We start from the raw sequence: 56642 nt of genomic DNA, 5'->3' as shown, positions 1-56642 counted from the left end.
CGTCAGCACCCTCCGTCGAAAGGCTTGGCCATGAGCTTCCAGCGCAGCTTGCTGGTGTGTTGTGACCTGAAGAGCTACGGGTCGGCCGACGACCTGCTGCAACGCGAGCTCCAGGAGCTGCTGGTGCGCAGCCTGGACCGGGCGGGCGAGGCGGCCGGCCTGGACCGGGCGTCGTGGCGGCGGCAGGCCAAGGGCGACGAGGAGTGGGCCGTGCTGCCCGCCGCGACGCCGGAGGGCGACGTCGTGGACCGGTACGTGCGCGCGCTGGACGCCGAGCTGGCCAAGACCAACCGCTACCGGGTGCCGGAGGCCAAGCTGCGGATGCGGATGGCGATCCACTTCGGCACCACGGTCGAGGGCGCCAACGGCTACCCCGGCCAGGACGCCGTGCTGGTCAGCAGGTTGCTCAACAGCGAGCCGCCGCACGCGGCGCTGGAGCAGTCGCCCGGCTCGGACCTCGTCGTGGTGCTGTCCGACACGCTGTTCACGTCGCTGGTCGCGGCCCGGTACACGACGCTGCGGCCGGAGGACTTCCGCCGCGTGGACGTGCGGGTGAAGAACTTCCGCGGCCACGGGTGGATGTGGCTGCCCAGCGGTGACGTGCACTCGCTGGTCCTGGACGCCGCCGAGCCGGACCCCGCGACCGAACCGGGCGCGACCGCCGCCGAGCCGGTGTCGCCCGTCGTCACGGCCGCCCCGGTCACCCAGCACGCGGTCGCCACCGGTGGGTCGACCGTGGTCCAGGCCGGCCGCGACGCGCGCGTGTCCACCCAGAACGCCGACGTGATCCAGCACTTCGACCGCAACGACCAGCGGGGCTCGCACTTCGGCCCGGTCTACCGCAGGGACAGCGACGAGAGGGCGTGAGGTGCGCGAGGAACCGCTGAGACTCCTCGCCGGCGCGGCCGCGGGCGCGCTGGCGACCGTCGCGGACACCGAGCAGTGGCCCGAGCTGCGCGCGCGGGTGGCCGCGGTCCTCGCGCCCGACCAGGTCGACCTGGTCAGCGCCCGGCTGGACGAGGCCCGCCGCAGGCTGGTCGCCGTGCCGCGGGTGCGGCTGGAGCTGGCGCGGGCCGAGTTCACCACGGAGTGGCGCGGCTCCATCCACACCATGCTGTGGGAACGCCCCGAAGCCGCCGCCCCGCTGCGCGCCGTCCTGCACGACGTGAGCCCCGCCCTGCCGCGCGTGGTCGGCGACTTCGCGGCCGGTGCCACCGCACGGCGGTGAACGACGACGCGGCCGGGCCGTCGGCCGCCGTGGGCAACCACGTCAGCGGCGCCGTGACCGGGCCCGTGGTGCAGGCCGGGCACATCGAGCACCTCCACGTGCGGCCGGACGCCCCCGTCGCGCTGGCCGGGCTGCCACCGTCGGACCCCGCGTTCACCGGGCGCGCCCCGGACCTGGCGCGGCTGGCACGGGCGTTGACCTCGCCGCGCCCGGTGCTGGTCACGGCTGTGGCCGGGCTCGCGGGCGTCGGCAAGACGACCCTGGCGGTGCGGGCGGCGAGCCGGTTCGCGGGCGGCGTGCTGTTCATCGACCTGCGGGGCTACTCGGCCAACCCGGTCCAGCCCGCCGAGGCGCTGTCGGTGTTCCTGCACGCGTTGGGCGTGCCGGGCGAGCACGTGCCCGCCGACCCGGCGGCCCGCGCCAACCTCTACCGGTCAGTCCTGGCCGGGCGCGCCGAGCCGGTGCTGGTGCTCGCGGACAACGCGTCCTCCGCCGACCAGGTCCGCCCGCTGCTGCCCGGCGGCGGCGCGCACCGGGTGCTGATCACCAGCCGTGAGGTGCTGGGCGAGCTGAGCGCGCACCAAATCCGGGTGGACGTGCTGCCGCCCGCCGAGGCGGAGGAGCTGATCCGCGCCGCCGTCCGCACCCGCAACCCCGACCGCGTCCTGGACGGCCCGGTCGCCGAGCTGGCCGACCTGTGCGGGCACCTGCCGCTGGCGCTGGGCATCGTGGCGGCGCTGCTCGCCGAGGACGCCGACCTGTCCGTGCGCGACCTGGTCGGCCTGGTGGCCACCGCGACGAACCGCCTGGACGAGCTGGAGTACGCCGGGAACTACGCCGTGCGCGCCGCGTTCGAGCTGTCCTACCAGCGGTTGGGCGCGGCGGAGCGGCGGATGTTCCGGCTGCTGTCGATCGACCCGGGGCCGGGGACGAGCGCCGAGGCGGCGGCGGCGCTGGTCGGCGAGCCGGTCGGCCGGGCGAAGCGCCTGCTGGCGGGTCTCAAGCGCGCGCACGTGCTGGAACCGGCCGGTCCGGGCCGCGTCCGGTTCCACGACCTGCTGCGGATCTTCGCCGAGGAGTGCCGCGCACGCGACGAACCCGACTCCGGGCAGGCGTTCGAACGCCTGCTGGACCACTACGTCCGCTCCGCTCGGCAGGCGCCGCCGTCGTGGTTCGAGGTGGAGCGCGCGAACCTGGTGGCCGTGGTCGAGCTGGCCGACGACGACCGCGCCGTCGACCTCGCGGTGGCGATCGGCGACTCGCCCGTGCCGAGGACCCGGTGGGACGACTGGGAGTCCACCTACCGGCACGCCCTGGCCGCCGCCGGTCGCCTCGGCCGGGTGCGCGACGAGGGCCGGCTGCTCAACGGGCTGGCGATGCTCGTGCTGGAGCAGCGCCGGTTCGAGGAGGCGCGTGACCTGTGCGACCGCGCGCTGACCGCGCACCGCTCGACCGGGGACCGGCACGGCGAGGCGGTCGCCCTGAACACCCTGGCGGACCACGCCCTCGACCGGCAGGACTTCGCGCAGGCCGGTCGGCTGTACCTGCGGGCGTTGCGGATGTTCGAGGAACTCGGCGACCGGCGCCGGCAGGGCGTGGTGCTCAACCACCTGGGCGCGCTCAACTGCTGGGAGCACGCGTATCGCGCCGCGGGGATCGCGTTGCGCGCGGCGCTCACCACCTACCGCGAGGTCGATGACGCCCACGGCGAGGCCAGGGTGCTCACCAACCTGGGCGTCCTGGCGCTGCGGACCGGTGACCTCGCCGAGGCGCGTCGGGTGTCGGTCGACGCGCTGGCCGTCGTCCGCCGCGTCGGCGACCGGCTCGGCACGGCGAAGGTGCTGGTGAACCTCGGGATCGTGCACGAGCGCGTGCGGATGGTGGAGCAGGCGCGCGAGTGCTGGACCGAGGCGCGGGACGTGTTCCGCGGGTTCGGGGACCTGGAGTCCGCGAGCCACGTCGAGCGGTGGCTCGCGGAACTCGACCGTCAGAGGTAGCGAATTTGTTTCGCTTTTCCGGCGGCCACTTCGTCGTGGGCGGCGGTGATTTCCGGGCGGTGCGCGACTTCCGGCACGCCGACTTCCCACCACGCGCCCGCTTCGGTCCACGCGGACGGGTGAGTGCGAATCACGACCACGGCCGGGCGGTGTTCGGTCTTCGCGACTTCCCGCGCGCGCCGATAAGCGTCACGCAGGCCGTCGAGGTCGTCCACCGGGAACGTCGCGCACCCCATCGCGGCGGCGTGCGCGGCGAAATCGGTGCGCGGCGGCCGGGCGTGCGCCGAGCGGACGTCGTCGTAGAGGTTGTTGAACCCCGCGCCGCCGTTGCCGGTCTGGAGGCGGTGGATCACCGCGTAACCGTCGTTGTCGCACACGACCGCCACGAAACCGTGCCCGGCGAACGCCGCCGAGAACAGCTCCGAGTTCAACATCAGGTACGAGCCGTCACCCAGCAGCGCGGTGACCACGCCGTCCGGGCGGGCGATCGCCGCGCCCCACGCGCCCGCCAGCTCGTAGCCCATGCAGGAGAAGCCGTACTCGACGTCCATGGTCGCCTCGCCGAGCGCGCGCCAACCGCCGATCAGCTCGCCGGGCAGGCCGCCGGACGCCGTCAGCACGTAGTCCTCCGGCATCGACTCCTCGTTCACCACGCCCACGACCTGCGCGTACGTCGGCGTGCCGCCGGGGGTGCGCAGGCCGTCGACGTGCGCGTCCCACTTGCCGCGCTCCTCGGCCGCCCCGGCCGCCCAGTCCGGGTCGGCCCGCCAGTCGCCGAGCACGTCGGTCAGCTCGCGCAGCCCTTCGTCGGCGTCCGCGACCAGCGCCAGCGCGCCGTGCTTCACCGCGTCGAACCGGGCGGTGTTGAGGGAGACGATCCGGACGTCCGGCGCGAAGACCGTCCACGACGCGGTGGTGAAGTCCTGGAGGCGGGTGCCGACGGCGAGGACCACGTCGGCCCGCGCGGCCAGGGCGTTGGCCGAGGCGGAGCCGGTGATGCCGAGCGGCCCGGCGTGCAGCGGGTGGTCGTGCGGCACCTCGGTGCGACCGGCCGTCGTCTCGGTGACGGGGACGGCGTGCTGCTCGGCGAAGCGGATCGCGCGGCCGGCGGCGCGGGAGTAGCGGACGCCGCCGCCCAGGACGAGCAGCGGCCTGCGCGCACCGCGCAGCGCGGCGGCGGCTTCGGCGAGGGCGCGGGTGTCCGGGCGGGGGCGTTGCGGGCGGTGGGCGACCGGCGTGAACAGGGCGTCGGGGAAGTCGAACGACTCGGCCTGCACGTCCTGCGGCAGGGCCAGCACGACCGGGCCGCAGTCGGCCGGGTCGGTGAGCACGCGGGCCGCCTGCGGGAGGGTGTTGAGCAGCTGCTCGGGACGCGTGACCCGGTCGAAGTAGCGGCTGACCGCGCGGAACGCGTCGTTGACCGTGGTCGTCGGGTCGCCGAAGTGCTCGACCTGCTGCAACACCGGGTCGGGCGCGCGGCTGGTGAACGTGTCGCCGGGGAGCAGCAGGAGGGGCAGGCGGTTGGCGTGGGCGACGCCGGCGGCCGTGACCATGTTCAGCGCGCCCGGTCCGATGGACGAGGTGGCGACGCCGACCTGGCGGCGGTGGGTGGCCTTCGCGATGCCGACCGCGGCCAGCGCCATGCCCTGCTCGGTGTGGCCGCGCCAGACGGGGAGCTCGTGCCGGGACTCCTCCAGGGCGTTGCCGAGGGCGAGGACGTTGCCGTGGCCGAAGATCGCGAAGACGCCGGGGAACAGCGGGGCCTCGCGGCCGTCGGACAGCTCGGTGCGTTGCGCGGTGAGCCAGCGGACCAGTGCTTGCGCGGTGGTGAGCCTCATTCCACCCGTCCTTCCGCGGTCGTGACGGGGCAGCGCGGGTCGAGGTCCTGGCCCGCCCAGGTGTCCCGGATCCAGGTGTGCGCGGGGTCGTCGCAGAACGCCATGGAGCGCTCGGGGTTCGGGCCGGCGAGGACGTTGAGGTAGTACATCGGGTAGCCGGGGGCCGCGACGCACGGGCCGTGGTAGCCGCGGGGGATGAGGAAGACGTCGCCGTCGCGGACGAGCACGTCCTCGTCCACGTCGCCGTCGTCGGTGTAGGTGCGGTGGAAGCCGAACCCCTCACGCGACGGGGTGGTCTTGTCGCGGCCGGCGATGCGGAAGTAGTAGATCTCCTCGTTGACGACGTCGCAGGTGTGGTCGTGCTTGTGCGGCGGGTAGGACGACCAGTTGCCGTCCGGGGTGATCAGTTCGCAGGCGATCAGCTTGTCGGCGTGGTCCCAGACGCCCGGCACGCCGAAGTTGGTGACCTGGCGGGTGGCGTTGCCCGCGCCCCTGACCTCGACCGGGACGTCCTCGGCCGGGCCGTACCTCGGGGCGAGCCTGCGGTCGCACCGGGCCATCGGCAGCGCCACCTCCACACCGTCTCTCGTGGACAGCCGGACGTGCGCGTCGCGGGGCAGGTAGGCGAAGTCCGTGACGCGGGTGAAGACCGAGTCCCGCCCCCGCACCTCGAACCGCTCGCCGTCGACCTCCACCACGCAGCCGCCGGACAGGGGAAGCACGAACGCCTCGTAGTCGCCGGTCTCGAACGTGGCCACTCCACCGGGGTGCAGCAGGAGGACGCGCAACCCGGCGTGATCCCACCCGGCAATGTCAGGGGTGAGTTCGACGGCGTTCTCACCCCGCGCCAACGTGCCCAGCGGCCGATGCCAACTCATCCCGCCACACCACCCTCTCCGGCTCCCGCCTGCCCCTTCACGGCCTCTCGCGCCGTCCGCAACACCATCGCCGCCGCCTCGACCGCCGCCGCCACGTCCCCGTCCGGCGGGTAGAGCAGCGCCCGTCCGATCACCAGCCCTCGCACGGTCGGGTGACGCAACGACCGCCCCCACGACTCCAGGTCGTCGCTCAACCGGGCGGACGGCACACCACCGAGCACGAGCGCGGGCAACGTCGTCGCATCGAGCACCTCATCGGGTGACGGCGGCAGCTTCAACCAGGTGAACGCGGACGTCACCCCCAACCCGGCCGCCACGCTCCCGGCCCGCGCCAACGCCAAGGCGTCCTTCTGCAACACCAGTTCCCCGGCCGCGTCACGCGCGTAGGGCAGCGGCTCGACCATCGCCATCAGGCCGCGCTCGGCCAACGCCGACACCGCCGCGGCGCAGCTCTCCAGCGTGGGCACGGTGCCGGGGTCGGAGTCGACCAGCCGCAGCAACATCTTCCCGCCGTCCAACCCGTTGCCCGCGATCGACGTGGGGTCGTACGCGGTGAACCGGTCGTCGATCTCCCACTCCGCCCCGGCCAGCCCGCCGCGGTTCATCGAGCCGATGACGACCTTGTCGTGCAGGCCGTCCAGCAGCAGCAGTTCCTCGATCACGTCCGGCGTGCCCAGCACCCCGTCCACGGCCGGGTTCGCCAGCGCGGTCAGCAGCCGGTCCAGCAGGGAGCGGCGGTCGGCCATGGCCAGCGGGTCGCCGCCGACGCCCAGCGCGCCGCGGGCCGGGTGGTCGGCCGCGACCAGGAACAGGGTGCCCTGGTCGCACAGCACCTGCGCCCGCCGTCGTCGTGCCTGGTAGGCGCGGCGGATGGCGGCCGGGTCGGTCGCCCTGGTGTCCAGCAACGCGGTCCACTGCGCGTCGCTGATCACCGCGCACCTCCGGCCACGGGCGTCGCCGGGGCCAGGGCCGGCGTCGGGGGCGGCAGCGTCGGGGGCAGCGGGGTCGTCGGGGTGGGTGGTGGGTACGGGGGGTGGTTGTCGGGCGCTCGGTCCTCGTTTAACCGAGGAGTGGTAACAGTGTTTCCGTACATTGTCGGGTCATGTTCACCCGATTGTGTTGCTGGGTGGGGCGTGGTCGGTTGATCTTGGCACGGGTTGCCGGGACGCGCTCGGCGAAGTGCTTTCACAGGTGGGCCTCGATCTCCGCACTCGTCGGCATGGCGTCGGCGCAGGCCAGGCGGCCGGCGACCAGGGCGCCGGCGACGTTGGCGTAACGGGCGATCCGGTCCGGTGGCCAGCCCGACAGCAGGCCGTGGGCCAGGGCGCCGCCGAACGCGTCGCCCGCGCCCAGCCCGCAGACGACGTCCACCGGGTGCGGAGGGACGGTCCAGGACTCGGTCGCCGTGGCGAACAGGACGCCCTCGCCGCCCTTCTTCACCACGGCCAGCTCGACGCCGCGGGACAGCAGGCGGGCGGCGGCTTCGTCGGGGTCCGAGGTGCCCACCGCCACCTCCACCTCGGCCCGGTTGCCCACGGCCACCGTCACGTGGTCCAGCATCCAGCCGATCTCGCGCCGCGCGGTGGCCACGTCCGGCCAGAACATCGGCCGGTGGTCGAGGTCCAGCACCGTCCAGCGGCGGCGGGCCCGGTGCTCCAGGATCCGGCGCTGGGTCTCGCGGGCGGGTGAGGCCGAGACACCGGTTCCGGTCACCCACAGCAGGGGCACCTCGGCCACCAGGTCCCACGGCACGTCCTCCGGCGTGAGCGACAGGTCGGGGGCGAGCGGCGCGCGGTAGAAGAGCAGCGGTGGGTCCTCGGGTGGGTCCAAGGCGCAGAACACGACGGGTGTCTGCAGGTCGGGTGCGGTGCCCACGTAGGACGACGACACGCCGAACGACTCCAGCGCCGAGCGCACGTACGGGCCGAAGCCGTCCGGCCCGACCTTCGTCAGCACCGCGGCGGAACGGCCCAGCCGCGCCGCCGCCACGGCCACGTTCGTCGCCGTCCCGCCGAGCGACTTGGCGAACGTCCGCACCTGCGCCAGCGGCACGCCGCTCTGCTCCGGGTACAGGTCGACCCCGACCCGGCCGACGGTCAGCACGTCGACCGTCATTCGGCCACACCGCGCAGCTCGTGCGCCAACGCCTCCAGCTCCGCCCCGCCGGCCATCTGCCTGGTCAGCTCCTCCAGGCCGATGTCCGCCTTCTCGTGCACCCCCAGCGCGCGGCCCCGCTTGAGCAGCAGGAACCGGTCTCCGACGGGGTAGGCGTGGTGCGGGTTGTGGGTGATCAGCACGACTCCGAGCCCCCGGTCGCGCGCCCGGGCGACGTACTTGAGCACCACCCCGGCCTGCTTCACGCCGAGCGCGGCGGTCGGCTCGTCCAGGATCAGCACCTTCGCCCCGAAGTGCACGGCCCGCGCGATGGCGACGCACTGCCGCTCGCCGCCGGACAGCGTGCCGACCGGCTGTTCGACGTCACGCAGGTCGATGCCCATCTCGGCCAACGCCGTCCGCGTCACGTCCCGCGCCCGCCGCCGGTCGAGGAAGCCGAACCGGGTGGTCGGCTCGGACCCGAGGAAGAAGTTGCGCCACACGCTCATCAGCGGCACCACGGCGAGGTCCTGGTAGACGGTGGCGATGCCCCGGTCGAGCGCGTCGCGCGGCGACGTGAAGCGGACCGGTGTGCCGTCGACCAGGAACTCGCCGGAGTCGTGCTGGTGCACGCCCGCCAGCACCTTGATCAGGGTGGACTTGCCCGCGCCGTTGTCGCCGAGCACGCACGTGACCTCGCCGGCGTGGACGACGGTCGAGACGTCCCGCAGCGCGATCACGCTGCCGTAGGTCTTGCCGATGTCCCGCGCCTCCAGCAGTGGGGTCGTCATCGCCGCACCCTCTCCGCCCGCCGCCGCAGGGCGTTGTTGACGAGCACGGCGGCCAGCAGCATCACGCCGAGGAACAGCTGGAACCAGTCGGAGTTCCAGTTGGCGTAGACGATGCCCTGCCGGGCCATGCCGAAGATCAGCGCGCCGATCGCCGCGCCGACGGCCGAGCCGAACCCGCCGGTCAGCAGGCAGCCGCCGATCACCGCGGCGATGATGAACTGGAACTCCAGCCCGATGCCCTGGTTGGCCTGCACGCTGGTGAACCGCAGGATGTTGATCGAGCCGACGAGCCACGCCGCGCCGGCCGTGGTCATGAAGAGCAGCACCTTCGTGCGCACCACGGGCACGCCGACCGCCCGCGACGACAGCGGCGACCCGCCGACGGCGAAGATCCAGTTGCCGAACCGGGTGCGCAGCAGGACGATCGCCGCGACGATCGTGCACAGCATCCACCACACAATGGACACGTAGAACCCCGTGCCGCCCACCGTGAACGTCGAGGCGAACAGGAACCCGGCCGACGAGTAGCCGTCCGCGGATCGCATGCCGGAGACCTGCACGGTCCCGGTCACCAACCGCGTGACGCCGAGGTTCAAGCCCTGCAACGCCAGGAACGTCCCCAGCGTCACGATGAAGCTGGGCAACCCGGTGCGCATCACCAGCCAGCCGTTCAGCGCGCCGACGGCCAGCGCGAACGCCAGCGACGCGAGCAGCGCGAGCCACACGTTCCAGCCGAGCCGGGTCGCCAGGATCGCCGTGACCAGGGCGGTGGACGCGGTCATCACGCCGGCCGACAGGTCGAACTCGCCGCCGATCATGAGCAGCGCCACCGCGACCGCCATGATGCCGAGCGTGGACGCGTCGTCCAGCCACGTCGCCACCCCGCCGGCGCTGAGGAACCGCTCGGTCGCGACCGAGAAGAACGCGAAGACCAGCACCGCGCCGAGCAGCGCGCCGATCTCGGGTCGCAGCACCAGCCGGTCGAGCAGCCGGGCCGAGCCGACCCGCTCGTCCGCGGGTGCGGCCACAGGCGCTGAAGTCACCGGCGTCCTCCTCAGCGGGTGCCGCGTCGGGCGTACTCGGCGACCTTGTCCACATTGGACTTGTCGACGAAGCCGGGTCCGGTGAGGACCGGCTTGCCGCCGCCGACGGTGTTGGCGTTGTCGCGGTAGAGCTTGAGCATCACGACCGGCAGGTAGCCCTGCTCGTACTGCTGCTGGTCGACGGCGAAGAGCACGTCACCGGCCTTGATCGCGGCGGTGACGTCGGCGTTGAGGTCGAACGTGGCCACGGCCGCCTTCGACGACGCGCCCTTGGCCGCGCTCACCGACGACACGGCGACCTGCGGGTTCAGCGCGAGCACCGCGTCCACGGACGGGTCGGTCTGCAACGCGCCCTTGATGCGGGACTCGACGTCGGTCGGGCTGTTGATGTCGACCTGGAGGTTCGTGACCGTGCCGCCGAACCCGGCGCGCACGCCGTCGCAGCGCTGGTTCAGGCCGACGTTGCCGGCTTCGTGGATGACGCACAGCACGTTGGTCTTGCCGGCGTCCCGGAGCTTTCGCCCGGCCTGCTCGCCGGCGACGCTCTCCTCCTGGCCGACGTGCGCCAGTGCGCCGAACGACGCGCTCTTGTCCGAGCCGGAGTTGATGGTGATGACCGGGATGCCCGCCTTGACCGCGTTCTCGATCGAGGTCTTCAGCGCGTCCGGGTTGGCCATGGAGACGACGATGCCGCCGACCTTCTGCGACACCGCGTTGTCGATCAGCGTGGACTGCCGGCCCGGGTCGCCGTCGGAGTTGTAGTCGACCGTGACGCCGAGCTGCTTGCCCGCGTCGGTGGCCCCGTTCTTCACCACGTTCCAGAACGCGTCACCGGCCGTGCCGTGGGTGACGACGGCGACGCGCAGGTCATCGGTGGGCGCCGGCGCGGCGCCGGTGTTCCCGGTGGTGCTGCCGGTGTCGGCGACCGGTCCGCTGCACGCGGCCAGCAGCGCGAGCCCGGTCAGGGCCAGACCTGCTCGCAGGGCCGTTCGAGTGGACGTCATTGTCTCTCCTCGCTGGTGTTCAGGCGGTGATCCGGGTGAGGTGCGCGAGGCTGCGCGCGGTGTCCCGCACCGGTGTGTCGAGCGGGCTGCCGGCGCCGAGCGCGGTGTCCTGCTCCAGGACGTACCAGCCGGTGTAGCCGGCGTCCCGGAGGAACGCCACCAGCGCCGCCACGTCCACGTCGCCGTCGCCCAGCGGCACGTACATGCGCTGCTGCACGGCGGCCATGTAGCCGATGTCCCCCTCGCGGACGGTGGCCGCGATGTCGGCGCGCACGTCCTTCAGGTGGACGTGCCCGATGCGCGAGGGGTGGCGGCGGGCCAGGTCGACCGGGTCCGTGCCGCCGATGAGCAGGTGGCCGGTGTCCAGGCACAGGTCGAGGTCGGAGTCGGCGAGGAACCGCTCGACCTCGGCGGCGCGCTCGACGTGCGTGCCGACGTGCGGGTGCAGCGCGGTGCGCAGTCCGTGGTCGGCGGCCCGGTCGCGGATCAGCGAGGCCGTGCCGATCAGGGTGCGCCACTCGTCGTCGGTGAGCGCGGGGCGCTCGTCGTAGCCGTCCAGGCCGGTGGCGGCGGCCAGCACGAGGACCTCCGCGCCCGCGGCGGCGAGCAGCGCGGCCACCCGGCCCGCCTCGTCCACCGCGGACTGCGCGCCGGTGTGCAGCGGAACGGCCAGGAAACCGCCGACGAGCGCGAGCCCGTGCTCGTCCAGCAAGGACTTCAACGCCGACGGTTCGGCGGGCAGGTAGTCGGGCGGACCGAGTTCGGTGGCCCGCAACCCGAGGGACGCCATCTCCGCCAGCACCGACGCCGGTTCGAGGACCTCGCCCCAGCCGGGAACCTCGCAGACACCCCACGAGATGGGCGCTCCGGCGACCTTCACGCGGCGACCTCCGTCCCGATCCGGACCGGCGCGCCCGACCGCCGCGACCGCTCGCACGCCTCGGCCAACCGGAGGCTGACCAGACTCTCCCGCGCGGGCGACGGGTTCGCCACCGTGCCCGCCACGACCTGCGTGAACACCGCCACCTCGGCCAGGTAGGCGCGGTGGAAGCGCTCGGGGAAGCCGGGGTAGGCGTCGGCCGCGACCTTCGGGCCGTCGGGTTCCAGCGACGTCAGCGGCGTGCGCGGGTCCAGGCCGGCCGCCAGGGAGTCGCGGCTGCCCAGCACCTCGATGCGGTGGTCGTAGCCGAGCGGGTCGTGCCGGCCGCCCGCCAGCACGGCGTGCGCGCCGCCCGCGAACGTGAGCATCACCACGGCGTTGTCCACGTCGTCGGCGTCCGCGAACGCGCGGTCCACCAGCACGGACCCCGACGCGTACACCTCCACCACCGGCTCGCCGACCAGCCACGGCACCGCGTCCAGGTCGTGGATCAGCAGGTCGCGGAACAGGCCGCCGGACTGGGGCAGGTAGGAGAAGTCGGGCGGTCGGGCGTCGTTGCCGAGCGCGCGGACGAGGTAGACGTCACCGACCTCGCCCGCGCGGACGCGCCGGTGCAGTTCGGACACCGCCGGGTCGAAGCGGCGCTGGAAGCCGACCAGGACGTCCACCCCGGACGCCTCCACGTCGTCGACCAGCGCGCGCATCTCGTCCAGGTGGCTCGCGATCGGCTTCTCGCACAGCGTGGGCACGCCCGCCGCGATGGCCGCGCGCAGCAGCGCCGGGTGCGTGGTGGTGGGCGTGGCGAGCAGGACGCCGTCACTGGCGGTGAGCAGCGCGTCGAGGTCGGCCACGCTCCGGGTGCCGGGCAGCAGGGCCGAGGCTTGCGCCGCGCGGCCGGGCACGGGGTCGAACAGGAGGACTTCGTCGACCTCGTCGAGGGTGGCCAGGTTCGTGGCGTGCATGGTGCCGATCCGACCCACTCCGGCTACTCCGATGCGCATGCCGCAGGTCTCCGTCCTGGTAGAGGCGCTCCGGCGTTAGAGCGCTCTATTTGTTGGAGCGCTCTAAGGCTGTAGCGTCCGTCACACGGGTGTCAAGGGCGCGTTGCCCGCCCGTGACGTCCGCCGACGCGCCGGAGGAGGGGGACAACGGTGGCCAGACCCACGATGGACGACGTCGCGGCACGCGCCGGGGTGTCCCGCGCGCTGGTGTCGTTGGTCATGCGGGGGTCACCCAAGGTGAGCGACCAGCGGCGGGCGGCCGTGCTCAAGGCGGCGGCGGAGTTGGGGTACTCGCCGCACGCGATGGCCCGCTCGTTGGCCAGCCGCACGTCCCACGTGCTCGGCGTGATGGTGTCCGACCTGCACAACGCGTTCTTCGCGGAGGTGGTGGACGGGCTGGACGCGGTGGCGGCCGAGCACGGCTTCGACCTGATCCTCAACACCGGCGGGCGCAGCCCGGCGCGGGAACGGCGGGCGTTGCGCAGCCTGCTGTCGTTCCGGCCGGCGGGTCTCGCGCTGCTCTCGCCCGTGGTGCCGTCGGCGGACATCGGCCGCGCGGCGGAGCAGACACCCGTGGTGCTGGTGGCGCGGTCGTCCCGACTGGCCACTGTGGACACCGTGAACGACGACGGCGAGCGGGGCATCGCGCTCGCCGTCGACCACCTGGTGTCGTTGGGGCACCGGCGGATCGCGCACCTCGACGGTGGCGGGGGCTCGCAGGCCGCGCCACGCCGACGCGGGTACCTGGCCGCGATGGCGGCGCACGGCCTCCCGCCCCGGGTGGTGGCCAGCGAGTACACCGACGCGGCCGGCGCGCGGGCCGTGCGCGGCTTGGCGGCCGACATGCCGACCGCGATCGTCTCGTGCAACGACTTCAACGCGGTCGGCGCGATCTCGGCGTTGGAGGAAGCCGGGTTCCGCGTGCCGCGGGACGTGTCCGTGGTCGGCTACGACAACACGTCCCTCGCGGCCCTGCGGCACGTCTCGCTGACCACGATCGACCAGCCGCGCAACGAGTTCGGCCGGCTGGCCGCCGAGGCCCTGCTGCAACGGGTGCGCGGCGAGCGGGACGATCCCGTGCGCCACCTGCTGCACCCGTCGCTGGTCGTCCGCTCGACCACGGCCCCGCCGGTCAGGTGAGCTTGAGGCCCACCACGCCGAGCACGATCAACGCCAGGCACGCCAGCCGCAGCGGTGACGCGCTCTCACCCGCGGCGATGCCCACCAGGACCACGCCCACCGCGCCGAGCCCGACCCACACCGCGTAGGCCGTGCCGACGGGCAGGTCGCGCATGGCGATCGTGAGCAGCACGAAGCTCACCACCGCCGCGGCGATGCCGATCACCGACGGCCACGGGCGGGTGAACCCGTCCGACCGCCCCAGCGCGGTGGCCCACACGGCCTCCAGCAACGCCGCGCCGAGCAGCAGCACCCAGGCCACGGCTACGCCACCGCGCCCGCGTCGACCACGAACGCCGCACCGGTGACGTTGCGCCCGCCGTCGCCGACGAGGTGCGCGACCGTCGCGGCCACGTCCTCCGGGTCGCAGTACCGGCCGAGCGCGGTGAGGCGGCGCTCCTCGTCGGCGCCCGGGCCGTCGGCCGGGTTCATCCCGGTGTCGGTCGAGCCGGGGTGGACGAGGTTGACCGTGATGCCGCGCGGGCCGAGGTCGCGGGCCAGGCCCTTGGTGAGCCCGATCAACGCCGACTTGCTCATCGCGTAGAGCGCCCAGCCCGGGTGCGGCACCCGCTCGGCCAGGCTGCTGCCGATGGTGACGATCCGGCCGCCCGCCGCCATGTGCGGGACGACGGCCTGGGCCAGCACGAACGCCGCCCGCGCGTGGATCGCCAGGACCCGGTCGACCTCGTCGGCGGTGACGTCCTCGAACGGGCCGTGCGGGGCGACGCCCGCGTTGTTCACCAGGACGTCCAGGCCGCCGAACGCGGTCGCGGCGCGGGCGGTGGCCTCACGCAGGGCGTGGACGTCGGTCGCCTCGGCTCGCACCGCGAGTGCGCGCACGCCCATCGCGGTCATCTCCTCGACCACCGCTCTCGCGCGGTCGGCCGAGCGCGCGTAGGTGATCGCGACGTTCGCGCCGTCGCGGGCCAGCCGCTTGGCGATCGCCGCCCCGATCCCGCGACTGCCGCCGGTGACGAGCGCGGACCTGCCGTCGAGCTGTTCCATCGGTGCCCCCAATAACCGGAACTGGTTCCGCTTCAGCTTAAGCGGAACCAGTTCCGGTTGTCGAGGGTCGGGCTAAGCTGCCGCGGTGACGCGGGAACGGGCCGACGCCGCCAAGAACCGGGCGAAGATCCTGGCCGCCGCCGCCGACATCGTCGCCGAGCGCGGCATCGAGGGCCTCGCCATGGCCGAGGTCGCCGCCGCGTCCGGCGTCGGCGTCGGCACCCTCTACCGCCGCTTCGGCGACCGCTCCGGCCTGGCCCACGCGTTGATCGACGCCTCGGAACGCGAGTTCCAGGCCGCCTTCCTCACCGGCCCGCCCCCGGTCGGCCCCGGCGCGCCACCCGCCGACCGCGTCCGCGCGTTCCTGCACGCCCTGGTCGACCGCACGCTCGCCCAGCTCGACCTGCTGCTGATGGCCGAGACCACCGGCCCGTTCGCCCGCTTCGGCGGCGCCTACGACGCCCACCACCGCCACCTGACCGTGCTGATCGGCCAGGCCCGACCGGACCTCGACGCCGCGTTCACCGCCGACGCCCTGCTCGCCCCCCTGGCCGCGAATTTGATCGCCCACCGGGGTGTCGAGGCCGCCCGGGTCAAGCGCGGCCTCGACACCCTGCTGGACGCCCTGCTGCCGGGCTAGGCGTCCACCTTCGGCCGTTCCGGCTCCGGTGCGGACCCGGTCGGCGGAGCGGGCTTGCGGAGCAGGCGGCGCAGCAGGGGCCAGGCCAGCAGGACGGCCACGATGCCGTAGACGACCAGGGCGAACGGGGTGTTCACCAGGCCCGTCAGCGACCCGTCCGACAGTTGCAGGGCGCGGCGCATCTGCTGCTCGGCGGCCGGGCCGAGGATCACGCCGATGATCGCCGGCAGCACGGGCAGGCCGTAACGCCGCATCACGAACCCCAGCACGCCGATCACGAACATCACCAGCAGGTCGAACACGTCCGCGTTCACCGCGTACGCGCCCACGCTCGCGAAGAACAGGATGCCCGCGTACAGGTACGGCCGGGGGATGCGCAGCAGCTTCGCCCACACCGGCGCCAGCGGCAGGTTCAGCACCAGCAGCAGGCACAGTCCGATGAACAGCGACGCGATCAGGCCCCACACCAGCGCCGACTCCCGCTCGAACAGCAGCGGTCCCGGTTGGATGCCGTACTGCTGGAACGCCGCCAGCATCACCGCGGCCACCGCCGTGGTCGGCAGGCCCAGCGTCAGCATCGACACCAGCGTGCCCGCGGCCGACGCGCTGGCCGTCGCCTCCGGACCGGCCACGCCCTCGATCGCGCCCTTGCCGAACTCGTCGCGGTGCTTGGACAGCCGCTTCTCGGTCACGTACGACAGGAACGTCGGGATCTCCGCGCCGCCCGCCGGGATCGCGCCGAACGGGAACCCGATCACCGGGCCGCGCAGCCACGGCTTCCACGACCGCCGGAAGTCCTCCCGGCCCAGGAACGCGCGGCCGACCGGGATGGCCGCGGCGGGCTTGCGCCGCAGGTGGGCGGCCACCCACAACGACTCGCCGACCGCGAACAGGGCCACCGCGACCACGACCACGTCGATGCCGTCGGCCAGGTGCAGCGAGCCGAACGTGAGCCGCTGCTGCCCGGTCATCTCGTCCAACCCCACCAGACCGATGGTCAGGCCGATGAGCAGGGACGCGAAGCCGCGCACGCGGGACGCGCCGAGCACGGACGTCACCGCGATGAACGCCAGCACCATGATCGCGAAGAAGTCCGGCGCGCCGATGTCCACGGCGAACCGCGCCACCGTCGGCGCGAGCAGGACCAGCAGGGTCGTGCCGATGACGCCGCCGACGAAGTGCCCGATGGCCGCCGCCGCCAGCGCTTGCGAACCGCGGCCCTTGCGGGCCATCGGGTTGCCGTCGATCGCCGCCACCACCGCCGCGCTCTCCCCCGGCGTGTTGAGCAGGATGGACGTGGTCGAGCCGCCGAACATGCCGCCGTAGTAGATGCCGGCGAACATGATGAACGCCCCGGTCGGCTCCAGGCCGTAGGTGACGGGCAGCAGCAGGGCCACCGCCATCGCCGGGCCGATGCCCGGCAGCACGCCGATCGCCGTGCCCAGCAGCACGCCCAGCGCCGCCAGCGCCAGGTGCGTCGGCGTCAGCGCGGTCGCGAATCCCTCGAGGAGGTTGGTGAACGAGTCCACGTCAGAACATCCCCACCAGCGGGCCGCCGGGCAGCGGAACGCCCAGCAGGTTGTTGAACAGCACGAACGTCACCACCGACAGGCCGGCGGCGAGCAGCGGGTCGCGGACGGGGTTCCGGCTGCCCAGCGCGTAGGCCGCACCCCAGAACAGCACCGCCCCGGAGATCGGGAAGCCGACCACCCCGATCAACGCCGCGTTGGCCAGGAACGCGCCGCACAGCAGCAGCACGGTCCGCCAGTCGGCCGGCGCGGACAGGTCGACGTCCTCGCCGCCCTCCGCTTCGCCGCGCCCACCGCGCAGCACGTCGCGCGCCAGCAGTGCCGCGACCACGATCAGCCCGACGCCGACGACCACCGGCACCGCCTTCGGCCCCACCGGACCGCGCTGCGCGAAGTCGGTGTGGATCCGGATCGCGTCGACCAGGACCAGCACGCCCAACCCGACCAGCACCGCGGACACGCCCAGCTCCGAGCGCTCCCGCAGCCACGCCCGGCTCAGGGGCTTGTTCACCGCCTTGTGCACGCCCAACCCTCCACTCATGCCAACCCCAGGTCCTTGAGCACGGCCGCCACCCGGTCGTTCTCCTCGCGCAGGAACGCGCCGAACTCCTCGCCCGGCGCGAACGCGTCCGTCCAGCCGTTGCGCGCCAACGCCTCGCGCCACTGCGGGGTGCCGTGCAGGTCGGTGAACAGGTCCACCAGCCGGGCCCGGTCGGTGTCGGAGATCCCCGGCGGCGCGACCACGCCCCGCCAGTTGTTGAACTCGACGTCCACACCGGACTCGCGCAGCGTCGGCGCGTCCACACCGGACAGCCGCGACCCGCTGGTCACCGCCAGCACGCGGATCTGCCCGGCCTCGATCTGGTCGCGGTACTCGCCCACGCCGGACACGCCGAACGCGACCTTGCCGCCCAGCACCGACGCCAGCAGCTCCCCGCCGCCGTCGAACGGGATGTAGTTGACCCGCCGCGGGTCGAGGCCGACCGCCTTGGCGATCAGCATCGGCGCCAGGTGGTCCGGCCCGCCCGGCGACGAACCGCCGCCGACCGTCACCCCGCCCGGGTCCGCCTTCCACGCCGCGACCAGGTCGTCCAGCGACCGGTACGGCGAGTCCGCGCCGACCACGACGATGTCCGGCTCCTCGATGAGCTTCGCGATCGGCGTGGTGTCCAGCAGCGACGACGGCGCCTTGTTGGTGTAGACGCTGCCGACCACGCCCAGGCCCATCGACATCACGAGCTTGCCGTTGCCGCGCTCGCTGACCGTGCGGCCGAGCCCGACCGTGCCGCCCGCGCCGGGCAGGTTGAACACCTCGGTGTTGCGGATCAGCTCCGCGTCCTCCATCGCCTTCGCGGCGGTGCGCGCCGTGACGTCGTAGCCGCCGCCCGGCGCGTTGGGCACCAGCACGCGCAGGGTGCGCAACGACGCCGTGGTGTCCGCGCCGGACGTCAGCAGCGGCGGCACGAGGACGACGACCGCCAACGCGCCGACGACCGCGAGCCAAGTCCTGATCCGCACTGTGATCCCCGCCTCTCTTCCGCGTGGTTGGACATGTTGCACTCGTGTAAACAGGGAAGTCCCGCTTGCGCGCCTAAGGGTTCTTTTGTTCTTTGTGGTCACGGGAGGTGCTGGTTGGCCAGGAAGATCGGTCGCGGATCGCTGGCCCGTCAGCTGCTCGTGTGGCAACTGGTAGTGGTCGTGGCGCTGCTGTGCGCGGTGGGCGTGCTGTCCGTCGTCCAAGCGGGGAACAACTTCCGCACGACCGAGGGACGCCGGATGCTCTCCGTGGCCGAGGACGTGGCGGCGACCGCGGGCGTGCGGGCGTCGCTGGCCGACCCGCTGCGGCACTACGCGCTGGCCCCGTTCGCGGAGAGCGCCCGCAGCCTGTCCGGCGCCAGCTACGTGATCATCACCGACCCCGGTCGCCGGGTCCTGACCTCGCCGGACCCGGGCCAGGTCGGCGAACAGCTCGACCTCGGCGGCAGCACGGCGCTCGGGGGCCGGTCGTGGGTCGGCGAGCTGGGCGGCGCGACCGTCGCGCACGTGCCCGTGATCGGCGACGACGGCGCGGTGATCGGGCTGGTCGCCGCCGGGCGGCAGGCGCCGGGCTTCTGGGAGGGTGTGCTGGACTCACCGGACAACGCGCTGCGGCTGCTCGGCGTGGCGCTGGTCATCGGCGTCGCCGGGTCGCTGCTGCTCGCCCGGCGGGTGAAGAACCAGACGCTGGGCCTGGAGCCGCACGAGATCACCGCGCTGGTCGAGTACCGGGAGGCACTGCTGCACGGCATCAAGGAGGGCGTCGTCGCCCTCGACCCGCAGCACCGGATCACGCTGGTCAACGACCACGCGCGGGACCTGCTGGCGCTGCCGCCGGACGCGGTCGGCCGGTCGGTGGCCGAGCTGGACCTCGACGAGCGGCTGCGCGACGTGCTGACCGGCCGGGCGACCGGCGCGGACCAGCTCGCGCTCACCGGCGGACGCGTGCTCACCCTGAACCACATGCCGCTGGACGTGCACGGCGCCGTGGTCACCCTGCGCGACCGGACCGAGCTGACCACGCTGCGCGACGAGCTGGACGCGAACCGGCACGCCACCGACACCCTGCGGGCGCAGGCGCACGAGTTCAGCAACCGCCTGCACACCATCGCGGGCCTGGTCGAGCTCGGCGAGTACGACGAGGTCCGCGGCTTCATCAGCCGCGTCAACACCGCGCAGGGCGCGTGGCGCGCCGAGGTCGCGTCCAAGGTCGCCGACCCGGCCGTGGCAGCGCTGCTGGTCGCCAAGTCCAGCCTCGCCGCCGAACGCGGCACCGAACTGCGGATGGCCCCGGACAGCGCGCTCGGCGAGGTGGACGAGGAGCTGTCCACGGACCTGGTGACGGTGATCGGGAACCTGGTGGACAACGCGCTGGACGCGCTGTCGGGCCGCGGCTGGGTCGAGGTGTCGGTGCGGTCGTCGTCCGACGAGGTCGTGGTCGTGGTGCGGGACTCCGGTCCCGGTGTGGCGGCGGAGCTGGCCGACGAGGTGTTCCGGCACGGGTTCACCACCAAGGCGGCCGAACAGGGCCGGCGCGGGCTCGGCCTGGCGCTGACCCGGCAGGCGTGCCTGCGGCGCGGCGGGTCCGTGCGGGTGCGCAACGAGGACGGCGCGGTGTTCACCGCCCGGCTGCCCGCGGAGGTGCCGTCGTGATCCGGGTCCTGGTGGTGGACGACGACTTCATGGTCGCGAAGGTCCACAGTGGATACGTGGCGCGGACGCCCGGCTTCGAGGTCGTCGGCGTGGCGCACACCGGCGCGGACGCCGTGCGGCTGGTGCGGGAGCTGCGGCCGGACCTCGTGCTGCTGGACGTGTACCTGCCCGACGTGGACGGGTTGGCCGTGCTGCGGGAGCTGCGCGGGGTGGCCGACGACGTGGACGTCATCGTGATCACGGCGGCCACCGACGTGGACACCGTGCGCAGCGCCATGCGCGGCGGCGTGCTGCACTACCTGATCAAGCCGTTCGAGTACGCGGCGCTGCGCGACCAGCTCGCCCACTTCGCCGCGCTGGACCGGCGGCTGGACCAGCTCGCGTCGGCCGGGCAGGCGGACGTCGACCAGGTCTTCGGCGCACGGCCGCGCAGCGCGCCCGTGCTGCCGAAGGGGTTGACCGCCCAGACCGCCGCCCTGGTGGAACGCGTGCTGCGGGAACGCCCGGTGACGGCCGGCGAGTGCGCCGACGCCACCGAGCTGGCCCGGGTGTCCGCGCGGCGGTACCTGGAGCACTTCGTCAACACCGGCAAGGCCGAGGTGCGGCTCAGGTACGGCGGCACCGGGCGACCCGAACGCCTCTACGTGTGGCTGGGCTGACCGGCCTTGCGCACGATCAGGTAAGCCTGCGGGGTCTTCTCCCACCTCGGGTCCGCCGGCTGCCGCTCCAGGCGGGTGTGCGGCTCGAACCCGGCGTCGGCGAGCTGGGCGAGCACCCGGTCGGTGTTGATCCGGTACACGTCCAGCAGGATGTCGTGCCCGTAGCCCTGCTCGTACCGGCGCACCTCGTCGCCCACCTGGAACGCCATCAGCAGCAGGCCGCCGGGCGCGAGGACGCGGTGGAACTCGGCGAGCGCGGCCGGGTGCCGCTCCCACGGCAGGTGGATCATCGAGTACCAGGCCAGCGCGCCGCCGAGCGAGCCGTCCGGCAGGTCGAGGTCGAGCATCGACCCCACCTCGAACCGCAGGTCCGGGTGGTCGCGGCGGGCCACCTCGACCATCCGGGGCGACAGGTCGACGCCGAACACGTCGACCCCGAGCCGCTTGAGGTGCCCGGAGATCCGGCCGGGACCGCACCCGACGTCCGCGACGCGCCCGCTGACCAGCTCGGCGAACAGGCCGAGCACGGCCCGGTCCGCCGGGTTCTCCGCGAGGTTGTCCCGGAGCAGGTCGGCGTAGCTGTCGGCGACGGTGTCGTAGGCGGTGCGGGCGAGGGTGAGGAACTCGGGCTCGGTCACGCCCCGGGACGTTAGTCCCACCCTCCGCCGCGCCGACCCTGCTTCGTCTGGGCGCGGCGCTTCTTCTCCGCGATGCGGCGTTCCTTCGAGCCCTTGGTCGGCTTCGTCGGACGGCGCGCCGCCGGCGGCGCGGCGGCCGCGTCGCGCAGCATCCGCGCCAGCCGCTCCCGGGCCGCCTGGCGGTTCTGCAACTGCGCCCGGTGCTCGCTCGCGGTCACCGTGAGCACGCCGTCCACCAGGCGTTTCTCCAGCCGGCCGAGCATCCGCGCGCGCAACCACCCGGGCACCGACGGCGAGGCAGCCAGGTCGAAGCTCAGCTCGACCCGGCTGTCCGCCGTGTTCACGCCCTGGCCACCGGGACCGGACGACCGGGAGAACCGCTCGCTCAACTCGGCCGCCGGTATCACCAGCGTCCGCGTCACGGTCAGGTCGTCGGCCACCGCTACAGGTTAGAAGACCAACCCCGGCACGGTCACGATCTTTGCCAGCTGCTCCCAGGTCAGCGGCGGCGGGGTGCCGTTGCTGGTGGCCTTGTCGCTGCTGTTGGACGTCTGCGCCGACATCACCGCGCCGTCGGGCGTGGCCGTCCGGACCGTGAGCAGGGTGATCCCGTTGTGCTCCTGGGTCGACACCGACACCGACCGGCCGCCGAACTGCCGCTCCTGGCACGTCGTGTCGGCGGCCTCGCACCGCGCGTTGCCCGGGTACAGGTGCAGCAGCACCGAACCCCGACCCACCTCGGTGGTGACGTCCGTGAGCGACAGGTACGCGTTGGAGTTGCTGATGCGGAAGGTCCACGGGTCCATCGGGTCCTGCGGGACCGGCTTGACCTGCACGACCGTCGGGAACGCCTCGGCGGCGGCGATCAGCGCGCCCAGCTCGCCCGCGCGTTCGGGCGTGACGGGCCTGGGTGGCGGCGGCACCACGGCCGACCCCGGCACGCCCGACGAGCCCGGCTTGGTGGTGAACCACGTCTCGGGGGCGGACGTGGTGGTGGGAGCGGGCGCGCTCGTGGTGGTCAGCGTCGGCCCGGTGGCCGAGGACTGGCCCGCCGCCACCTGGAGCCGGTCGCCCCCGCTGCCACCCCCGGCTCCGGACCAGAGCAACGCCGGGACGGCCACGGCGGCGACCGTGGCGAGCACGGCGGCGCCGGTGCAGCCGCGGCGGAAGGTCGCCTTGCGCCGGCCGCTCCTGAGGATCGCCGCCTTGTCGATACCGAGCGGCGGCTCGTCGTCGAACGCGGTCGACAGGGTCTGCTTGATGTCGGTCATCGCTGCTCCTCGAATACGTGGCGGCCGAGAAGTTCGCGCAGCGCGGCGAGGCCCTTCGCCGCCTGGCTCTTCACGGTGCCTTCGGTCCGACCGAGCAGTCGGGCGGTTTCCGCGACGCTGAGGTCCTCCCAGTAGCGGAGCACCACGACGGTGCGCTGACCCGGCGGCAGCAGGGCCAGGGCCCGGCGGACGTCCAGGTCGCCGGGCGCGGTGCCGGACACCGCGGTGTCGGGCACGGCGTCGACCACGGTCTCCCGACTCCGGAAGCCGCGCCGGCCCTCGTCGATGGCCGCGCGCACGAGCACCTTGCGGGCGTAGGCGTCGACGCTGCCGCGCCGCACCCTCGGCCAGGCGACGTACAGCTTGGTCAACGCCGTCTGCACCAGGTCCTCGGCGCGGTGCCAGTCACCGCACAGCAGGTACGCGGTCCTCCGCATCACCAACGCGCGGGCATCGACGAACTCACCGAACTCGCGATCGCGTTCCACTCACCCTCCTCGGTCGCCGCTTAGTACGGAACGACGACCGCCGGAGGTTGCCCTCGCCACCCACCCCGATCCCCGCGGCCGGACCCGGCCCGGGACGCGGACCGGCCCGCCGCGCACCGCCCCGGTCGGGGTGGCTCGCGACGGGCCGGCGTTCGAACTAGAACCGCGGGTGCTCGCCCACCAGGGCGGCGCCCGGCTCGTCGGAGCGGACGATCTCGCCCAGCACCCACGCGGGCACGTGGCGGGCCGTCAGGACGGCCAGGGCGCGGTCCACGTCCTCGGGGGCGACGACGGCGACCATGCCGACGCCCATGTTGAACGTCTTCTCCATCTCCTCGCGCTCCACCCGGCCGCGCTGGGCGATCAGGGCGAACACGGGGGCGGGCGTCCAGGTGCCGCGGTTGAGGTCGGCGCGCAGGCCCTCGGGCAGCACGCGGGCCAGGTTCGCGGCCAGGCCGCCGCCCGTGACGTGCGCGAACGTGCGCACCTCTGCTTCGGCGGCCAGCGCCAGGCAGTCCTTGGCGTAGATGCGGGTCGGCTCCAGCATCTCCTCGCCGAGGGTGCGGCCGAACTCCTCGACGTGGCCCTCCAGCGGCATCCGGGCGATGTCCAGCAGCACGTGCCGCGCCAGGGAGTACCCGTTCGAGTGCAGGCCGGAGGAGCCCATGGCGATCACCACGTCACCCGCGCGCACCCGGTCCGGGCCGAGCATCGCGGACGCCTCGACCACGCCGACACCCGTGCCGGAGATGTCGTAGTCGTTCTCGCCCATCAGCCCGGGGTGCTCGGCGGTCTCGCCGCCCAGCAGCGCGCACCCCGCCAGCACGCAGCCCTCGGAGATGCCCTTGACCAGCGCCGCGACCTTGTCCGGCACGACCCGGCCGATCGCGATGTAGTCCTGGAGGAACAGCGGCTCCGCGCCGCACACCACCAGGTCGTCCACGACCATCGCGACCAGGTCGATGCCGACCGTGTCGTGCTTGTCCATCGCCTGCGCGACCGCGATCTTGGTGCCGACGCCGTCGGTCGAGGACGCGAGCACCGGCTCCTTCCAGCGGTCCAGCTTGAGCTGGAACAACCCCGCGAAGCCGCCGATGCCGCCGAGCACCTCGGGACGCTGCGCCTTCGCCGCCCACGGCTTGAGCTTCTCCACCGCCTCGTCACCGGCTTCGATGCTTACTCCAGCTGCGGCGTAGGTCGCCTTGGCGCTGTCCGTCACGTCTCTGTGCTCCACGATTTCGGGCATCCACATTTCAGGGCATCCGGTCCGTCCGGGCGCACGCCCGGCTCTGCCGACGATCAGGGGCGTTGCAGGGCGTCCTCGGCACCGTACCCGTTCGTCAGCACGGGGGTGGCCGAGCCCGAGACGCCCCGGATGCCTTCGAGCAGGTGCTTGCCGATCAGCGCGTCGTCGGGCAGCGGGATCGGGTACTCGCCGTCGAAGCACGCGCAGCACAGCCGCGTCTTCGGCTGCTCGCTGGCCGCGATCAGCTCCTCCAGCGACACGTAGCCCAGCGAGTCGGCGCCCACCGACCGGCGGATGCCGTCGGTGTCCAGGCCGTTGGCGATCAGCTCGGCGCGGGAGGCGAAGTCGATGCCGTAGAAGCACGGCCACTTGACCGGCGGCGACGCGATCCGCACGTGCACCTCGACCGCGCCGGCCTCGCGCAGCATCCGCACCAGGGCGCGCTGCGTGTTGCCGCGCACGATCGAGTCGTCCACGACGACCAGGCGCTTGCCCCGGATCACGTCGCGCAGCGGGTTCAGCTTGAGCCGGATGCCCAGCTGGCGGATGGTCTGCGACGGCTGGATGAACGTGCGGCCGACGTAGGCGTTCTTGACCAGGCCCGAGCCGTACGGGATGCCGCTGGCCTGGGCGTACCCGATGGCGGCGGGCGTGCCGGACTCGGGCACCGGGATCACCAGGTCGGCTTCCACCGGGTGCTCCACGGCCAGCCGCCGGCCGATCTCGACGCGGGTGGCGTGCACCGAGCGGCCGGCGATCGTGGTGTCCGGGCGGGCCAGGTAGACGTACTCGAAGATGCAGCCCTTGGGCTCGGGGTTGGCGAACCGGCTCGACCGCAGGCCGTTCTCGTCGATCGCGATCAGCTCGCCCGGCTCGACCTCGCGGACGAACGACGCGCCGACGATGTCCAGCGCCGCCGTCTCGCTGGCCACGACCCAGCCGCGCTCCAGCCGGCCCAGCACCAGCGGGCGCACGCCCTGCGGGTCGCGGGCCGCGTAGAGGGTGGACTCGTCGGAGAACGCCAGGCAGAACGCGCCGCGCAGCGTCGGCAGCAGCTGCATGGCCGCCTGCTCGATACCGATGTCGGCGGCCTGGGCGGCGAGCAGGCCGCACACCAGGTCGGAGTCGGTGGTGGCGCCGTGGCTGGTGTCCACGCCCACCTCGCGCGCCTTGGCCAGCAGCTCGGCGGTGTTCACCAGGTTGCCGTTGTGGCCGAGCGACAGGCCCGAGCCGGTGGCGGTGGTGCGGAACGTCGGCTGCGCGTTCTCCCACGTGGTGGACCCGGTGGTGGAGTAGCGGCAGTGGCCGACGGCGACGTGGCCGCGCAGCGACTGCAGGACCTGCTCGTCGAACACCTGGCTGACCAGGCCGAGGTCCTTGAAGACCACCACCTGGCTGCCGTCGCCGACCGAGATGCCCGCGGCTTCCTGGCCGCGGTGCTGGAGGGCGTACAGGCCGTAGTAGGTGAGCTTGGCGACCTCTTCGCCGGGAGCCCACACGCCGAACACACCGCATTCTTCGCGGGGTTCGCGTTCTTCCTGGGTTTCGGGGTCAATGCGGCCGGTTGCTGAATGGTCGGTGACCACCGGGTTGCTCCCTAGCGACGAGGGTCGGGGCTGCACCATCGAGTGTAAGGCTGATGGGGGCGGTACCACCCCCCTCAGACCCCCTCCGACGTGACCAAACGCACCCTCGCCCGCCGATCAGTCCAGCTTGAGCGCGTACCAGACCCGTTCGTCACCGGCGTGCTTGAGCGGCAGACGACCCCACAGGCCGTAGTGCACGAGCTGTGCCTCGCCGCTGATCCGCAGGTCCGCCTCCTCGCCCGGCCACGCCGCCCGCACCTCCGGCACGACGCCCGGCGCGAACGTCACCACCCACGCCTCGGGCACGTCGGTGAGCTGCACCAGGGCGGTGCCCTTGACCGACAGCGGCACGTCGGTGGCGTACTTGGCGGCCAGCAGTGTGGTGAGCGCCTCGTCGATGCCGTCGACCGCGAAGTCCGCGTCACCCACCACCAGCTCGCGCAGCGCCGCCTGGGCGTCCCAGCGGCGCAGGTCCAGCTCGTGCGCGATGCGCCGGTGCCAGACCCACGCCAGGTCCGGCGCGGAGGGCGAGAACGTCCACGCCGTCCGGTTGCCCGGGGTGGACGGCAGCAGCTCGGCGGCTTTGGCGAGCTGCTCGTCCAGGTAGTCCAGCGGCGCCGGCTCGGCGGGCGGGCGCGGCAGGCGGAGCTGCACGGTGCTGCCGGTGCGCAGGTACTCCAGGGACGTCTCCAGGAACCTGCCGACGTGCAGCGCCAGGTCGGTGAACGTCCAGCCGGGGCAGCTGGGCACCGCGGCGGCGGGGTCGGCCTTCCCGACCGCCGCCCGGAACATCGCCGCCTGCGCGGTGAAGACCTCGGTCCACCGCTGGGTGGTCCAACCTCCAGGCACGTCCAGCCTCCCGCTCGAGTAGATCGCTGCGCGGCCATCGTGCCGCACGGACGTCGGTCCCGGCGGCGGATGGCCGACCTTCACCCCTACCGACGCGGGGACGGGGCCGGCGGTGCCCTCGGATCACGGGCGGCGGCGATCACCACGGCCGGTCGCGCACCTCGTCCCGGGCCAGCGCGTCGAGCCGCGCGATGGCCTCGTCCCACCACCGGGTCAGGTCGCCGACCTGGAACTCCCACTCCTCCTCGTCCTCGGGGGCGGCGGGCGCGGTGTCGACGGCGTGGTGGGCGTACCCGGACTCGCCGGCGTCGGGCCAGTCGGTGACGGGGGTGAGGGACGCGGTCTCCTCGGCGGACCACTCCACGTGCGCGGTGCCCGGCTCGGCGGTGGTCGAGCAGGTGGCGATGAACTCGGCGACGGGGTCGACGGACGTCGCACCAGCCGCCCGTTCGACGTGGGCGCGCGGGGTGAAGAAGAGGGCCACCCGGGGCGGGTCGAAGTCCCGGTCCTCGACGTGGCCGGTGAAACCCGCCTCCGGCTGCCCGGTCCACGCCTCCGCCCACGGCTCGGACGACGGCTCGGTCCACGGTCCCGGCGACACCTCGGGCCACGCCTCGGGCTCGGCTGACTCCGGGCCGCACGACCCGAGGCCCGGCCCGAAGCCCGACTCGAACTCCGGATCGAACTCCGCCTCCCGCGTCGGCTCGGTGTTCGGCATGGCGTACGCGGTCGCCGCCGTGCCGAGGTCGGTCGTGCGGTCGTCGTCGTGCTCGGCGACGGCCGGGGATTGGGCCGTTCGGGGTGGTGGGTGCAGCGTGCTCCACGGCGACGGGCGCAACGAGAAGCCCTGCTCCCTGGGGTGCTTGAGCCGGTAGGGCGAGATGTCCCTACCCGGGCCGGCGTGGAGGCGGACGGCGAGCTCCACCTTCCAGCGCTGCCAGCGGATTTGCCGGGGCGAGCGCAGGAGGTGGCGCGGACCGGAACGGCGCATCAGGAAGGACCCGAGCATTTCCCGGAACCGCCACGCCAGTTCCTGGGCGATGTGCAGGACCGCGGCTCTGGGCGCGGGGAGCAAAAATGTCATGTGTCAATGGTCGAACTGGCGTTCGACCTGGGCAAGATCACCTTCGAGTGATCACCAACGGGCGGTTTGTCGCACCTCCTTGGCCCGCGGGGGCGAGGGAACCGAAGATGGTGGCCGCGCGTCGCATTGCCGGTGGTTAGCGGCACGAAGGGTGGGCAATCGTGTTCGGGGTGCAACCAGAGACGTTGCGCGAGGCGTCCAAGCAGTTCCACGAGGGCGCGGACGCGACCGGCGACGGCGCCGAGATGATCTCCATGCTCAGGCTGGACGCGGGCGCGCTCGGGCAGGTGCCCGCGGCGGCCGAGTTCGTCGACGCGCTGGCGAAGTGGTCCGGCGAGCAGTCCGACGACCTGCGCCGGGGCAGCGCCTGGTACCGCGACGCCGGTGACGGCCTCACCGAGAACGCCGACGCCTACCAGCGCGCGGACGACGACTCGAACTCCTCGTTCCGCGGCATCGAAGGGGGCATGGCGTGAGCTTCACCGACCCGGAGGTCCTGTACGGGCAGCTCGCCTCGGGTGACGCGGGCCGCGTCGCCACCGCCGCCGACCCGATCACCGGCGCGATGAGCGCCGTCGACCGCGCGGGCCAGGCGGTCTCCGCGGGCGGCAGCACGGCCACCTCGACCTGGAAGGGCGACGCCGCGACGTCCTTCGGCGCCCGCGCCGAGCTGTCCGCGAAGTCCGCGACCGTGGCCGGCGAGCGGCTGGGCGCCGGCGCGGACATCGTCCAGGCCGCCTCCCGCGCCTACGCGCAGATGCGCGGCAGCGCCGACCAGCTCATCGACTTCTGGCGCGGCCGCTCGCCCGCCCTGGACGAGGCGCAGACCCGCGAGCTCGCCAACCGGGTGAATGAGCAGCTGACCAACGTCAAGACGGGCTACGAACGCGTCCTGCGCTCCTACGCCGACGCCCTCTCCAAGGTCCGCCCCGGCTTCGAGGAGACGGCGGCCAAGGACGCCGGCTGGCAGACCACCGTCACGGCCATGCGCACCACCGCCACCGTGCCCGGCCCCGGCACCGACCCCAAGCAGGTCGCCGCCTGGTGGAAGTCGCTGACCAAGGAGCAGCAGGACGAACTGCTGCGCACCAAGTTCCAGGAACTGGGCCAGTTGCGCGGCCTGCCGTCCGGCGTGCTCGACCAGGCCAACCGGATGCGCATCGCGGACGACGCCCAGCGCTTCGGCGCGCAGCGCGACCAGCTCGACGCGCAGATGGCCGAACGGGCGCGGGAGTTGGGCCTCGACCCCAGCAAGTCCGAGGACATGACCAAGCTCCTGAACGACGAGCAGTACGCGTCGTTGAACGAGCAGCGCCAGGAAGCCGCCACCAAGGCCGAGAACGCCGAGAAGGTGCAGAAGAGCATCGAACGGGCGGAAGAGCTCGCCAGGGACAACAACTGGCTCAACGCCGAGGGGAAGCCGGACGTCCGGATCCTGGCGTGGGACCCCTACGGCCCGCGCGGCGACGGCGGCACCGCCATCGCCTACGGCAACCCCGACACCGCCACGAACCTCGCGATCAGCGTGCCGGGCACCGGGTCGACGCTGGACGGCTTCTCCGTGGACCAGGCGGGCAACCTGCGAGCGGCCATGGGCACGGAGGGCAACGCCACCATCCAGTGGCTCGGCTACGACGCACCCGGCTGGTCGCCCGGCGAGGTCGACAACCCGGCGCAGGCCCGTGAAGGCGGCGCGAACCTCGTCGCCGACGTCAACGGCTACCGCGCCGCCGCGGAAACCGCGGGCCACGACCCGCACGTCACCGTGATCGGTCACTCCTACGGCTCCACCACGGTCGGCTACGCGGGCATGAACGGCCTGGCCGCGGACGACATCGCGTTCGTCGGCTCGCCCGGCGTGGGTGCGTCGAACGTCAACCAGCTCTCCGCCGGCCCCGGTCACGTCTACGTCGGCGCGACCGAGCACGACCCCGTCGTGCAGGGCACGAGCCAGACCTGGTTCACCGAGGACGGCTCCTCCATCGGCCCGTACGACGACCGGTTCGGGGCCAAGACCTTCGGCACCACCGACGGCACGTCGGCGCTCGGCGCGCACTCCCAGTACTACGCGCCGGGTTCGGAGTCGGTGCAGAACCTGGCCCGCATCGCGACCGGCGACGGCGGTTCCGTCACCTCCCAGGACTGGGACGAGAACCCGCTCGGCCCGTCGCTGCCGGGCTCGCACGTCCCGGGCGTCGGACCGGTGGTCGACTTCGTGGGCGGCACGGCCGTCGGCGCGGCCGACCTGGTGAAGGACGCGGGCACCGGGCTGTGGAACGCCGGTCGGGAAGCGGTGAACGGCAACTGGTCCGAGGCGGGCACCGGCTTGCTCGACACGGGCAAGGAGATCGTCAACGACACCGTGGACGTGGTCGTCGGCGGTGTCGGTGACGTGGTCGAACTCGGCCGTGACGCGGTGGAGGGCGTCGGCAAGGCTTGGGACAAGACGGTCGGGTCCTGGTTCTAGGCCAACCGCCGCCTCGCCGGTTCCCGGTTCACCGCAAGCGGCAGGGGCCGACTTCGGTCCGGACGCCTTCCTGGTCGAAGCCGCTCTGGTCGGACTGCCGCACCGTGCACACCACGAGGTCGCCGACCTTGATCCCCTCCGGGAACCGGTCGAGGTCGGCGGACTTCTTGTCGATCCGCTCGATCCCGCCGGGCTGGTCCTGGTCGAGTTCGAGGTTCACGTACGACGGCTTGGTCTCACCCATCGACTCGTACGGCGGGTTGATCTTGACGACCTTGAAGTCGACCTCACCCGACCACTCGCTGCTGCACCCGACCAGGAGGGTTCCGACCGCGAGGACCGCGACACACGCCTTGAGCGCCTTCACGCGGTCGAGCTTAGCCAGAAGCGGAGCACCGGGAGCAGGGTTGAGAGATCCGCCCGGCTGCCCGACGCGGTGACCCTGGCGTCCGCCAACGCCTGCGCCCAGCCGAGCCGGCCCACCGCCAGTTCCAGCCACGTGCGCGGATCGGTCTCGACCACGTTCGGCGGCGTGCCGCGGGTGTGCCGGGGGCCCGCCACGCACTGCACGGCGGCGAACGGCGGCACGCGCACCTCGACGCTGCGACCGGGCGCGACCTGTTCCAGCGCGCGCAGGCTCAGCCGCACGGCGGCGGCCAGGACCGGGCGGTCCGGCTTGTCCGCGTCACCGGTGAGCCAGGGCAGCACGGCCTCGACCGCGGCGCGCACCTCGTGGGGGTCGACGGGCTTGGACGGCACCCGCCCAGGCTATCGCCGCCGACGCGCGGGCCGGGCGGGCGTGGTCAGATCCGCGCGGCGCGCACCGCTTCGGCGAGCAGTTCCTCGACCTGGTGCGCGAGCCGGCGCGAGTCGGTCGGGCTGAACGTGCTCCACGGCGCGGTCCCGTTCGACGCCCGCCGCTGCTGGAGGTAGCGGCCGTCCTCGGTGTCGAAGAACGCGACCACCCGGTCCGGGCGGCACCGCTTGCCGTACTTGTCGCGGGCCGCCGCGCCGAAGTTCCCGGTGTGCACGAGCCCGGTGAACATCTTCACGAGCGTGGCCGCGTCCTCCTGCCGCACGCCGTGCGCGCGCAGGGAGTTCTCCAGGCTCTTGGGCGAGCCGTCGGACTTCTTGACCGCGGCCTCCAGGTCGGCGCTGGGCATGGTCACCGAGTGCCCGGTGCCGGCCGGGTGCGCGGGCAGCGCGCCCAGCACCGCCGACGGCAGGCCGCTGCCCGCCGCGCGCCGGAACGTGAGCCGGTTGTCGGTCAGGGTGGCCACCGCGCCCTCGTCGCCGTTGGCCACGGCCAGCACCCGCACGCTCTTGCCGATCCAGACCCGGCCGTCGACCTCGCGCTCGGGCCTGTTGAACAGCCGCAGCAGGTAGTCGAGCTCCGGGTGCAGCCCGGTCGGGCCGCCCAGGCCGCGCGCGCCGATGGCCTGCCACACGCGCCGCTCCAGGTCGGCGCGCTCGGCGTGGGTCTTGCCCGGCGAGGGCACCTTGATCACCAGCGGCATCTGGCCGAGGTCGAGGCGTTCCCAGAGCACGTCGAACTCCTCGGCCGAGAGCTCGATCGGCTCCCGCTCCGCGGGCCCCCCGAAATACGTCACCGACATCCCCGTCCCCTGGACACCGGACACGGGCCCGCGCCGTGTCGACGCGAGCCCGTGCACCGGAGACTCGCTACTGCGGCATCTCGCCGATCACGGGCGGCGCGACGAGCCGGTCGTCGCCGAACACGTCGTTCGTCTCGACCAGGTAGTCGGCTGCCTTGTGCTCGATGTCGTCCTCGCCGTCGCCGCCCTGCGCGCCGGCCGCGCCACCGGCCATGCCGGGACCGCCCGCGCCGGGACGACCCGCGCCGCCGGGACCACCGGCACCGGGGCCGAAGCCCGCGCCGGGCACGCCACCGCGACCGGGCACGCCGGCCGGGTTGCTACCGCCGGGCATGCCCGCACCGGGCACACCGCCCGCACCGGGCATGCCGGGCACGCCGGGGCGCAGGCCGTTCGGACCACCGGGGCCGCCGGGGCCGTGGGGACCGTTCGGACCGCCGGGCATGCCGGGCATCCCCGGCACGCGGCTGGTCGGCAGGCCGGGACGCGGACCGCCGGTGGGACCGGTCGGAACCCGCGGCGGCACCTGCGGGCCGTTGGTCGGCGGCTTCGGCGGCGTCCACAGGGGAGGCGGCGTCGGGGTGAGGGGCGGGCGGACCGGCGTGTTCACCGGCGGGTTGACCACCGGCGGCGTCGGCGTCGGCGTGCCGGTCGTCGGCGGGGCCCACGAGGGGTTCGTGGTGCCGCCGGAGCCGGGCAGCTGGCCGGGCGTCGGCACGACCGAGCCGGTGCTCGGCGGGGCCCACGACGTGGTCGTGGTGCCACCGCCGCCGCTCGGCGCGGTCCAGGTCGGGGTGGAGTTGTAGTTCGCGCTCGAGTTGTTGAACTCGCCCGCGCCGGCGGGCGGCGGCGTGTCGACGACGACCTTCGGCGGCGGGACGAACTTGCCCAGCGTGTCGGCGTTCCACTCGCTGCTGGACTGGTAGTTGTTCATCACCTCGACGGCCTTGGCCTCGGCGTTGTCCTGCGCCGCTTCCTGCCGCTCGTGGTCCTGCTGCTGCTGGATCACGTGCATCATGCCGACGGGGCCGGTCAGCCCGCCCAGGATCTTGTCGCCCAGCGACGGCGCCTCGGTGGTCACCGGCACCGGCTCGGGCATCTCCTTGCGGGCGTTCGCGATGTAGTCCGCCTGGAGCTGCGCGGAGGTCTCCATCGTGCTGGAACCCTGCTGGGCGTCCTGCGCCCACGCGGCCAGCGGCGACAGCGAGGCCGTCGTCGTGTCGGCGGTCTCGCCCTCCCAGCTCGCGCCGAGCTTGGCGAGTCCTTCCTGGATGGACGTGTCGATCTCGCCCAGGGCCTCGGACAACGACTTCCAGGAGTCCTCGAGCGGCCGGGACGCGGCAACGCCCGGACCGTCGTTGATCATCCGGTAGAGATCGGGGTGGGCATACCCGCGCCAGCGGTGGTCACCCATCGTGCTCGCCCCCCTCGGGTGCGTAGGTCAGCAAGGTCAGCCGTTGTTGACGCGTCCCCAGGACGCGGTGTTGTCGCCTTCGACTCGCCGGTAGTCGGCCTCGATCGCGGTGAGCTGGTCGACCACGCCCTTGAGCTGCTCGCGGTACGCCTTCAGCGCGACCAGGCCGGCCGAGTCACCCGCCTCGAACGTGTCCCGGTTGAACCGGTCGGCGGTCTCGCTGCTCACGGGGTCACCCGCCCAGGGCTTCGCCTCGAGCTGCGTCATCGCGTCGGTCAGCCTGGCTTCCAGCTGGTTCAACGCGTCCGAGAACACCTTGCGCGCGGCCGGGATCGCCGAGGGCTCGATGCTGAGCTTGCGCTGCGCCCCGGCGTAGTCGGGCAGCGTCGTCGGCGTCGTTCCCCCGCCACCACCATCCGCGATGAACACGGCACACCCCTCCTCAGTGCTGCACAAACCCCAGCGTGTGCATCTGGGACGACTTTAGCTCTGATGCGTCACGCGGGTGAGCGGTTCCCTCTGCAAAGGGAGCAGTTCTACTTGTTCAAGTTGGTAACGACGGCCGCGGCGACCGGTTGCACGACCTGGCACAGCGCGGTGAGGTCGGTCTCGCCGAGGCTGGACGCCTGCACGTCGACCACCTGGCCGTCCGAGACGTCCACGTCGACCGAGCACGAGAGCCCGAGCTGGGTCTTGGCCTCCACCATCAGCGCGGGGAAGCCCTGCACCTCGAGCTTGGTGACCTTGCCCTGCGACTTGGCGTAGTCGTCGATGCCCGCGGTGGTGTCGGCGGTGATGCCGACGAAGTACTTGCGGTCCCCCCGGCTGATCGTGCAGCTCTTCTTGTCCGGCTGACCGCCCGGTTGCGGCGGCTGGTCCAGGCCGAACTCGGCGCGCTGCGCGTCGGTCAGCAGCGCGCACGGGTCGACGCCCTCGACGTCGACCGCCTTCGGGCGCTTCGACGGCTCCTTCGCGGCCGAGGTCGGCTTGCTCGACGTCGGGCCGTCGGCGGCGGTGGTCGTCGGCGTCGAACCACCGGGGTTCGCGGACCCGTCCGTGGGTTGTGAGCAGCCCGCGAGCAGGGTCAGGGCGGCGATGAGCGGCACGACACGGCGCATGAGCACCAACGTATCGGATCAGCGTCACCCGGAAGACGCAGTGCCGACAACGCCACCGGGTGATGGGCCGTCGAACGGTGATCAGCAGCCCGCGTACCGGCAGGCCACCACCGCGGGCCGCTCCACCGGCCGTCCCGCGTCGATCGACCACGCCAGCCGCACGTACTGGGCGTGCGTCCAGGCCAGTGGCGTGGCCGACGTGGTGCCGCGACCGTGCCAGACCTGCTCGGGCAGCATCCGCCCGTCGTTCGCGGTGGAGGCGATGTCGGCCAGCCGGCGGCGGGCGGCGCCCACGTCGCCCGCGAGCAGCTCGTACTCGCCGCGCTCACCCGCGAAGATCGGCCAGAGCCTGCCGTACGTGCGGCCGTGGCCGATGTTCCACGGCCCGCCGTCGGCGCGCTCGCCGTAGCCGTCGCCGTTGTACCGGTGCCAGAACCGGTCCACCCGGAGCTGCTCGTCCACCACGCGCACGGTGGTGCGGACGACCGGGTCGTCGTGCGGCCGCACGCCCAGCCGCACCAGTTCCAGGAAGCTCGGGTCGACGGCGGCGCGCTGGTCGATCGCGGTGGGGTGGTTGTCGCCGGGGTTGTAGGTGGTGCCCGCGTCGGGCCGGCCGTCCTTGGTGAGCCGCAGGTAGTAGGGGTCGGGCGAGAACGGGCCGGTGCGCGTGACCGTCCAGCCCTCCAGCCGGCGCTCCCAGTCGTCGGCGACGGCCAGGTAGCGCGCCGCGCGCGGGTCGCCCGACCGCTGCAACAGGTCGGCCAGGCACACCAGGCCGGCGATCTCGTGGGCGATCGTGCCGGGCGAGTAGCCGCTCTGGTTCTCCCACCGCTCCTGCTGCGTGGCGGGCGCGTCCGGCTGGGCGATCATGAACTCCGCCGCGGCCACCAGCGAGTCCACAGTGGACTTGTCCGCGCGGCCGAGCAGCCAGGCCAGGAGCATCGGCGCGGCCTGCTCGTCCTGCTGGATGTTCGTCCAGTACGGCTCACCGTCCACCCTGGTGTTCTGGGGCAGGTGCCCGTCGGGCTGCTGCTGCACGTCGAGCATGAAGTCGAGCGCGCGGTCGGCCGCCGCCCGGTCGCCGGCCGCGAGCACCGCGCTCGCCACCTGGTACAGGTCACGCGGCCAGACCAGGGCGTACGAGCCGAACTCCGGCGCGATCGCGCGGTCGAACCCGAACGCCCACGGGAAGCTCGGCGAGGCGATGAACGCGCCGGGGTGCGCTTTGTCCTCGGTCGCCGCGAGGACCATCATCGAGGTGTCGTAGAGGACCCGGTCGGCGCTCTTGGGTCGCTTGAGGCCCTTGAGGTAGTCGTCCCAGCCCTGGTCGTACCGGCGGGCGTGCCGGGGGAAGCCCTCGACCAGGGACCTCTTCGCGCTGGTCAACGCCTCCTCGACGTGCGCGCCGAACCCGATCGCCACCGTGGCGCCGCGGTCGCGCACACCGTCCAAGCGCAGCGTCCCGGTCTGGACGACGTTGCCCTCGGTGGAGCTCCGCGCCGTGATCGGCTCGTCTGCGACCAACGCGCTCGCGGACCGCTCGTCCTGCGCCAGCAGCGCCTCGGGGTGCTCGACGGCCCGGTCGTCGTCACCGTCGCGGGACAGGTTCGGGTCGAAGACCACCTGCACGTCCACCGGCCGCTCGGCGCGCAGCCGCACGTCGGCCAGGACGGTCGGGCGGGACGGGTCGGTGGTGTAGGCGACCTCGGCCTGCCAGCCGTCACCGCGGAACACCTGCCGGTAGCGGAGCCTGCCGACCGGCTCGGTGCGGCCCTCGACCGCGCGGCCGTCGACCACCAGCCGCAGGTCGCGCGTCGCGGGCGTGCTCAGGTCGGGGTAGAAGACCTCGGTGAGGCCGGTGCGGCCGAGGGTGAACCAGACCGGGCTCGTCGCCTGGCGGGCGGTGCCGAACCCCTGCTTGTCGGCCGGGGCGTAGGTGGCCGGGGGACCGGGGACGGTCAACGCGCTCGCCAGCAGCACCGCGACTAAGGAGGTCATGTCCTCCTGGATGCGCAACGACGCGCGATGTCAAACGCGGGTACGTAGGGTCGGCGGGGTGGGAGACACGGGACCTGGACGGATCGAGGACTACGCGCTGCTGTCCGACCTGAGGACGGCGGCCCTGGTGGGACGGGACGGGTCGATCGACTGGCTGTGCATGCCGCGGTTCGACTCGCCGTCCTGCTTCTCGCGGCTGCTCGGCACCGAGGACGACGGGCACTGGCGGATCGCGCCGGTCGCCGAGGCGCTGTCGGTGCGGCGGTCCTACCGGGACGGCGGCCTGGTGCTGGAGACCGAGTTCGAGACGCTGGACGGCGTGGTGCGGCTGATCGACACCATGCCGCCCGAGCAGGACGACTGGGACGCCGACACGCGGGTCGTGCGCGTGCTCGAAGGCGTGTCCGGGCAGGTCGCGATGTCGTTGCGGTGGGTGCTGCGGTTCGCCTACGCCGACTCGGTGCCGTGGGTGCGCCGCGGTGAGCGGGACGGGCAGGAGTGCATCGTGGCGCTCGCCGGGCCGTCGGCCGTGGCGCTGTACGGCGACCGGCTGCCGTACCGGGTGCACGGCAAGCGCGCGCACGAGGCCGAGTTCACCATCTCGGCGGGTGAGCGGCTGTCGTGGGTGATGGAGTTCGCGTACTCGCCCGACGAGCCGCCCGCGCCGGTGGACGCGCTGGCCGAGGTGGCCCGGTCGGAGGCGTTCTGGCTGGCCTGGTCGTCCCGGATCGACTACGACGGGCCGCACGCGCAGGCCGTGCGGCGGTCGCTGATCACGCTGAAGGGCCTGTCGTACGCGCCGACCGGCGGGATCGTGGCCGCGCCGACCACCTCGCTGCCGGAGACGTTCGGCGGCGAGCGCAACTGGGACTACCGGTACTGCTGGCTGCGCGACGCCACGTTCACGCTGCTGGCCCTGGACAACTTCGGCTGCACGGGCGAGGCGGCGGCGTGGCGCAAGTGGCTGCTGCGGGCCGTGGCGGGCGACCCGGCGGACCTGCAGATCATGTACGGCCTCGGCGGCGAGCGGCACCTGGTGGAGTGGGAGGTCGACTGGCTGCCCGGCTACCGGGGCGCGCGGCCGGTGCGGGTCGGCAACGCGGCCTACCGGCAGTTGCAGCTCGACGTGTACGGCGAGGTGATGGACGCGCTGCACCTGGCCCGGGAACGCGGGCTCGGCGAGACGCCCGACTCGTGGGCGATGCAGCGCGGCATGATGCGGCACCTGGAGAAGGTGTGGGAGCGGCCGGACAAGGGCCTGTGGGAGGTGCGCGGGCCGGACCGGCACTTCACCCACTCGCGGGTGATGCTGTGGGTGGCGTTCGACCGGGCGGTGCGGGCGGTGGAGGAGTTCGGCCTGCCCGGCCCGGTGGAGCGGTGGCGGGAGCTGCGCGAGGCCGTGCACGCGGAGGTGCTGGCCAAGGGCTGGAACGCGGAGCTGGGCTCGTTCACCCAGTACTACGGCGGCACGGAGCTGGACGCGGCCACGTTGCTGATCCCGGCGGTCGGCTTCCTGCCCGGCGACGACCCGCGGGTGGTCGGCACGCTGGACGCGGTCGCGCGGGTGCTCAAGCGCGGCGACCTGGTCGACCGGTACGAGACGTCCCACGGCGAGTCCGAAGTGGACGGCCTGGCCGGTGTCGAGGGAAGCTTCCTGGCGTGCTCGTTCTGGTTCGTCGACGCGCTGGCGTTGGCCGGGCGACGCGAGGAGGCGCTGGCGATGTACGACCGGCTCGTGGACCTGTGCAACGACGTGGGCCTGTTGGCGGAGGAGTACGACGCGGGCACCGGGCGGATGCTCGGCAACTTCCCGCAGGCGTTCAGCCACCTGGCGCTGGTGAACAGCGCGGCGGTGCTGTTCGGCGGCCACACCCGCGACGAGCGCCACCGCGGCGGTGCGGCGTGAGGGCGGCGGAGGTCGTGCCCGGGGAGCCGTCGGCGTCGCGGGTGGTGGACCGCGAGGTCGTGCCGGTCGACGGTGAGCTCGTGGTCGAGGGCCTGCTGGTGGGGGTGTGCGGCACCGACGTGGAGATCGTCCGCGACGGTTTCGGCTGGTTGCCGCCCGGTCGGGACCACATCGTGCCGTTCCACGAGTCGCTGGGCCGGGTGCTGTCCGCGCCCGAGGACTGCGGGTTCTACGAGGGCGACCTGATCGCCGGGGTGGTGCGCCGCCCCGACCCGGAGCCGTGCCCCGCGTGCGCGGTGGACGCGTGGGACTTCTGCCGCAACGGCAAGTACACCGAGCGCGGCATCAAGGAGCTCGACGGGTACGGGATGCAGCGGTGGACCGTGCCGCCGAAGTTCGCGGTGAAGCTCGACCCGACGCTGGGCGCCGCGGGCGTGCTGACCGAGCCCGCGTCGGTGGTGGCCAAGGCGTGGGCGCAGGTGGCGGCGGTGGCCGCGCGGTCGCACCTGCCGGTCCGGTCGGCGCTGATCACGGGTGCGGGCCCGATCGGCCTGCTGGCCGCGTTGCTCGGCGTGCAGCGGGGCCTGGAGGTGCACGTGGTCGACCGCGTCACCGACGGCCGCAAGCCCGACCTGGTCACCGCCCTGGGCGCGACCTACTACCCGGACCTGGCCAAGGTCACCGCCGAGGTCGACGTGGCCATCGAGTGCACCGGCGCCGCACCCCTGATCTGGGAGTGCGCCCGCCGCGCCTCGATCACCGTGCTGGCGGGCCTGACCGGCGACCACGCCCCGGTGCCGCTGGACCCGGGCGTGTTCGACGGCATGGTGCTGGGCAACAAGACGATCGTCGGCACGGTGAACGCGGGCCTGCCGGACTACCTGGCCGCCGCCGAAGCCCTGTCCGCCGCCAGCCGCCCCTGGCTGAACGGCCTGATCACCCGCCGCGTCCCGCTGGAGCGGTTCACCGACGCCCTGGAGAAGGAGCCCGACGACGTGAAGGTGATCGTCGACCTGGCCTGACGGCGACCGCCTGGTGCCGGGTCTGCGCGCGGGTGGGCGACCAGGTCGACTACACGGGCTGCACCGGGTTGATCCGCGAACCGGCCTAGCGGCGCAGGAGCTCGTCGATCTCCTCCGGCTTCATCGGCTTGGCGAAGAACCAGCCCTGGCCCGTGTCGCAGCCGATCCGGTGCAGGCGCTTGGCCTGGGCCGGGGTTTCGACGCCCTCGGCGGTGACGCCCAGTTGCAGCGCGTGGGCCAGTTGCACGAGCGTCGAGACGATCTGGACGTCCACCGCGTCCTCCTCGTCGGCCGCGCGCAGGCCCTCCATGAACGAGCCCGCGATCTTCAGCTCGTGCACCGGCAGGTGCTTGAGGTAGGCCAGGTTGGAGTAGCCCGTGCCGAAGTCGTCGATCGCGATCCGCACGCCCATCTCCGACAGCGCCCGCAGCGCCTCCAGCGGCTCGTCGGCGGTGCCCATGATCGCGCTCTCGGTCAGCTCCAGCTGGAGGTGGTGCGGCGGCAGGGCGCACTCGTCCAGGATCCGCTTCACGTCCCGCACCAGCTCCGGGTCGCGGGACTGGCGCACGGCCAGGTTCACCGACACGAACGGCGCGGAGTCGCCGAACTCCTCCAGCCACCGCCGCGCCTGCTCGCACGCCCGCCGCAGGACCCACCGGCCCAGCGGGACGATCAGGCCGGTCTCCTCGGCCAGCTCGATGAACCGGTCCGGCGCGAGCCGGCCGAACTCCGGGTGCTGCCAGCGCACCAGCGCCTCGACGCCGACCACCGTGCTGTCCTCCAGCCGCACCAGCGGCTGGTAGTCCACGTAGAACTCGTCCCGCTCCAGCGCCGCCGGCATCGTCGCCGACAGGGTGAACCGGGCGACCTCCTTGGCGTTGCGCTCCGGGTTGTACAGCGCCCACCGCGACTTGCCGTCCGCCTTCGCCCAGTACAGCGTGATGTCCGCGTCGCGCATCAGGTCGGCCGCCGTGGTGCCGGACAGCGCGCGTTCCACGATGCCGATCGACGCCGACACGGTCAGCTCGTGCCCGCCGATCCGGATGGGCGACTCCAGCTCCCGCAGCACCCGGTCGGCGACGTTGACGATGTCCTGCGTGTCGCGCGAGCCCTCCACCAGGATGACGAACTCGTCGCCACCCATCCGGGCGACGAGCTTGCCCTCGCCGGACACCGAGTGGTCCAGCCGCCGCCCGACCTCGACCAGCAGCTGGTCGCCGATGTCGTGGCCGAGGCTGTCGTTGATCACCTTGAACCCGTCCAGGTCCAGGTAGCACAGCCCGGCGCGGTGGCGCGCCCGGTTGTTGAACACCCGGCCGAGCCGCTCCAGGAACAGCGCCCGGTTGGGCAGGCCGGTCAGCGGGTCGTGCAGCGCCTGGTAGCGCAGCCGGTTCTGGAGCAGGTGGCGGTCGGTGACGTCCTCGATCATCGCCACCTGGTACTGCGGGTCGCCGTGGTCGTCGCGCACCAGCGACAGCGTCAGGTGCGTCCACACCTGCTCGCCGTCCGCCCGGCGGAACCGCTTCTCGGCCCGGTAGTGGTCGCACTCGCCCGCGGTGAGCTGGTCGTACAGCCGCCAGACGTTGCCGCCGTCCTCGGGGTGCATCAGGTCGCGGATGTTGTACTGCCGCATCTCCTCGACGCTGAACCCGAGCATGTCCTGCAACGCCTGGTTCACGTCCAGGATGCGGCCCTCGATGTCGGCGATGCCGATGCCGATCGCCGCCTCGGTGAACATCGCCCGGAACCGCGCCTCGGACGCGCGCAACGCCGCTTCGGCCTGGTCGCGGGCGTCCAGCACGGCCGCGCGGATCGCCTCCTGCTCGGCCAGCGTGCGCTCGCGGAGCGCACGGGCGTAGCCGGCGGCCAACGCGCCCTGCAACGCCGCCAGGCGCGACCGCATCAGCTCGTCGGGCTGGATGCCCAGCTCGCCGAGCAGGTCGTCGCCGAGCAGCTGCACGGTGCGGCCCAGCGTGTCGGTGCCGGTGAAGTGCGCCTCGACCAGGCGCGCGCCGATCTCGTAGCCGGGCGCGGTGCGGAACGGGCCGGCGTGCAGCGCGTGCACCAGCACCTCGGTCAACGCCTGGAGGTGCTCGGCGACCTCGGCCCTCGTCATGGGGACGTAGCTGCTCCCGATGACCGCGGTGGCCCAGGTGCGGGCGAAGGACTCCGCCCCGGCCAGTACGGCGGGGTCGAGGTTCGATCGGCCCGGTGCTGCCACCCGATGGTCAACCTGTTCCGTCATGTCCGCCGGCCTACCGCCACAACCCAGAGGATACGGCCGGTCGCGGGGCGCGGTCGACAACCGCGCCGGGCCCGCGCTCGGCGCCGCGGCCGTCCATCAGACCTTCCGCCCGACGCCGCCGAAGCTGATGAAGTGCGCGGCGCCCTCGTCCACGTCGTCCGGCGACTCCGGCTGCCACAGCGGCAGCCGCACCACGCCCGGCTCGACCAGCTCGAACCCGTCGAACATGACCTCGACCTCGCGTTTCGGTCGGAAGCACATCTCGCTGACGCCGCGGTTGTAGACGCTCTTCGCCTCGTCCCACGCCGGGTCCCACTCGCCCTCCTCGAACCCGGCGTGCGAGATCGCCAGGTAGCTGCCTCCGGGGAGGGCGTCGCGGTAGTCGGCCACGATCCCGCACGGGTCCTCGGCGTCCGGCACGAAGTGCAGCAGGGCGATCATCAGCACGCCGATCGGCTCGTCGAAGTCCAGCAGCCCCTGCACCTCGGCCGAGGACAGCACCTGCTTGGCGTCGCGCACGTCGGTCTGGAGCACGTTCACCAGCTCGTTGCCGGTCAGGATGGCCCGGCTGTGCGCGACCGCGACGGCGTCCACGTCGACGTAGACGACCCGCGCGGACGGGTCGGTGGCCTGCGCGATCTCGTGCACGTTGCCGACCGTGGGGATGCCGGAGCCCAGGTCGAGGAACTGGCGGATGCCCCGCGACAGCATGAACCGCACGGCGCGGCGCAGGAACGCCCGGTGGTTGAGCACGATGCTCTTGATGATCGGCACGTCGGCCAGGACCTTGTCGGCGACGGTCCGGTCGACGGCGAAGTTGTGCGCGCCGCCGAGCCAGTAGTCGTAGACCCGCGCGATGCTCGGGCGGGCCAGGTCGATGTCCCCCGGCGCCCAGTTGGGCCGCTCCACGCTGTCCACCCGAGATCTCTCCTCTGACGTGCTCGTGTTCCCACCGTTGCGGTGACACCCACATCATGGGCCAATCCGGTGAGTTAGCACACCGTCGGTTTGCCGGAGTTCTCCAATCACCCGACACCGAGGTGATCACCGGGAAGAATGACAGCCTTGTGAGGCACCTGTGGATCGCGGGCGCGGTCGCCGCGGTGGCGGCGCTGGTCTGGCTCCTGGTCGAGCACCGACGCGAGCGCAGCGCGGTGATGCCCGTCGTGCTGGGTGCCGTCGGCGCGTTCCTGCTGGTCACGGGCTGGTTGTTCGCCGTGGACCCGAACGCGCCCGAGCACGAGGCGATCAAGACCGGCGGCCTGGCGGGCGGCTCGGTCGTCGCGCTCTACGCGCTGTGGCTGAACGACCGGCGGCGCCGCACGGACGAGGACCGGCAGGCGATCGAGTCCGAGCGGCAGAAGCTGGAGAACGCGCGGGCCGAACACGATCGGTCGCGGGTCGCGGACGAGCGGTTCGCCCGATCGGTGGAACTGCTCGGTCACGACGCGGAGCAGGTGCGGGTGGGCGCGATGCACGCCCTCGCCGGGCTCGCGCGGTCCCGCCCGGAGTACACCCAGACCGTGCTCGACGTGCTGTGCGCCTACCTGCGGCGACCGTTCGACGTGGCGGTGAAGGGTGACGAGCCGGTCCGGGACGAGCGCGAGCTGGAGGTGCGGCTCACCGCGCAGCGGCTGATCGCCGACCTGCTGCCCCGGGCCGACGTCGCCGACGCCCCGCGCTACAACCTGGACCTGACCAGGGCCTACCTGGAGTACTTCGACCTGGCCCACCGCCAGGTCGGCGACCTGGTCCTGCGGGCGGCGCACCTGCGGCAGTCGAACGCCTTCCACCACGCGGTCGTGCACGGTGGCGCGTGGTTCACCGACGTGGTGAGCCACAGCCGGCTGTACCTGCACGACTCGGTGTTCCGCGGCAAGGCGTGGTTCAGCCGGTTCACCGGCGACCAAGCCGTCGACTTCAGCGCCACGAAGTTCCTCGGCCCGACCAAGTTCGCCGGGGTCGCGTGCACCGGGCCGGTCACGTTCGAGGGCTGCGAGTTCGCCGAGCCGATCGACTTCGAGCAGGCCCGGTTCACCGGGGGCCTCACCCTGAGGCCGGCCAGTCCGGCGGTGGGGCGCACGATCGCCATGCACGTGTCGCTGGAGCACGAGAACACGCTGCCCGAGGGCTGGGTGGTGGAGCGCCGCGAGGACCGCGGCCTCGGACTGGTCAGGAGCTGACGTGCGGGGACGCTGGTTGCTGGTGGCGAGCGTGCTCGCCGCGGTGGTGGTGACGATCGCGACGACCGCCGTGCTGATCCTGGTCGACCCCAGGCAGCCGAAGGCGGAGGCGATCAAGACCGGCGGGCTGGCGGGCGGCGCGATCGTCGCGCTGTACGCGCTGTGGCTCAACGACCGGCGGCGGCGCACCGAAGAGGCGCGGCACGACCTGGAGAGCGAGAAGGTCGCCGACGAGCGGTTCGCGCGGGCGGTCGAGCTGCTCGGCAACGAGGCCGACCAGGTCAGGGTGGGCGCGATGCACGCGCTCGCGGGCCTGGTCCGCACCGCGCCCCGGTACAAGCAGACCGTGCTGAGCGTGCTGTGCGCGTACCTGCGGCGGCCGTTCCAGCACGCGGCGATCGACGCGAAGCCCGAGGACCCCGAGCAGGCGTTCTTCGGCGAGGAGCGCGCCGTCCCGCCCGAGGAGGAGCACGAGATGACCGTCCGGATGACCGCGCAGCGGCTCATCACGGACATGCTGCCCTGGGGCGAGGACGCGGACGACGCGCCGTACCAGCTCGACCTGACCGGGGCGAAGCTCGTGCACTTCCGGCTGGAGGGCCGCCGCTTCGGCAGGCTCGTCGCCCGCCGGGCGCAGTTCTACGGGATCACGCAGTTCGGCGGGGCCGAGCTGAGCAAGCCGGCGCTGTTCTCCGGTGCCACGTTCCACGGCCGGCTGAACCTCCGCGACGCCAGGCTCGACGGCGGCATCTCGTTCCAGGACACCACCTTCAAGGGCGAGGTGAACGTGACCGGCGCGAAGGTCGGCACGTTCCTGCACGTCGCGCCGCAACCGCCGGACGAGCAGGTCGGCGCGCTGGAGGTGCTGCCGGGCACCGCGTTCCGCAACGACCCGGCCGGCTGGCGGCTAACCGGCGACGGACAGCCCCCGGCCCGCCTCCAGGACCATGTCCAGCAGGACTGACGCGGCAGCGCTCACCGTGGGCGTGGTGACCACGGAGGTCTCGGCGGTCGGCGCGTCGACCAGGTCCACGAACCGGGCCCGGGTCTGCTTGGCCGCGAACGACGCGGGCACCAGCGCGACGCCGAGGCCGAAGCCGACGAAGTCGAGCAGCGAGTGCACGTCGTTGACCTCGACGGCGACCTTGCGGTCCACGCCGGCGGTGGCCAGCGCGCGGTCCACGTCGTCGCGCGTGCCCCAGTCGCGGTTGAAGTCCACGAACGACTGACCGGCCAGCTCCGCGAGCCGCACCGACTCCCGCTCGGCGAACGGCAGCTCCGGCGCGCACGCCAGCACCAGCGGCTCGCTGGACAGGGTGGACGCCCTCAGGTCCTCGACCGCCCGGCCCGAGGTGACGAACGCGAGGTCCAGCCGCCCGGTGCGGACCAGGTCGACCAGCTCGCCCGAGCCCGCCTGCCGCAGCCGCAGCTCCACACCGGGGTGCAGCTCGTGGAACCGGGCCAGCACGGCGGGCAGGTGCACGGCGTGCAGGCACTGGATGCTGCCGACGGCCAGCGTGCCGCGCAGCAGCCCCTGCACCGCCGCCACCGCGTCCCGCGCCGCGTCGATCGTGCCCAGCACCCGCCGCGCCTCGACCAGCAGCGCGCGTCCGGCCTGGGTCAGCTCGACCTGGCGGGTGCTGCGCACGAACAGCGGCGCGCCCAGTTCGACCTCCAGCGCCCGGATCGACGCGGAAAGACCCGATTGGGCGACGTGCATGCGCCGGGCGGCGCGCGTGAAGTGGCACTCCTCGGCCACGGCCACGAAGTACTCGAGCTGCCGGAGTTCCACGATTCATCACCCGTACTGCTGAATTGCATCAGCTTCTTCTGTTGGACAGCTTAATGAGTACCGCCCAAGCTGGAGGAGCACAACCGCGACACACGGAGGTATGCCACCCATGCTGACTCGCCGAATCGGAGGGGTCGAGGTCAGCGCCATCGGCCTGGGCGCGATGCCGATGTCGCTGGAAGGCCGTCCCGACCGCGCGCGGTCCGTCGAGACGATCCGCGCCGCCCTGGACAAGGGCGTGACGCTGATCGACACGGCGGACGCGTACTCGGCCGACGACAGCGACTTCGGGCACAACGAGGAGCTGATCGCCGAGGCGCTGAAGGGCGTCGACGGCGTCATGGTCGCCACCAAGGGCGGCCACACCCGCACCCCCGGCGGCGGCTGGGACGTCGACGGGCGTCCCGAGTACCTGAAGGCCGCGTGCGAGGCGTCGTTGCGCCGGCTCGGCGTGGACGCCATCGACCTCTACCAGTTCCACCGGCCCGACCCGAAGGTGCCGACCGCCGAGTCCGTCGGCGCGCTGGCCGAGCTGCTCGACGCGGGCAAGATCAAGCTCGCGGGCGTGTCCAACTTCAACCCCGCGCAGATCCGCGAGGCCAACGACGTCCTGGGCGGGCGGCTGGCGAGCGTGCAGAACCAGTTCTCGCCCGCGTTCCGGTCCAGCGAGCCGGAGCTGGAGCTGTGCGCCGAGCTGGACATCGCGTTCCTGCCGTGGAGCCCGCTGGGCGGCATGAGCGCGGCCGGGCAGCTCGGTGAGCGGTTCGCCGCGTTCGCCGAGGTCGGCCGGGCGCACGGGGCCAGCCCGCAGCAGGTGTGCCTGGCGTGGATGCTCGCCAAGGCGCCGCAGGTCGTGCCGATCCCCGGCTCGTCGCGGCCGGCCAGCATCTCCGACTCGGCCGACGCCGTGCACCTGCGGCTGTCGGAGGAGGAGCTGAAGCGCCTGGACGGGTGACGCCCTGCGGATGCGGCGGTGGGCGTCCGGCCGGACGATCTAGGCCGGACATACCAGCACTGCCGACCGAATGGGGGCGCGAATGGCGACGCACATCCGGCTGCGCACGATGATCGCCCGACTGGGTGCGCTCACGATCACGCTCGCGACCGTCCCGGCGCCGGGCGCCGAAGCGCTGCCGGAGGGCGCCGCGGACCACTTCGCGGGGTCGCAGATCGCGAAGCACGAGGGGCCGGGCCGCACCGCGCGGCACCGGCCCCGCGCCGAGGTCTCGGTGCCGGGCATGGACGTCAGCAGCCACCAGGGTGACGTCGACTGGGCGAAGGCGTGGGCGGACGGCGCGCGGTTCGCCTACGTCAAGGCGACCGAGGGCACCGGCTACCGCAACCCGGACTTCGCCCAGCAGTACAACGGCTCCTACCGGGTCGGCATGATCCGCGGCGCGTACCACTTCGCGCTGCCGGACCGGTCGGGCGGCGCGGCGCAGGCCGAGTTCTTCGCCGTCAACGGCGGCGGCTGGTCGCCGGACGGCAGGACCCTGCCCGGCGCGGTCGACCTGGAGCACAACCCGTACGGCGAGACGTGCTACGGCCTGAGCCAGGCCGAGATGGGCGCGTGGGTGCGGGCGTTCAGCGACCGGCTGGCCGAGCGGACCGGCCGGCACCCGACCATCTACACGTCCACGAGCTGGTGGAACCGGGGTTGTTCCCCGGCGGCCAGAACCTCTTCAACGGCGACGACGCGCAGTTGCGCAGGGTCGCACTCGACTGAACGGCGTTGCTCCGTTTTCGTGACTAATTAACACGAACTCTGGTGAATTGGTTAGAGGTGCCGCACACTGCCCAACGAGTCAACCCCCTGCACTGGCTCGAGGAGTCCCTGATGAACAACCTCGCACGCTCCGCAACCGCCTTACTCGCCACGCTCGGGCTGGCCGTGCTCGGCCTGACCGCGCCCGCATCCGCCGGTGCCGCGCCGGCCGCGCCCGCCGTGGAAGACCACGCCATGGGCTCGCAGATCGCCAAGCACGAAGGCCGCGGCGACCGGCGCATCGTCATCCCGACCGACCCGAGCGCCCAGGCCGTCGTCTACGGCATCGACGTCAGCGGGCACCAGGGCAACGTGGACTGGAACTACTGGTGGGGCCAGGGCAAGCGGTTCGCCTACGTCAAGGCGACCGAGAGCACCACCTACCGCAACCCGTACTTCGCCCAGCAGTACAACGGGTCCTACAACGTCGGCATGATCCGCGGCGCGTACCACTTCGCGCTGCCGGACCGGTCCGCCGGCGCCACCCAGGCCGACTACTTCGTCAACAACGGCGGCGGCTGGTCCCGGGACGGCAAGACCCTGCCCGGCGCGCTCGACATGGAGTACAACCCGTACGGCTCCACCTGCTACGGGCTGTCCCAGGCGAGCATGACGGCCTGGATCAAGTCGTTCAGCGACCGCTACCAGGCCCGCACCGGCCGCTGGCCGGTCATCTACACGTCCACGAGCTGGTGGTCCCAGTGCGTGAACGGCGACTTCAGCTCCACCAACCCGCTGTGGGTCGCCCGCTACTCGTCCACCGTCGGCACCCTGCCGTACGCGTGGCCGTTCTACACGTTCTGGCAGTACTCGTCGTCGCCGATCGACCAGAACCAGTTCAACGGCGCCTACGACCGGCTCCAGGCGCTCGCCAACGGCTGACCGCCGGGTGGTCGGCCGGGGCTCATCCCGGCCGACCACCCCGCCGGATCAGTCGAACAGCGCCGGGAGGGTGCCCTCCCAAGCCTCGCGCAGCTCGGCCAGCGGCAGCGAGCCCAGCTCCTGGATCTCCAGTGCGTCGGACTCCGGGTCCACCACGCCGACCTTGCGCCACGGCAGGCCGCGCGCGGTGCACATGTCGGTGAACCGCAGCTCCTCCGTGCGCGGCACGGCCACCAGCACGCGGGCCGTCGACTCGCTGAACAGCTCGGTGAACAGGTCGCCCTCGAGGAACACCCGCGCGCCGACCTCGCCGATCAGGCAGGTCTCCACCAGCGCCTGCGCCAGGCCGCCGTCGGACAGGTCGTGCGCGGCGGACAGCATGCCGTCGCGCGAACCCGCCACCAGCACCTCGCCCAGCAGCTTCTCCCGCGCCAGGTCCACCTTCGGCGGCAGGCCGCCCAGGTGCCCGTGCACGACGTGCGCCCACTCCGAGCCGCCGAACTCCGCGCGCGTCTCACCGAGCAGCAGCAGCGTCTCGCCCGCCTCCGCGCCGATCCCGGTCGGGATGCGGCGGCGGACGTCGTCGATCACGCCCAGCACGCCCACGACCGGCGTCGGCAGGATCGCCGTCGAACCGGTCTGGTTGTAGAAGCTGACGTTGCCGCCCGTCACCGGGATGCCCAGCTCGACGCACCCGTCCGCGAGGCCCTTCACGGCCTGCTCGAACTGCCACATCACCGCCGGGTCCTCCGGCGAGCCGAAGTTCAGGCAGTTCGTGACCGCGACCGGCGTCGCACCCGTCGTCGCCACGTTCCGGTACGCCTCGGCCAGCGCCAGCTGCGCGCCCGCGTACGGGTCCAGCTTCGCGTAGCGGCCGTTGCAGTCCGTGGACAGCGCCACGCCCCGGTTGGTCGACTCGTCGATGCGGATCATGCCCGAGTCGGCGGGCTGCGCGAGCACCGTGCCGCCGCGCACGTACCGGTCGTACTGCTGGGTGACCCACCGCTTCGACGCCAGGTTCGGCGACGCGGCCATGGTCTTCACCAGGTCGAGCAGCTCGTCCTTCGCCGGCTTCGGCAGCCGGTCCGGGGTGTCGGCCTGCACGGCGTCCTGGTCCGCGGGCCGCTCGATCGGCCGGTGGTAGACCGGGCCCTCGTGCGCGACGGTGCGCGGCGGCACGTCCAGCACGACCTCGTCGTGCCACGTGATCACCAGCCGGTCGCCCTCGGTGACCTCGCCGATCTCGGTCGCGATGACGTCCCACTTCGCGCAGACCGCCATGAACGCGTCCAGGTCCTCCGGCCGCACGACCGCGCACATGCGCTCCTGCGACTCGCTGGACAGGATCTCCGCGGGCGTCATGCCCGACGCGCGCAGCGGCACCCGGTCCAGGTAGACGTGCATGCCGCCGTCACCGGCGCTGGCCAGCTCCGACGTCGCGCACGCCAGGCCCGCACCGCCCAGGTCCTGGATGCCGACGACGATCCGCTCGGCGAACAGCTCCAGGCAGCACTCGATCAGCACCTTCTCGGTGAACGGGTCACCGACCTGGACGCTGGGCAGCTTCTTGCGCTTGCCCGCGGTGTCGTCGAACGTCTCGGAGGCCAGCACGGACACGCCACCGATGCCGTCCAGGCCCGTGCGGGCACCGAACAGGATGACCTTGTTGCCGGTGCCCGAGGCGTGCGCCAGGTGCAGGTCCTCGACCCGCATCGCACCCACGCACAGGGCGTTGACCAGCGGGTTGCCCGCGTAGGTCGCGTCGAACACGACCTCGCCGCCGATGTTGGGCAGGCCCAGGCAGTTGCCGTAGCCGCCGACGCCCGCCACGATGCCCGGCAGCACCCGGCGGGTGTCCGGCGCGTCGGCCGGGCCGAACCGCAGCGGGTCCATCACGGCCAGCGGGCGCGCGCCCATCGCCAGGATGTCGCGCACGATGCCGCCCACACCCGTCGCCGCGCCCTGGTACGGCTCGACGTAGGACGGGTGGTTGTGGCTCTCGGCCTTGAACGTGATCGCCCAGCCGTCGCCGATGTCGACCACGCCCGCGTTCTCGCCGATGCCCGCGAGCATCTTCGCGCGCATCTCGTCGGTGGTCGTGTCGGAGAAGTACTTCAGGTGCACCTTGGACGACTTGTAGGAGCAGTGCTCGCTCCACATCACCGAGTACATGGCCAGCTCGGCGTCCGTGGGGCGGCGGCCCAGGATCTCCTTGATGCGGGCGTACTCGTCGTCCTTGAGGCCCAGCTCCTTGTAGGGCTGCTCCTGGTCCGGCGTGTTCTCCGCGTTCTTCACGGTGTCGACGGTCATCAGGCTTTCACCACCGAGTCGACGAGGGACAGGAACATGCCCAGACCGTCGTCGGTCGGACCGGTGAGCGCGTCGATCGCGTGCTCCGGGTGCGGCATGAGGCCGACCACCCGGCCGTTGGCGCTGGTGATGCCCGCGATCTCGTTGCGCGAGCCGTTCGGGTTCTCGCCGACGTAGCGGAACACCACGCGACCCTCGCCCTCCAGCTCGTCCAGGGTGGACCGGTCGGCCTGGTAGCCGCCCTCCCCGGACTTGAGCGGGACGAGGATCTCCGCGCCCTGGTCGTACCGGCTCGTCCAGGCGGTGGAGTTGTTCTCGACCTTCAGCCACTGGTCGCGGCACACGAAGTGCAGCTTGTGGTTGCGGACGAGCGCGCCGGGCAGCAGGTGCGCCTCGCACAGGATCTGGAAGCCGTTGCAGATGCCGAGGACCGGCATGCCCTTCTTGGCCGCGTCGATGACCTCGGTCATGACGGGCGCGAACCGGGCGATCGCGCCGCAGCGCAGGTAGTCGCCGTAGGAGAACCCACCGGGCACGATGACCGCGTCGACGCCCTTGAGGTCGTGATCGGCGTGCCAGAGCTTGACCGCCTCCCCGCCCGCGTACCGGACCGCGCGCTCGGCGTCGACGTCGTCCAGCGTGCCGGGGAACGTGATGACCCCGACCCTCATGCCTCCACCCGCCTCACGACCCAGTCCTCGATCACGGGGTTGGCGAGGAACGTCTCGGCGATCTTGGCGAGCGTGGCGTCGTCGACGTCGTCGGCGACCTCCAGCTCGAAGTGCTTGCCCTGGCGGACAGAGGTGATTCCGTCGAACCCGAGACGGGGCAGCGCGTTGGCCACCGCCTGTCCTTGCGGGTCGAGGATTTCGGGCTTCGGCATGACGTCGACGACGACTCGGGCCACGACAGGCTGCTCCAAGGTAGGAGGGCTGGCGGTACTGCCAAAGCCTACCTGACCAGGGTGTTCATCAACTTCACCGGTGGCGGACGGCACACGTTCACCGGAGATCACCCGATCGTGATGCGGCATCGCGGTGCCCGTTCCTGCTAATCTGATCACAGCCGAGGCCAGTAGGCCGAGGAAGTGAGCGCGGTCCCCCTCCCGGACGGTTGGGCGGCCGCGCTTCGCGCTGTCTAAGGCCAGTCGAGCCTGATCACCGAGCCGATCATGGGCGCGACACGCCGTGCCCAGTCGCCGCCGGCTCCGTAGCACCAGACGGCGGTGTCCGCGAGCCAGAGCAGCGGTTCGTCCACGCTGTCCAGGTGCTCGTAAACGAGCGAGTTCTCGCTGCGGCGTTTGTTCAGCGCACTGCGAACGGTGTGCACGTCCAGGACATCCCGTGCCTCGCGACTGTCGAAGACCAATCGGTGCCCTCGGGCGTCGAGCAGGTCGTCGGTAAGCCTCGCCACGCATTCCTGTCGAGCGGGTTCCTCGCCGCGCCGGCAGCTAGCCCGGTAGATGTCGACCCGGGGTCCGAACTCGACCAGTTTCGACACCAGCAGCCTACGACGTGCCTGTTTCTCGTTGTAGAAGTGCAACTCCCGCTGACCCGGGAGCAACAAGCCGCGCAAGCCCACGCGAAGCCGTTTGAGGTCTCTTGGTTGGACGATGGCCGCGGCCAGGTAGTACGTGTCATTTCGTCGGGATTCGTCCACGAACGCGTGCACACTCACAGTGGATCATCGGCACGTGCGCGGTCGGGCTGGAGGCGATCCGCCCGAACGTGCGTTCGGTCGCGCCGCTGGTACCACCGGCCAAGCGGCCCGTTCGCTGTCGGCTGACGCGGTGGCGGCGCGGGGTTGTGCGCCGCAGGGTGGGGATCATGCGGATCCTGGTGCTCGGCGGGACGGTGTTCCTCAGCAAGGCGACGGCGGCCGAAGCGGTGCGGCGGGGGCACGAGGTGGTCTGCGCGGCGCGCGGGGAGTCCGGGCGGGTGCCCGACGGGGCGGTGCACGTGCCCGTCGACCGGGACGTCGACCTGGGGCCGTTGGCCGGCGCGCACTTCGACGCGGTGGTCGACGTGGCCAAGATGTCGGTGACGTGGGTGCGGCGGGCGCTGGGATCGGTGACGGCGGACCACTGGACGTTCGTCTCCAGCTGCTCGGTCTACTCCGACCACTCCGTCCCCGGAGCGACCGCCACCCTGGCCCCGCTGGAGGACGACCCCGGCGCGCCGATGTCGTCCGAGCGCTACGGCGCGGTGAAGGTCGCGAGCGAGAACGCCGTCCTCGACGCCGTCGGCGACCGCGCGTTCATCGTCCGCGCCGGCCTCATCACCGGCCCCGGCGACCCGAGCGACCGGTTCGGGTACTGGCCCGCCCGGCTGTCGCGGGGTGGCCGGGTGGCCGTGCCGGACGCGCCCGACCAGCCGGCGCAGCACGTCGACGCGCGCGACCTGGCCGCCTGGATCGTGGACGCCGCCGAGCGGCGCACCACCGGCACGTACGACGCGGTCGGCCCGGCCAACCCGCTGTCGCTGGTCCTGGGCGAGATCGCGGGCGCGGTGGCGCCGCCGGGCACGGTGCTGGTCCGCATCCCCGAGCCGGTCCTCCAGCGGCACGGGGTCGAGCCGTGGATGGGGCCGACGTCGCTGCCGCTGTGGCTGCCGCCGTCGCACCGGGCGATGATGTTCCGCGACGCGGGCCCCGCGTTGGCCGCGGGCCTGCGGGTCCGGCCCACGGCCGAGACGGCGGTCGACGCGTTGGAGCACGAACGAGCCCTCGGCCTGGACCGCACCCGGCGCGCGGGCCTGCCGCCGCACGTGGAGGACGCCCTGCTGCACGACGTGGGGTGACCGGCCACGCGAGAGAGGAGCACCCGGATGCTGATCGCCCACTTCGGGCACTCGTGCCTGCTGGTCGACACCGGCGCGGCGCGGCTGCTGTTCGACCCGGGCGCGTACTCGTCGGGCTTCGAGCAGGTCGACGGCCTGGACGCGATCCTGATCACCCACGAGCACCGCGACCACGTCGACCTCGGCAGGCTGCCCGCGGTCCGCGCGGCCAACCCGGGTGCGCGGCTGTTCGCCCCGTTCGACCTGGACGGCGCGGAGATCGTCGAGCCCGGTGACGCGCTGGGAGTCAACGGCTCGGTCGTCACCGTCGTCGACGCACCGCACGAGGTCATCCACGAGCGGGTCGAGCTGCCGGTGAACGTCGGCTACCTGGTCGACCACGGCGCGTTCTACCACCCCGGCGACTCGCTGACCGTGCCCGAGCAGCGCGTCGACGTGCTCGGGGTGCCCACGGCCGCGCCCTGGCTGAAGGTCTCCGAGGCGGCGGACTTCCTGGCCCGGGTCGGCCCGCGCAAGGCCGTGCCGATCCACGAGGCGGTCCTGGCGCAGACCGAGATCTTCTACCGCGTCCTGGTCGGCACCGCGCCCGACGGCGTCGAGGTGGTCGTGCTGCCGCGCGGCGAGGCGGTCGAGCTGTAGGTCGTGGCCGACGCGCCGTGGTGCAGGGCCAGGTCGACGGCCTCCAGCAGCGCCTCGCGCGTCGCCAACCGGTCCAGGTCCGCCGCGTCCACGCCGATCCGGACGAGCCCGCCGCGCCGTGCCGCCCGGCCGACGGCGAGCAGGTGGGTCCGGTGCTCGCCGACCATGCGCACGCGACCCGGCCGCACGTCGCCGGTGCGCAGGTCCCGCACGCCCGCCATGTCCGCGCACACCGCGAACCGGTGCCGCCGCAGCGCCACGACCGTGCCCGGTGACGCGAGCCAGCCGGGTGGCGCGAACAGGTCCGTGGCCAGCCCCAACCGCGCCACCGCGGCCCGTGCCGCGACCAGCCGCAGGCCCGCTTCGTGCGCGGGCAGCGCGGCGAACTCGGCGCGGCGGCGCCGCGCCACGGCCCGGCGCGCCGGGTCCGGCTGGTGGTCGAAGCCGTGCAGGACCAGCGCGTCACCGCCCGCCACCCGCCGCCGCACCCAGGCCAGGGCCTCACCGGGCACGGCCCGGCGCGGCGCGAGGAGCAGCGACAACGGCACCCGCCTGCGGTCGAGCTCGGCGGCGAGGTCGGCGCACCGGGCGAGCGTGCTCGGCCCGACGCCGGACAGCGAGACCACGAGTTCGGCGACCATGGGCTCCAGTGCGCACCACGGGCGTGTCGGCCGTTCGAAGACGAGGTGACGCCCGGGTGCGGAGCCGGCGAACTATTCCGCGTCCGCTTCCTCGGGGCCGGTCTCCTCGGGGCCGGTCTCCTCGGGGCCGGTCTCCTCGGGGCGGGGCCAGTCCGCGAACGACCGCCCGGTGATCCGCTCGTACGCCTCCACGTACCGGGACCGGGTGGCGGCCACGACGTCGTCGGGCAGCGGTGGCGGCGGGGTGTCGGACGCCCGGTCCCAGCCGGACGCGGGCGAGGTCAGCCAGTCGCGCACGTACTGCTTGTCGAACGACGGCTGCACGTGCCCCGGCGCGTACCCGTCCAGCGGCCAGTACCGCGACGAGTCCGGCGTCAGCACCTCGTCGGCGAGCACCAGCGCGCCGGAGCGGTCCAGCCCGAACTCGAACTTCGTGTCCGCCAGGATCACGCCGCGCGAGCGGGCGAACTCCCGCGCCGCGCCGTAGACCTCCAGCGTGACGTCCCGCAGCCGGGCCGCCAGCGACGCGCCGACCTGCGCTTCGACGTGCTCGAACGACACGTTCTCGTCGTGCGCGCCGAGCTCGGCCTTGGTCGCGGGCGTGAAGATCGGCGGCGTCAGCTCCGACGCCTCCACCAGCCCCGGCGGCAGCTCCACACCGCACACCGACCCGGTCTGCCGGTACTCGGCCATGCCGGAACCGGTCAGGTAGCCGCGGGCCACGCACTCCACCTGGACCATGTCCAGCCGCCGCACCAGCAGCGCGCGCCCGCGCACCTCGGCGGGGATGCGCGGGTCGTCCCACGCGACCAGGTGGTTGGGCGCCAGGTCCGCGAACTCCTCGAACCAGAACACGCTCATCGCGGTGAGCACCCGCCCCTTGTCGGGGATCCCGGTGGTCAGCACGTGGTCGTAGGCGGAGATCCGGTCGGAGGCCACGAACAGCAGCAGGTCGTCGTCCACCTCGTGGACCTGACGGACCTTGCCTGCGGCGACCAGCCGGTAGTCAGCGAGCTTGGGCACGGGCCGAAGCGTACTTGCCGCCGGTTCGGGGACGACCCTTCCCACCTGCGGCAAGATTCACCCTATGCGTGCACCCGGACTGATACTCGCCGTGACCGCCGTCCTCGCGGCCGCCTGCGCCCCCGCGGACCAGACCACGCCGCCGACCAACCAGGTGGACGGCGTGGCCTGCACGAAGGACAAGCTGCCCACCCTCACCCCGGGCAAGATCACCTTCGGCACGGACCAGCCGGTGTACGAGCCGTGGTTCGTCGACGACGACCCGACCAACGGCAAGGGCTTCGAGTCCGCGGTCGCCTACGCGCTGGCCGACGAGCTGGGCTACGCCAAGACCGACGTGGTGTGGACGCGGGTGCCGTTCAACGCGGCGATCCAGCCGGGCAAGAAGACCTACGACATGGACCTCAACGAGTTCTCCATCACCGACGAGCGCCGGCAGGCCGTCGACTTCTCCGCGCCGTACTACGACGTGGCCCAGGCCGTGATCACGCTGAAGTCGTCGAAGGCCGCCTCGGTGCAGACGCTGGCCGAGCTCAAGCAGGTCAAGGTCGGCGCGCAGGTCGGCACGACCAGCTTCGACGCCGCCCAGCGCCTGCAACCCGAGCAGGACGTCGCGGTGTACAACACCAACGACGACGGCAAGGCCGCGCTGCGCGCCGGGCAGATCGACGCCCTGGTGGTGGACCTGCCGACCGCGTTCTACATC

56 protein-coding genes and 1 pseudogene (1 of these 57 only partly in view) are annotated in these 56642 nt (G+C 72.8%); 19 read left to right on the top strand and 38 right to left on the bottom strand.

Annotated elements, in window-relative coordinates:
* Window positions 1-30 precede the first annotated feature (30 nt).
* From ACIQMJ_RS06695 to ACIQMJ_RS06685, 3 genes are read left to right on the top strand one after another with little or no spacing between them, the layout of a single operon-like run.
* A complete protein-coding gene (locus tag ACIQMJ_RS06695) occupies window positions 31-867 on the top strand; it encodes a hypothetical protein (protein WP_499759963.1) in 837 nt (278 codons plus the stop codon).
* 1 nt (window position 868) lies between these two features.
* A complete protein-coding gene (locus ACIQMJ_RS06690) occupies window positions 869-1228 on the top strand; it encodes a hypothetical protein (RefSeq protein ID WP_499759962.1) in 360 nt (119 codons plus the stop codon).
* The gene (locus ACIQMJ_RS06685) at window positions 1225-3225 is read left to right on the top strand and encodes an ATP-binding protein (RefSeq protein WP_499759961.1); all 2001 of its coding nucleotides are present in this window, start codon (window positions 1225-1227) and stop codon (window positions 3223-3225) included. The genes ACIQMJ_RS06690 and ACIQMJ_RS06685 overlap by 4 nt, the downstream gene beginning before the upstream one ends.
* Here ACIQMJ_RS06685 and iolD read toward each other — a convergent pair.
* The 9 genes from iolD to ACIQMJ_RS06640 form a co-directional block, all read right to left on the bottom strand.
* Window positions 3216-5063, bottom strand: a complete 1848-nt coding sequence (gene iolD / locus ACIQMJ_RS06680; RefSeq protein ID WP_499759960.1) for a 3D-(3,5/4)-trihydroxycyclohexane-1,2-dione acylhydrolase (decyclizing) — start codon at window positions 5061-5063, stop codon at window positions 3216-3218. The genes ACIQMJ_RS06685 and iolD overlap by 10 nt on opposite strands.
* Window positions 5060-5941 carry a 5-deoxy-glucuronate isomerase gene (iolB, locus tag ACIQMJ_RS06675; protein WP_499759959.1) on the bottom strand — a complete coding sequence of 294 codons (882 nt, stop codon included), beginning with the start codon at window positions 5939-5941 and terminating at the stop codon, window positions 5060-5062. Before iolB ends, iolD begins: the two co-directional genes overlap by 4 nt.
* Window positions 5938-6873 carry a Cgl0159 family (beta/alpha)8-fold protein gene (locus tag ACIQMJ_RS06670; protein WP_499759958.1) on the bottom strand — a complete coding sequence of 312 codons (936 nt, stop codon included), beginning with the start codon at window positions 6871-6873 and terminating at the stop codon, window positions 5938-5940. The genes iolB and ACIQMJ_RS06670 overlap by 4 nt, the downstream gene beginning before the upstream one ends.
* Window positions 6874-7126: 253 nt before the next feature.
* Window positions 7127-8056: a 5-dehydro-2-deoxygluconokinase gene (gene iolC / locus ACIQMJ_RS06665; RefSeq protein ID WP_499759957.1), complete on the bottom strand. Its 930-nt coding sequence runs from the start codon at window positions 8054-8056 to the stop codon at window positions 7127-7129.
* The gene (locus ACIQMJ_RS06660; protein WP_499759956.1) at window positions 8053-8826 is read right to left on the bottom strand and encodes an ATP-binding cassette domain-containing protein; all 774 of its coding nucleotides are present in this window, start codon (window positions 8824-8826) and stop codon (window positions 8053-8055) included. The genes iolC and ACIQMJ_RS06660 overlap by 4 nt, the downstream gene beginning before the upstream one ends.
* Window positions 8823-9869 carry an ABC transporter permease gene (locus tag ACIQMJ_RS06655; RefSeq protein WP_499759955.1) on the bottom strand — a complete coding sequence of 349 codons (1047 nt, stop codon included), beginning with the start codon at window positions 9867-9869 and terminating at the stop codon, window positions 8823-8825. Before ACIQMJ_RS06655 ends, ACIQMJ_RS06660 begins: the two co-directional genes overlap by 4 nt.
* An 11-nt stretch (window positions 9870-9880) precedes the next feature.
* A complete protein-coding gene (locus ACIQMJ_RS06650) occupies window positions 9881-10873 on the bottom strand; it encodes a sugar ABC transporter substrate-binding protein (protein ID WP_499759954.1) in 993 nt (330 codons plus the stop codon).
* 19 nt (window positions 10874-10892) lie between these two features.
* Window positions 10893-11753, bottom strand: a complete 861-nt coding sequence (locus tag ACIQMJ_RS06645) for a TIM barrel protein (protein ID WP_499759953.1) — start codon at window positions 11751-11753, stop codon at window positions 10893-10895.
* A complete protein-coding gene (locus tag ACIQMJ_RS06640) occupies window positions 11750-12754 on the bottom strand; it encodes a Gfo/Idh/MocA family protein (protein ID WP_499759952.1) in 1005 nt (334 codons plus the stop codon). The genes ACIQMJ_RS06645 and ACIQMJ_RS06640 overlap by 4 nt, the downstream gene beginning before the upstream one ends.
* Before the next feature lie 150 nt (window positions 12755-12904).
* Between ACIQMJ_RS06640 and ACIQMJ_RS06635 the strand changes: the two genes are divergently transcribed.
* Complete coding sequence (locus tag ACIQMJ_RS06635) at window positions 12905-13894, top strand: LacI family DNA-binding transcriptional regulator (protein ID WP_499759951.1); 990 nt, start codon at window positions 12905-12907, stop codon at window positions 13892-13894.
* On the opposite strand, the gene ACIQMJ_RS06630 is transcribed toward ACIQMJ_RS06635, so the two are convergent.
* Window positions 13887-14195, bottom strand: coding sequence for a DMT family transporter (locus ACIQMJ_RS06630; RefSeq protein ID WP_499759950.1), 309 nt, complete (start codon window positions 14193-14195; stop codon window positions 13887-13889). The genes ACIQMJ_RS06635 and ACIQMJ_RS06630 overlap by 8 nt on opposite strands.
* Before the next feature lie 2 nt (window positions 14196-14197).
* Window positions 14198-14938 carry an SDR family NAD(P)-dependent oxidoreductase gene (locus tag ACIQMJ_RS06625; protein WP_499759949.1) on the bottom strand — a complete coding sequence of 247 codons (741 nt, stop codon included), beginning with the start codon at window positions 14936-14938 and terminating at the stop codon, window positions 14198-14200.
* 85 nt (window positions 14939-15023) lie between these two features.
* On the opposite strand from ACIQMJ_RS06625, the gene ACIQMJ_RS06620 reads away from it, so the two are divergent.
* Entirely contained in the window at window positions 15024-15578 is a 555-nt protein-coding gene (locus tag ACIQMJ_RS06620) for a TetR/AcrR family transcriptional regulator (protein WP_499759948.1), read from the top strand.
* Here ACIQMJ_RS06620 and ACIQMJ_RS06615 read toward each other — a convergent pair.
* Genes ACIQMJ_RS06615 through ACIQMJ_RS06605 form a run of 3 tightly spaced genes read right to left on the bottom strand, consistent with a single transcriptional unit; the run spans window position 15575 to window position 18625 of the window.
* Complete coding sequence (locus ACIQMJ_RS06615) at window positions 15575-17107, bottom strand: tripartite tricarboxylate transporter permease (protein WP_499759947.1); 1533 nt, start codon at window positions 17105-17107, stop codon at window positions 15575-15577. The two genes, ACIQMJ_RS06620 and ACIQMJ_RS06615, sit on opposite strands and share 4 nt — an antisense overlap.
* Before the next feature lies 1 nt (window position 17108).
* The gene (locus tag ACIQMJ_RS06610; RefSeq protein ID WP_499759946.1) at window positions 17109-17648 is read right to left on the bottom strand and encodes a tripartite tricarboxylate transporter TctB family protein; all 540 of its coding nucleotides are present in this window, start codon (window positions 17646-17648) and stop codon (window positions 17109-17111) included.
* The gene (locus ACIQMJ_RS06605; RefSeq protein WP_499759945.1) at window positions 17645-18625 is read right to left on the bottom strand and encodes a Bug family tripartite tricarboxylate transporter substrate binding protein; all 981 of its coding nucleotides are present in this window, start codon (window positions 18623-18625) and stop codon (window positions 17645-17647) included. Before ACIQMJ_RS06605 ends, ACIQMJ_RS06610 begins: the two co-directional genes overlap by 4 nt.
* 114 nt (window positions 18626-18739) lie before the next feature.
* Here ACIQMJ_RS06605 and ACIQMJ_RS06600 point away from each other — a divergent pair, with 114 nt between their 5' ends.
* Together ACIQMJ_RS06600 and ACIQMJ_RS06595 are read left to right on the top strand one after the other, a co-directional pair.
* Window positions 18740-20296 (top strand): sensor histidine kinase, encoded by a 1557-nt coding sequence (locus tag ACIQMJ_RS06600; protein WP_499759944.1) that lies wholly within the window; start codon window positions 18740-18742, stop codon window positions 20294-20296.
* Window positions 20293-20955, top strand: a complete 663-nt coding sequence (locus ACIQMJ_RS06595) for a response regulator (RefSeq protein WP_499759943.1) — start codon at window positions 20293-20295, stop codon at window positions 20953-20955. Before ACIQMJ_RS06600 ends, ACIQMJ_RS06595 begins: the two co-directional genes overlap by 4 nt.
* On the opposite strand, the gene ACIQMJ_RS06590 is transcribed toward ACIQMJ_RS06595, so the two are convergent.
* The 8 genes from ACIQMJ_RS06590 to ACIQMJ_RS06555 form a co-directional block, all read right to left on the bottom strand.
* On the bottom strand, window positions 20937-21593 hold the full coding sequence (locus ACIQMJ_RS06590; protein WP_499759942.1) for a class I SAM-dependent methyltransferase: 657 nt from the start codon (window positions 21591-21593) through the stop codon (window positions 20937-20939). The two genes, ACIQMJ_RS06595 and ACIQMJ_RS06590, sit on opposite strands and share 19 nt — an antisense overlap.
* Window positions 21594-21604: 11 nt before the next feature.
* Window positions 21605-22033: an alternative ribosome rescue aminoacyl-tRNA hydrolase ArfB gene (arfB, locus tag ACIQMJ_RS06585; protein WP_499759941.1), complete on the bottom strand. Its 429-nt coding sequence runs from the start codon at window positions 22031-22033 to the stop codon at window positions 21605-21607.
* Between the two features lie 9 nt (window positions 22034-22042).
* Window positions 22043-22864, bottom strand: coding sequence for a hypothetical protein (locus tag ACIQMJ_RS06580; protein ID WP_499759940.1), 822 nt, complete (start codon window positions 22862-22864; stop codon window positions 22043-22045).
* Window positions 22861-23352, bottom strand: a complete 492-nt coding sequence (locus tag ACIQMJ_RS06575) for a SigE family RNA polymerase sigma factor (RefSeq protein WP_499759939.1) — start codon at window positions 23350-23352, stop codon at window positions 22861-22863. Before ACIQMJ_RS06575 ends, ACIQMJ_RS06580 begins: the two co-directional genes overlap by 4 nt.
* Window positions 23353-23509: 157 nt before the next feature.
* Entirely contained in the window at window positions 23510-24598 is a 1089-nt protein-coding gene (purM, locus tag ACIQMJ_RS06570) for a phosphoribosylformylglycinamidine cyclo-ligase (protein ID WP_499759938.1), read from the bottom strand.
* A 53-nt stretch (window positions 24599-24651) separates the two neighbouring features.
* Window positions 24652-26184, bottom strand: coding sequence for an amidophosphoribosyltransferase (gene purF, locus ACIQMJ_RS06565; protein ID WP_499759937.1), 1533 nt, complete (start codon window positions 26182-26184; stop codon window positions 24652-24654).
* 117 nt (window positions 26185-26301) lie between these two features.
* On the bottom strand, window positions 26302-27033 hold the full coding sequence (locus ACIQMJ_RS06560; protein WP_499759936.1) for a maleylpyruvate isomerase N-terminal domain-containing protein: 732 nt from the start codon (window positions 27031-27033) through the stop codon (window positions 26302-26304).
* Window positions 27034-27172: 139 nt separating this feature from the next.
* A complete protein-coding gene (locus ACIQMJ_RS06555; protein ID WP_499759935.1) occupies window positions 27173-28117 on the bottom strand; it encodes a hypothetical protein in 945 nt (314 codons plus the stop codon).
* A gap of 170 nt (window positions 28118-28287) precedes the next feature.
* On the opposite strand from ACIQMJ_RS06555, the gene ACIQMJ_RS06550 reads away from it, so the two are divergent.
* Complete coding sequence (locus ACIQMJ_RS06550; RefSeq protein WP_499759934.1) at window positions 28288-28593, top strand: DUF2563 family protein; 306 nt, start codon at window positions 28288-28290, stop codon at window positions 28591-28593.
* On the top strand, window positions 28590-30584 hold the full coding sequence (locus ACIQMJ_RS06545; protein WP_499759933.1) for an alpha/beta hydrolase: 1995 nt from the start codon (window positions 28590-28592) through the stop codon (window positions 30582-30584). The genes ACIQMJ_RS06550 and ACIQMJ_RS06545 overlap by 4 nt, the downstream gene beginning before the upstream one ends.
* A gap of 28 nt (window positions 30585-30612) precedes the next feature.
* Here the strand turns inward: ACIQMJ_RS06545 and ACIQMJ_RS06540 are convergent, their stop codons facing one another.
* The 7 genes from ACIQMJ_RS06540 to ACIQMJ_RS06510 form a co-directional block, all read right to left on the bottom strand.
* Complete coding sequence (locus tag ACIQMJ_RS06540) at window positions 30613-30951, bottom strand: hypothetical protein (protein ID WP_499759932.1); 339 nt, start codon at window positions 30949-30951, stop codon at window positions 30613-30615.
* Entirely contained in the window at window positions 30948-31343 is a 396-nt protein-coding gene (locus ACIQMJ_RS06535) for a sterol carrier family protein (protein ID WP_499759931.1), read from the bottom strand. Before ACIQMJ_RS06535 ends, ACIQMJ_RS06540 begins: the two co-directional genes overlap by 4 nt.
* A 44-nt stretch (window positions 31344-31387) precedes the next feature.
* Window positions 31388-32200, bottom strand: coding sequence for an ESX secretion-associated protein EspG (locus tag ACIQMJ_RS06530; protein WP_499759930.1), 813 nt, complete (start codon window positions 32198-32200; stop codon window positions 31388-31390).
* 67 nt (window positions 32201-32267) lie between these two features.
* Window positions 32268-33614 (bottom strand): PPE domain-containing protein, encoded by a 1347-nt coding sequence (locus ACIQMJ_RS06525; protein ID WP_499759929.1) that lies wholly within the window; start codon window positions 33612-33614, stop codon window positions 32268-32270.
* Between the two features lie 36 nt (window positions 33615-33650).
* The gene (locus tag ACIQMJ_RS06520) at window positions 33651-34043 is read right to left on the bottom strand and encodes a transcriptional regulator (protein WP_499759928.1); all 393 of its coding nucleotides are present in this window, start codon (window positions 34041-34043) and stop codon (window positions 33651-33653) included.
* A gap of 107 nt (window positions 34044-34150) precedes the next feature.
* Window positions 34151-34732 carry a DUF3558 domain-containing protein gene (locus tag ACIQMJ_RS06515; protein WP_499759927.1) on the bottom strand — a complete coding sequence of 194 codons (582 nt, stop codon included), beginning with the start codon at window positions 34730-34732 and terminating at the stop codon, window positions 34151-34153.
* Between the two features lie 81 nt (window positions 34733-34813).
* On the bottom strand, window positions 34814-36730 hold the full coding sequence (locus ACIQMJ_RS06510) for a glycoside hydrolase family 15 protein (protein ID WP_499759926.1): 1917 nt from the start codon (window positions 36728-36730) through the stop codon (window positions 34814-34816).
* A gap of 58 nt (window positions 36731-36788) precedes the next feature.
* Between ACIQMJ_RS06510 and ACIQMJ_RS06505 the strand changes: the two genes are divergently transcribed.
* Both ACIQMJ_RS06505 and ACIQMJ_RS06500 read left to right on the top strand, forming a co-directional pair.
* A complete protein-coding gene (locus ACIQMJ_RS06505; protein ID WP_499759925.1) occupies window positions 36789-38636 on the top strand; it encodes a glycoside hydrolase family 15 protein in 1848 nt (615 codons plus the stop codon).
* Window positions 38633-39658 carry an alcohol dehydrogenase catalytic domain-containing protein gene (locus ACIQMJ_RS06500; RefSeq protein WP_499759924.1) on the top strand — a complete coding sequence of 342 codons (1026 nt, stop codon included), beginning with the start codon at window positions 38633-38635 and terminating at the stop codon, window positions 39656-39658. Before ACIQMJ_RS06505 ends, ACIQMJ_RS06500 begins: the two co-directional genes overlap by 4 nt.
* An 85-nt stretch (window positions 39659-39743) precedes the next feature.
* On the opposite strand, the gene ACIQMJ_RS06495 is transcribed toward ACIQMJ_RS06500, so the two are convergent.
* Together ACIQMJ_RS06495 and ACIQMJ_RS06490 are read right to left on the bottom strand one after the other, a co-directional pair.
* The gene (locus ACIQMJ_RS06495; RefSeq protein WP_499759923.1) at window positions 39744-41903 is read right to left on the bottom strand and encodes a putative bifunctional diguanylate cyclase/phosphodiesterase; all 2160 of its coding nucleotides are present in this window, start codon (window positions 41901-41903) and stop codon (window positions 39744-39746) included.
* 96 nt (window positions 41904-41999) lie between these two features.
* Window positions 42000-42821 (bottom strand): SAM-dependent methyltransferase, encoded by an 822-nt coding sequence (locus ACIQMJ_RS06490; RefSeq protein ID WP_499759922.1) that lies wholly within the window; start codon window positions 42819-42821, stop codon window positions 42000-42002.
* A 149-nt stretch (window positions 42822-42970) separates the two neighbouring features.
* On the opposite strand from ACIQMJ_RS06490, the gene ACIQMJ_RS06485 reads away from it, so the two are divergent.
* A complete protein-coding gene (locus ACIQMJ_RS06485; RefSeq protein WP_499759921.1) occupies window positions 42971-44086 on the top strand; it encodes a pentapeptide repeat-containing protein in 1116 nt (371 codons plus the stop codon).
* A 1-nt stretch (window position 44087) separates the two neighbouring features.
* A complete protein-coding gene (locus ACIQMJ_RS06480; RefSeq protein WP_499759920.1) occupies window positions 44088-45050 on the top strand; it encodes a pentapeptide repeat-containing protein in 963 nt (320 codons plus the stop codon).
* Here ACIQMJ_RS06480 and ACIQMJ_RS06475 read toward each other — a convergent pair.
* Window positions 44994-45878 carry a LysR family transcriptional regulator gene (locus ACIQMJ_RS06475; protein WP_499759919.1) on the bottom strand — a complete coding sequence of 295 codons (885 nt, stop codon included), beginning with the start codon at window positions 45876-45878 and terminating at the stop codon, window positions 44994-44996. The genes ACIQMJ_RS06480 and ACIQMJ_RS06475 overlap by 57 nt on opposite strands.
* 109 nt (window positions 45879-45987) lie before the next feature.
* Between ACIQMJ_RS06475 and ACIQMJ_RS06470 the strand changes: the two genes are divergently transcribed.
* The 3 genes from ACIQMJ_RS06470 (at window position 45988) to ACIQMJ_RS06460 (ending at window position 48525) form a co-directional block, all read left to right on the top strand.
* A complete protein-coding gene (locus ACIQMJ_RS06470; RefSeq protein WP_499759918.1) occupies window positions 45988-46833 on the top strand; it encodes an aldo/keto reductase in 846 nt (281 codons plus the stop codon).
* 82 nt (window positions 46834-46915) lie between these two features.
* A complete protein-coding gene (locus tag ACIQMJ_RS06465; protein WP_499759917.1) occupies window positions 46916-47635 on the top strand; it encodes a GH25 family lysozyme in 720 nt (239 codons plus the stop codon).
* 80 nt (window positions 47636-47715) lie between these two features.
* Window positions 47716-48525 carry a lysozyme gene (locus tag ACIQMJ_RS06460; RefSeq protein ID WP_499759916.1) on the top strand — a complete coding sequence of 270 codons (810 nt, stop codon included), beginning with the start codon at window positions 47716-47718 and terminating at the stop codon, window positions 48523-48525.
* Window positions 48526-48573: 48 nt separating this feature from the next.
* On the opposite strand, the gene purL is transcribed toward ACIQMJ_RS06460, so the two are convergent.
* From purL to ACIQMJ_RS06440, 4 genes are all read right to left on the bottom strand, one after another.
* Window positions 48574-50835 (bottom strand): phosphoribosylformylglycinamidine synthase subunit PurL, encoded by a 2262-nt coding sequence (purL, locus tag ACIQMJ_RS06455; protein ID WP_499759915.1) that lies wholly within the window; start codon window positions 50833-50835, stop codon window positions 48574-48576.
* On the bottom strand, window positions 50835-51506 hold the full coding sequence (gene purQ / locus ACIQMJ_RS06450) for a phosphoribosylformylglycinamidine synthase subunit PurQ (protein WP_499759914.1): 672 nt from the start codon (window positions 51504-51506) through the stop codon (window positions 50835-50837). Before purQ ends, purL begins: the two co-directional genes overlap by 1 nt.
* Window positions 51503-51742, bottom strand: a complete 240-nt coding sequence (purS, locus tag ACIQMJ_RS06445) for a phosphoribosylformylglycinamidine synthase subunit PurS (protein WP_033428368.1) — start codon at window positions 51740-51742, stop codon at window positions 51503-51505. Before purS ends, purQ begins: the two co-directional genes overlap by 4 nt.
* Before the next feature lie 230 nt (window positions 51743-51972).
* Entirely contained in the window at window positions 51973-52506 is a 534-nt protein-coding gene (locus ACIQMJ_RS06440; RefSeq protein ID WP_499759913.1) for a hypothetical protein, read from the bottom strand.
* Window positions 52507-52661: 155 nt separating this feature from the next.
* Between ACIQMJ_RS06440 and ACIQMJ_RS06435 the strand changes: the two genes are divergently transcribed.
* Both ACIQMJ_RS06435 and ACIQMJ_RS06430 read left to right on the top strand, forming a co-directional pair.
* Complete coding sequence (locus ACIQMJ_RS06435) at window positions 52662-53633, top strand: NAD-dependent epimerase/dehydratase family protein (RefSeq protein ID WP_499759912.1); 972 nt, start codon at window positions 52662-52664, stop codon at window positions 53631-53633.
* A 27-nt stretch (window positions 53634-53660) separates the two neighbouring features.
* Entirely contained in the window at window positions 53661-54272 is a 612-nt protein-coding gene (locus tag ACIQMJ_RS06430; RefSeq protein WP_499759911.1) for an MBL fold metallo-hydrolase, read from the top strand.
* On the opposite strand, the gene ACIQMJ_RS06425 is transcribed toward ACIQMJ_RS06430, so the two are convergent.
* Together ACIQMJ_RS06425 and ACIQMJ_RS06420 are read right to left on the bottom strand one after the other, a co-directional pair.
* Complete coding sequence (locus ACIQMJ_RS06425) at window positions 54194-54913, bottom strand: DUF2334 domain-containing protein (RefSeq protein ID WP_499759910.1); 720 nt, start codon at window positions 54911-54913, stop codon at window positions 54194-54196. The two genes, ACIQMJ_RS06430 and ACIQMJ_RS06425, sit on opposite strands and share 79 nt — an antisense overlap.
* Before the next feature lie 138 nt (window positions 54914-55051).
* Window positions 55052-55936, bottom strand: a pseudogene (locus tag ACIQMJ_RS06420) (phosphoribosylaminoimidazolesuccinocarboxamide synthase); the annotation flags it as partial.
* 64 nt (window positions 55937-56000) lie between these two features.
* Here ACIQMJ_RS06420 and ACIQMJ_RS06415 point away from each other — a divergent pair.
* Window positions 56001-56642 carry the 5' portion of an ABC transporter substrate-binding protein gene (locus ACIQMJ_RS06415; RefSeq protein WP_499759909.1) on the top strand. 210 nt of this gene lie beyond the right edge of the window, so only the first 642 of its 852 coding nucleotides appear in the window; the start codon lies at window positions 56001-56003; the stop codon falls past the right edge of the window.

The organism is Actinosynnema sp. NPDC091369, from assembly GCF_044757065.1.
Classification (GTDB): domain Bacteria; phylum Actinomycetota; class Actinomycetes; order Mycobacteriales; family Pseudonocardiaceae; genus Actinosynnema.
This window is presented reverse-complemented; position numbering and strand designations above follow the sequence as displayed.

Coding starts and splice junctions, on each gene's coding strand:
- ACIQMJ_RS06510 (WP_499759926.1), bottom strand. CDS start 36,730: ATGACCTCCTTAGTCGCGGTGCTGCTGGCGAGCGCGTTGACCGTCCCC.
- ACIQMJ_RS06435 (WP_499759912.1), top strand. CDS start 52,662: ATGCGGATCCTGGTGCTCGGCGGGACGGTGTTCCTCAGCAAGGCGACG.
- ACIQMJ_RS06525 (WP_499759929.1), bottom strand. CDS start 33,614: ATGGGTGACCACCGCTGGCGCGGGTATGCCCACCCCGATCTCTACCGG.
- ACIQMJ_RS06580 (WP_499759940.1), bottom strand. CDS start 22,864: ATGACCGACATCAAGCAGACCCTGTCGACCGCGTTCGACGACGAGCCG.
- purM (WP_499759938.1), bottom strand. CDS start 24,598: ATGCCCGAAATCGTGGAGCACAGAGACGTGACGGACAGCGCCAAGGCG.
- ACIQMJ_RS06640 (WP_499759952.1), bottom strand. CDS start 12,754: ATGCGCATCGGAGTAGCCGGAGTGGGTCGGATCGGCACCATGCACGCC.
- ACIQMJ_RS06470 (WP_499759918.1), top strand. CDS start 45,988: ATGCTGACTCGCCGAATCGGAGGGGTCGAGGTCAGCGCCATCGGCCTG.
- ACIQMJ_RS06530 (WP_499759930.1), bottom strand. CDS start 32,200: ATGTCGGTGACGTATTTCGGGGGGCCCGCGGAGCGGGAGCCGATCGAG.
- ACIQMJ_RS06695 (WP_499759963.1), top strand. CDS start 31: ATGAGCTTCCAGCGCAGCTTGCTGGTGTGTTGTGACCTGAAGAGCTAC.
- ACIQMJ_RS06425 (WP_499759910.1), bottom strand. CDS start 54,913: ATGGTCGCCGAACTCGTGGTCTCGCTGTCCGGCGTCGGGCCGAGCACG.
- ACIQMJ_RS06430 (WP_499759911.1), top strand. CDS start 53,661: ATGCTGATCGCCCACTTCGGGCACTCGTGCCTGCTGGTCGACACCGGC.
- ACIQMJ_RS06555 (WP_499759935.1), bottom strand. CDS start 28,117: ATGACATTTTTGCTCCCCGCGCCCAGAGCCGCGGTCCTGCACATCGCC.
- ACIQMJ_RS06625 (WP_499759949.1), bottom strand. CDS start 14,938: ATGGAACAGCTCGACGGCAGGTCCGCGCTCGTCACCGGCGGCAGTCGC.
- ACIQMJ_RS06650 (WP_499759954.1), bottom strand. CDS start 10,873: ATGACGTCCACTCGAACGGCCCTGCGAGCAGGTCTGGCCCTGACCGGG.
- ACIQMJ_RS06495 (WP_499759923.1), bottom strand. CDS start 41,903: ATGACGGAACAGGTTGACCATCGGGTGGCAGCACCGGGCCGATCGAAC.
- iolD (WP_499759960.1), bottom strand. CDS start 5,063: ATGAGGCTCACCACCGCGCAAGCACTGGTCCGCTGGCTCACCGCGCAA.
- ACIQMJ_RS06610 (WP_499759946.1), bottom strand. CDS start 17,648: ATGAGTGGAGGGTTGGGCGTGCACAAGGCGGTGAACAAGCCCCTGAGC.
- ACIQMJ_RS06515 (WP_499759927.1), bottom strand. CDS start 34,732: ATGCGCCGTGTCGTGCCGCTCATCGCCGCCCTGACCCTGCTCGCGGGC.
- purQ (WP_499759914.1), bottom strand. CDS start 51,506: ATGAGGGTCGGGGTCATCACGTTCCCCGGCACGCTGGACGACGTCGAC.
- purL (WP_499759915.1), bottom strand. CDS start 50,835: ATGACCGTCGACACCGTGAAGAACGCGGAGAACACGCCGGACCAGGAG.
- ACIQMJ_RS06660 (WP_499759956.1), bottom strand. CDS start 8,826: ATGACGACCCCACTGCTGGAGGCGCGGGACATCGGCAAGACCTACGGC.
- ACIQMJ_RS06465 (WP_499759917.1), top strand. CDS start 46,916: ATGGCGACGCACATCCGGCTGCGCACGATGATCGCCCGACTGGGTGCG.
- iolC (WP_499759957.1), bottom strand. CDS start 8,056: ATGACGGTCGACGTGCTGACCGTCGGCCGGGTCGGGGTCGACCTGTAC.
- iolB (WP_499759959.1), bottom strand. CDS start 5,941: ATGAGTTGGCATCGGCCGCTGGGCACGTTGGCGCGGGGTGAGAACGCC.
- ACIQMJ_RS06460 (WP_499759916.1), top strand. CDS start 47,716: ATGAACAACCTCGCACGCTCCGCAACCGCCTTACTCGCCACGCTCGGG.